The organism is Bacillus sp. AFS037270 (assembly GCF_002585305.1).
Window position 1 is genome coordinate 1 of the sequence record NZ_NUNF01000025.1, and the last position, 56,400, is coordinate 56,400.

Here is a 56,400-nt window from a genome sequence, read left to right on the forward strand (position 1 = left end):
GCCGGCCGAAAGGTTTGTTTTTAACCTTTTGGACGGATTGGCTTATGGCCTCGAGGGGCTAGGCGCTGGAGCTGGACAATTCTCAAGGTGAAAACTTTTAAACTTTCTTACCAGACAAAAAAACAACCTGAGTCCGTAAACTCAGGTTGTCTTGTTTCTATTAAATTACTTCTTCTGAGACAGCCATTTTGCCAATACTTCGGCCTGATCCTTATCAACAAGACCTCCAGGCATACGTCCGCCTCCGTTAACGATTTGATTTAATATCTCCTCTTCAGACATGGATACACCAACATGTCTTAGGTCAGGGCCTGCACCTCCCTCAAGATTTCCACCATGACAGGACATACACTTGTTTTTGTAAATTACTTCAGCATTCATATCAGCCGGCTGCTTCTTATCTTTTTCTTTATTCCCGTGGCTGCCATGATTGGCGTCATCAGTTTTCCCTGAGCCTTCTGGATCTGCGCCCCCCGGATCTTTAGAAGGAGTTACCGATTTATTCCCCCCCAGTCCGTAGGTTACAACCTTTGTTCCAGTAACAAAAGTAACGTATTGTTTACCACCATCCATATAAATCGCTGGCGCCATCATAATCTGAGCTCCGCCACTTTTCATGTTCCATAAGACTTTTCCAGTTTTAATATCAAGGGCATTTACCGTTCCATCCAATTCGCCGTAAAAAGCAAGTCCAGTAGTCGTACCTGTAAAACCTCCGCGCATCGGTTGTTTAGTCTTAAACTGATAGGCATGCTTGCCAGTATTCACATCAATGGCGGTGATAGTACCGGATATGTCTTCACCTTTTGGCCCCAACGTTATTGAAGTTCCTGGGAATAAACCTTTTTTTTGCTCGATTTCATTTTCATCTTTCGCTGCAACCTCTAAAGATGGCTTATTAATACCAGGAATCAATACATAATTGGTTTTAGGATCATAGGTTTCCGGAGCATAGTTTTGTCCGCCTTCCGCTCCCGGCCATTGCATCGCCGGTTTATTTGGATCCGTCGGCTGTGACGTGTGCTGGATTTTGACGAACGGAACGCCATTATAAATGGTATCCCCTGTTTTGGCATCCCACGCAAACCACTTCCCGTTCTTTCCGCCGTGTACGACGATTTTTTGCTTTTTGTTGTTGACCGTAGCATTGAGAATCATCGGAGTCGAGGTCGCATCATAATCCCATTCGTCTTCCTCATCCATTTCCGATTTTGCCCAAACCAATTTGCCTGTTTTACTTTCAAGAGCAACGACCGAGTCCGTATAAGGGTTTTTACCTGGGCGAATTTTCTTAAAAAAGTCAGGAGCAGGATTACCCGTGCCAAAATACATTACGTCAGTGTCCGGGTCAAAAGCAATCTCTCCCCAGACGGCTCCGCCCCCTGTATATTTGCCCTTCACCCAATCTTCCCCCTTCTCAGGGACTGTCCAGAATGGTCCATCCCAGGCTGGTGTCAAGTCACTTGCTTTATAGGCCATCACAAAGCCGCGAATGCCATTATCACCACCGCTGCTTCCCACATAAACGTTTCCTTTATAGTACATCGGAGCCATTGTTTCATAATATCGGTTTTCAAGCTTGGCTCCTGGTATTGTATCCCAAAGGTTGATCATTTTAATCAATTTTCCGTCTTTCGCGTTAAGTTTGGCTAACCGATTATCCGCAATAAGGACAAACACATTGCCTTCCGCAACAGCCACCCCCCGGCTGGCAACAACCTCTAAAAGGCTTAGGTCCGCATGGTCAAGATGGTCAAGTACATCTTTTGGCGGCGTCCATTGCCAAATTTTCTTCCCATTTGAGGCATCAATGGCAAACACTCGGTTCATTGATGTCGTGACATACATGACACCATCTTTCACTACCGGGAAATCCTCCGAGGCATTAGGAATCTTCTTATCCCAATTTGCCAAATCTGCCTGCCAGACAATACCTAAATCCTTCACATTGTCTTTTGTAATCTTGTTATAAGGGACAAGCCGAGTTTGTTGTAAGTCATACCCCCAAAGTGGAAAACCGTTATCTTTTTCAGAACTGGTTGTTTGTTTATTGGCAGTGTTTTGCTTTTTTTCAGGATTCTGCTGACAGCCAACAATTAATACTACCGCCAATAAAGCTACGATTATCGCTTTTAAATAACGATTCAAAAAAAGACCCTCCTTATGCTTATAAGTTCAGAGTGATTGCCTCTATTTTGGTGGTCTATGAATTTTCCCATCCGGGGAGAACCCTACTTTATTGGTCCTCACTCTTTTTTCTATATTGAGTAAAAGATTCCTTAATTATGCAAAAAACCATTTAAGTTACATAAATGATTTTTAACAATGGTGGGTGAGGAATATTTACCAAATGTGGAGACATTCTATATTTGAAATGAAATTAAAGAATCTCAGGATGGTGATTGAATGAAGGCTTTCTCAAAAATGACGAATCGTTTGGGTGGGTTTGTCTTATTACTTGGCTTTCTCGTTGGGGGATCATGGGTTTCTTCTCAAAGCGCGTTGGCTGCACCGGAAAAAATGGTCGGTTCTGCGGAAAATGGCGGGATCAAACTTACGATTACTAACTATGCGATCACAAACTACGGTCAAGAGATGATTCTGTATTATACCGTAGAATCTACAACAGGTAAATTGTTGGATGAAAACGGGAAAGGGCTGTTAAAAAACCTGGAAATTTCCATTGCGGATAATCGTCTTCAAGGGATTGATGGCGAACATAAAAAAATAAGCAGCCAGAAATATCAAGGTGCGGTCAAGGTGAACATGCCGCAATATATACCTGCCACTTCAAATGCGGCACTAAGTACAGATGCAATTCTAAATCAAAAAGGACAGTGGACAATTAACTTCCAAATTAAAAAATAGTCAAAAAAATATACTTTTAGATCCCTAGGCCAAGCCTGGGGTTTTTATTTGTAAAAAAAGACCCCCAACCAAAATGGTTGAGAGTCTTTGTATGTTCGCAAAAGATTAACGTTTTGAGAACTGAGGCGCACGACGAGCACCTTTAAGACCGTATTTCTTACGCTCTTTCATACGTGCATCACGAGTTAATAAACCTGCGCGCTTTAATGTTGGACGGAATTCTGGGTCAGCTTGAAGTAATGCACGAGCAATACCGTGGCGGATTGCGCCAGCTTGACCAGTGTATCCACCACCGCTTACGTTTACAAGAACATCATAGCTGCCAACTGTTTCAGTTGCAACTAGTGGTTGTCTTACAACAACACGTAATGCTTCAAATGGGATATAATCTTCAATTTCACGACCATTAACTACAATTTTACCTGTGCCTGGAACTAAGCGCACACGTGCGACAGAGCTCTTACGACGACCAGTACCGATATATTGAACTTGTGCCAAGTTATTTCCCTCCCTCTAAATTAACCGCGAAGTTCGTAAACTTCAGGTTTTTGTGCTTGGTGTGGATGCTCACTGCCAGCATACACGTGTAATTTTTTGAACATTTGACGACCAAGAGAATTCTTTGGAAGCATGCCTTTAACAGCAAGCTCAATCATTTTCTCAGCGTAGTTTGTACGCATTTCAAGAGCAGTTCTAGTCTTTAAACCACCTGGGTGCATTGTGTGACGGTAGTAGATCTTGTCAGTTAATTTCTTACCAGTTAGTTCTACTTTAGAAGCGTTAAGAATGATTACATTATCACCAGTGTCAACATGTGGTGTAAAAGTTGGTTTGTTTTTACCGCGTAAAATTGAAGCTACTTCAGAAGCAAGACGACCAAGAGTTTTGCCTTCAGCATCAATCACATACCATTTACGCTCGATATTGTTGGCATTTGCCATAAACGTTGAACGCATGAGTTTCCCTCCTATTAAATCCATTAAAGATTATTATTTTCGCACTTTTAAAGCTATTAGCGTTCTATTCTGTTCCGGGAATAAACATCTAATGCCCTTGTGCAGTAATTTTTCAAATCATATATTTTCAATCACGATGAAGACTTTCCGGGGCTTTATCGTGGGATTAAAAACACGCACATCTAATATAATAAATACTACAGGTCTAAATGTCAAGAAAATGTTACACCAGGAAAAGTTGTTTTAGAAAATTTATTCATAAAATACTTTCCAGAGGTATAGACCCTGGGCTGGAGCAGTTTTTCCGGCAAATCGGCGGTCCTTTTTAACCAAAATATCCGCCATTTCTTCTGGTCTTTGCTTTCCACTGCCCACTTCCAATAACGTTCCTGTAAGGATACGAACCATATTATATAAAAATCCATTGCCAACAAAACGTAAAGTAAGGAAGTTATCCTCTAGTAAAAAATCAATCGTTTCGATGGTGCGAATTTTATCCTTTACTTCCGTCTTTGCCGAACAAAAACTAGTAAAATCATGGGTTCCAATGAAAAAGCGGCTAGCTTCCTTCATGGCCTCTATATTTAAATCATAAGGATACAAGAAAGAAAAATTCCGTTGAAAGGGATCCCTCTTTTTCGAAAGCTGCAGGACATAGCGATATTCTTTTCCAATTGCATCAAAACGGGCATGAAACAATGAATCTACTTTTATGACAGAAAGAACAGATATATCCCCCGGCAGCAACGAATTAAGAGCTAATTCCCATTTTTGCTCCGAAATCGGAAGTGGAGAATCAAAGTGAATTACCTGTCCTTTGGCGTGGACACCGGCATCTGTTCTTCCTGATGCAGAAACTTTAATATGTTCCCCTTTATGCATCTTGGCTAAGACAGTTTCCAAATCGGATTGAACGGTCCGTTTATTTGGTTGAACTTGGTAACCGGAAAAACCTGAACCATCATAAGAAATAATCGACTTATACCTTTGCATCATTTCGCTCCATTATGACCGTAATAGAATTAGTAAAATAGTTAAGACAACTAATAAAAGGATTTGGAGCGTATCCACTGTCCTCCAGCTCAGCTGACGGTATTTTGTCCTTCCTTCACCACCGCGGTAACCTCGTGCCTCCATGGCGATCGCAAGCTCCTCAGCCCGTTTAAAGGCGCTGACAAACAAAGGAATTAAAAGTGGAATGACCGACTTAATTCGCTCCTTTAAAGGACCGCTGTCAAACTCCACTCCACGGGCAATTTGCGCTTTCATAATTTTGTCTGTTTCCTGCATCAGTGTTGGGATAAACCGTAAGGAAATAGACATCATTAGCGCCATTTCATGTACCGGAAACCGGACCTTTTTTAAAGGATTTAAAAGTGTTTCCATCCCATCGGTGATCTCTATAGGACTAGTCGTTAGAGTTAATAAGGATGTCATGAGGATTAAGAAAAAGAATCTAAGTGAAATAAAGATCCCCTGTCTTACTCCTTCTTCATAGATCTCCAATGGACCAAATTTAAATAAGAGGTCACCCTGCTTCGTGAAAAACAACTGCAAAACTAATGTAAATAAAACAAGCCATATGACCGGTTTAAGACCACCGTATAAAAAGCGAACCGGAATCTTCGACATGCCAAGCATATAAAAAGTATAAATACCAATAAGTGCATAGGTAATCCAGTTATTAGCAAAAAAGATAATACAGACAAATAAAAAGATAATTAAAAGTTTTGACCGAGGATCCATTTTGTGAACAGACGAATCAGCAGGTACATAACGGCCAAAAATCATTTTTTCCATCATGAGCGAACACCTCTGCTTAATACCTCGGTTATCTTAGACGATAACTCGTCAATTGTGAGATAGATTTTATCTAGTTTTATGCCTGTTTGTTTTTCTAATTTGAGCTGAAACCGGACAACTTCTGGAACATCAAGTCCCATTTGCATTAATTCAACTGGCGAAGAGAAAATTTCCTCTGGTGTTCCTTTTTTGGCGACTTTGCCTTGCTGCATGATGACGATCTGGTCGGCATACCTTGCTGCATCTTCCATACTATGAGTAACTAAAATGGTAGATAGCTGTCTTTCTTGATGAAGTGCATAAAACATATCCATGATTTCTTTCCGGCCTCTCGGGTCTAGCCCCGCTGTCGGCTCGTCTAAGACAATCACGTCAGGTTCCATCGCTAATACACCAGCAATCGCTACACGCCGCATTTGCCCCCCAGAAAGGTCAAATGGGGATTTTTCTAGGATATCCTCTGCAAGACCCACTTGTTTTAATGCAAGTCGTGCACGCTCTTTTGCCTCTGTTTCAGATACACCAAAATTCATCGGCCCAAAAATAATATCCTTTTCCACCGTTTCTTCAAACAACTGATGCTCCGGGAATTGAAAAACGATACCGACCTTTTGTCGGACAGCTTTTAAATGTTTATTTTTCTGTCCTGATTTAATTTCATGACTACCGATTTTCACAGTCCCCTTCGAAGGCTGCAGCAATGCATTTAAGTGCTGAAGGACGGTCGATTTCCCTGAGCCGGTATGGCCGATAATAGCCATATAAGTGCCAGCTGGGATATCAATTGAAACATCTTCAATGGCCAGCCGCTCAAAAGGGGTGTTTGCCTGATACCGGTATTCTACATGCTGAAGCGAGATGTCCATAACTCTGTCACCAACTCTTCTTCCGATAAATAATGCTTTGATAGTGTAATCCCATTTTGACGGAAAGCTTTGCTCATTTTTACAGAGAAAGGAATGTCCAATCCCAATTGAACCAATTGTTCATCCATGGCAAAAATCTCTTCCGGTGTACCCTCACGAAATACTTCTCCCTGATTCATGACAATAATACGATCGGCTTTGGCCGCCTCCTCGAGGTCATGGGTAATGGAAATAACCGTAAGGGACTTTTCTTGTTTGAGAAGTCGTACGGTTTCCAATACCTCCTCACGCCCTCTTGGGTCTAGCATAGATGTGGCTTCATCGAGGATAATAATGGACGGTCGTAATGCTAATACACCAGCAATCGCTACACGCTGCTTCTGTCCACCTGAAAGATGGTGGGGCTCTTGATATAGAAATTGATCCATTTTTACTCTTTTTAATGAATCCTCAACACGCTGCACCATTTCTTCTCGGGGTACCCCATTATTTTCTAAACCAAAAGCCACATCATCCTGTACAGTTGTCCCAACAAATTGGTTGTCAGGATTTTGAAAGACCATACCGATCTTCTTCCGAACATCCCATATCGTCTCTTCATTCAACATTATGTTAGCAATGGTGATTTCGCCTTCTTGGGGAAACTGAAGACCATTTAATAATTTCGCCATCGTTGACTTACCAGAACCGTTATGTCCGACAATCGCAAGCCATTCCCCTTCATAAATATCAAAGCTTACATTTTTCAGGGCATACCGTTCCTGTGTATCATATTGAAAGGATACTCCCTTAAGAGAAACAATTGACTTTTTCATCGCCTCATTCTCCCTAGCTAGACTATACTCCGCTCTTGTTGCAAAAAATTATTTAACTTCCTATATAACAAAAAAAGCCTGCACCTCGTCCCTAAGCAGCACGTATTCAACTGCGGATAAAGGGATTTCTGAAAAGAAATGGGAGGAGGTGCATGAGCTAGACGAGACGTATTTCAATCAACGCATTCAAATGAATGCGATATATTAAAAGAATCAAGAAATCAGGCAAATCAACATAATGAATATCCGATATCAACTTGGACTCTTAAGATCTCTCCATGATAATGGAGTTACGCTCATCATAACACTCGTTTGGCTTGTGTCGGACAATTATAAAAATTCCATTTACAGAAAAAGGGCAAAGAACAAGTTTGATTGTAAACTGTCCAGCGCCCTTGTTGTCTGTTAAAGTGTATTAAACTAACTCGATAATAACCATTGGCGCACCGTCACCGCGGCGAGGTCCAAGTTTCATAATACGAGTGTATCCACCTTGACGCTCTTGGTAACGTGGAGCGATATCAGCGAAAAGTTTTTGAACAGCATCTTGACCATTTTCAGCATTAGCAACTTCATTACGAACGTAAGAAGCAGCTTGACGGCGAGCATGTAGATCTCCGCGCTTACCAAGTGTGATCATTTTTTCAACAGTCGAACGAATTTCCTTCGCACGAGTTTCTGTTGTTTCGATGCGCTCGTTGATAATTAAATCTGTAGTTAAATCACGTAGCATAGCTTTACGCTGTGCACTTGTGCGTCCTAACTTTCTGTATGCCATGAAGGGTTCCCTCCTTTGTTGAAGTCATAAAACGGATGTAAGCAACGCTTGACTAGTCGTCTTTACGTAAGCCTAATCCAAGCTCTTCTAGTTTTGCCTTCACTTCTTCGAGTGATTTGCGGCCTAAGTTACGAACTTTCATCATATCTTCCTCAGTCTTATTTGCTAATTCCTGAACAGTGTTGATTCCAGCACGCTTTAAGCAGTTATAAGAACGAACAGAAAGATCTAGTTCTTCTATTGTCATTTCAAGAACTTTTTCCTTTTGATCTTCTTCTTTTTCAATCATAATTTCAGCATTTTGAGCTTCGTCGGTTAAACCTACGAATATATTCAAATGCTCGGTCAAAATTTTCGAACCAAGAGCAATCGCTTCTTTTGGCCCAGTGCTTCCATCTGTCCAAACATCAAGTGTTAGCTTATCATAATTTGATAATTGACCTACACGAGTATTTTCTACCTGATAGGACACACGGGAAATTGGCGTAAAGATGGAGTCAATAGGAATAACACCAATCGGTTGATCTTCTCTTTTGTTCTGTTCAGCCGGTGTATATCCACGTCCGCGTTTAGCCGTTAAACGCATGCGAAGATGTCCATTTGCAGCTAATGTAGCAATATGAAGGTCAGGATTTAAAATCTCAACATCACTGTCATGGGTAATATTGCCAGCTTTGACAGGTCCTTCACCCTGTACATCAAATTCAAGTGTTTTCTCTTCGTCAGAGTAGATTTTTAAAGCTAATTTTTTAATGTTTAAAATGATCGATGTTACATCCTCTACGACGCCTTCAATTGTTGAGAACTCATGAAGTACCCCATCGATTTGAATCGATGTAACAGCGGCACCTGGGAGTGAAGATAATAGGATACGACGTAAGGAGTTACCCAAAGTGGTACCATATCCACGCTCAAGTGGTTCTACGACGAACTTACCGTACTTGGCATCATCGTTGATCTCAATCGTTTCGATTTTTGGTTTTTCTATTTCGATCATCAAATAACCCTCCTTCAAAACGTCGAAACTTCATTAGGTATTCCTAAACTGAAATTCCCCCATGTATACGTTCCCGTTTTGTGCACAACAACTGGAATAAATCTTCTGTATTAGTGCAAATAATTAATATCATATCCCATTATAGACATATGATACGAATCTTATACAGAAAAATTAAACACGACGACGTTTTGGTGGGCGGCATCCATTATGAGGAACAGGTGTAACGTCTTTAATAGCAGTTACTTCAAGACCAGCAGCTTGAAGAGCACGGATAGCAGCTTCACGGCCTGCACCAGGTCCTTTTACAGTAACTTCAAGAGTTTTCATACCATGTTCAATGGAAGTCTTAGCTGCAGTTTCTGCTGCCATTTGAGCTGCGAATGGAGTAGATTTACGAGAACCTCTAAATCCAAGCGCACCTGCACTTGACCATGAAATTGCATTACCATGAACATCAGTGATAGTTACAATCGTATTGTTAAAAGTTGAACGAATATGAGCGATACCTGATTCAATATTCTTTTTAACACGACGTTTACGTGTATTAGTTTTACGTGCCATTTAAATTAACCTCCTTTGCCGATTACTTCTTCTTGTTCGCAACAGTCTTACGAGGACCTTTGCGAGTACGAGCGTTGTTTTTCGTATTTTGTCCACGAACCGGTAAACCACGACGATGACGTAATCCGCGGTAGCAGCCAATTTCCATTAAACGCTTAATGTTAAGAGAAATTTCACGGCGAAGATCACCCTCGACTTTTAATTTGTCGATGATGTCACGGATTTTATTTAATTCATCTTCAGTTAAATCACGTACACGAGTATTTTCAGAAACACCAGCTTCAGCCAATACTTTTTGTGCAGTAGCTTTACCAATACCATAAATGTAAGTCAAAGAGATAACTACACGTTTTTCACGTGGAATATCTACACCAGCAATACGTGCCATAATGAGCGCACCTCCTTAAAATTAACCTTGTTTTTGTTTATGTTTAGGGTTTTCACAGATAACCATAACTTTTCCGCGTCTACGGATAACTTTGCACTTTTCGCAGATCGGTTTGACAGATGGTCTTACTTTCATTATCCTAACCTCCTTAATAGTACGGAGTGCAAGCAAGCATTTTTATTTGAAGCGGTAGGTAATTCTTCCGCGTGTTAAGTCATATGGAGAAAGCTCAACTGTTACTTTGTCACCAGGAAGAATTCGAATAAAATGCATACGAATTTTACCGGAAACATGAGCCAGCACTGTATGACCATTTTCTAATTCTACCTTAAACATCGCATTTGGCAAAGTTTCAAGTACTTTACCTTCAATTTCAATAACATCGTCTTTGGCCATCGTCTCGTCTCCCTTCTTCATCAAAAATAGTGTTCGAAAATGTATTGCAAACCTATCAATCGTACAACAATAGCAACCTTATAATATTACCATATTGTTCGTCTTCTGTCCGCAAGTTTTTTTCTACATATGCAAGAATAAGTAATTCCTCATGTAAGTCTTGCCCAACTCTCGGTTCTACATACTCAATACTATAGAAAAGCTATTTTCTAGCACATACCTTTGAAGCTATTGGAAGAGTTATCGAGAGTCGCTCGCACGGTTATAACATTGACCATTAACGTAGATCCCCAAGTAATTGCTGGATATCAGCAAATACTTTTCGTATATCTTGTTGGCCATCAATCGTACGAAGATAGCCTTTTGTTTCATAAAAAGTTAGTAATGGCTCTTGTTGTTTGATATTAACATCTAAACGATTCTGAACTGTTTCAGCATTATCATCTGCTCTTTGGTACAGTTCTCCGCCACATTTGTCGCAGACACCCTCTTTTGTAGGAGGATTAAAGATTAGATGATAGGTTGAACCACATTCTTTACAAATCCGACGTCCTGTCAAACGATCCATTAAGATACTTTTATCAACATTGATATTGATAACATAATCTATCTTTTTATTTAAATCAGTTAGTAGGTTTTCCAAAGCATCAGCTTGAGGTACAGTTCTAGGAAATCCATCTAAAAGGAAACCCTTTTGACAATCATCCTTGCTAAGTCTTTCACGAACAATACCGATCGTTACCTCATCTGGAACAAGTTCGCCTTTATCCATGAAAGATTTTGCTTGTAAGCCTAGTTCTGTTCCATCTTTCATCGCTGCACGGAACATATCTCCAGTCGAGATATGAGGGATGCCGTATTCCTCGACGATTCTTTCAGCTTGTGTGCCTTTACCTGCACCTGGAAGCCCCATTAATACTAAATTCACACGTATTCCCCCTCGTGCTTTAAGTGGGTTTCAGGGGCCAAAGGGTCCCTAAAACCTATTTTATAAAGCCTTTATAATGACGTTTAACAAGTTGAGCCTCAAGCTGTTTATACGTATCGAGGGCAACGCCGACAACGATCAACAGACTTGTTCCACCAATTTGAGCCGATTGCGGTAAATTCGCTAATTTTATAAAAATAGTTGGAAGAATCGCAATAATGGTTAGGAAAATAGCACCAACAAAGGTTAAACGGTATAAGACGCGAGTTAAGTATTCCTGCGTACTCTTTCCTGGTCGAATACCAGGAATATAGCCGCTCTGCTTTTGTAAGTTTTCCGCTGCTTGTTCAGGGTTAACTTGAATAAAAGCATAGAAATAAGTGAACGCGATAATTAATATAGCATATAACGTCATCCCAATAGGATGAGTATAATCAAGGTTTTTTGTAATCCAGAGCGTTACATCATTTGTTGGAAAAAATGATGCGATTGTTCTTGGCGTTACAATAAATGAAACCGCAAAGATAACTGGGATAACACCCGCAGCGTTAACCTTTAACGGCATATGTGTGGACTGTCCGCCAACAGGATTACGTCCTGCAACCATACGTTTTGCATATTGAATTGGTATTTTACGATTGGCTTGTTGAATGAAAATAACACCAACAACAATAGCGATAATCGCAATAACGATTAGGACAACCGTCACAATACGTAAGAATAATGCTTCACCGGCATTCTCAAACTGTTGAACATAAATCTGATTAACAGTGGACGGGATCCCAGCAGCAATCCCCGCAAAGATGATAATGGAAATTCCATTTCCAACACCCTTTTCAGTAATTTGCTCACCAAGCCACATTAAAAATGATGTTCCGGCAGTTAATGTAACAGCAATTAATAAATACGTACCGATACCTGGATTCTCTATCAATTGTCCGCTGGCTAGGTTATTAAACCCGTAGGACATACCTAATGCTTGGATAAATCCAAGCACAACAGTAAAGTATCGAGTAATCTGAGCAATCTTACGACGGCCCGCTTCACCTTGCTTGGACCATTCCGTGAATTTTGGAACTACGTCCATTTGTAAAAGCTGAATGATAATCGAAGCAGTGATATACGGCATAATACCCATTGCAAAGATGGAGAATTGTTTTAATGCTCCACCTCCGAAGGTATTAAGGATACCGAAAACACTAAGCTTATCTTGATTAGCAAGAACATCAGCATTTACGTTCGGTACTGGAATAAATGTACCTAGTCGAAAAACGACTAACATCAAAAGCGTGAATACTATTTTACGTCTTATCTCACCCACGCGCATAAAATTGGAGATTGTCTGGAACATTAGATCACCTCAGTAGTTCCACCAGCAGCTTCGATAGCTTCCTTAGCAGCAGAGGAGAATTTGTGAGCTTTAACAGTCAACTTTTTCTCTACGTTCCCTTTAGCAAGAATTTTAATCCCCGCTTTTTCGTTACTTACAACGCCTGTTTCGATAAGAAGTTCTGGAGTAACTTCTGTACCTTCTTCAAAGCGATTTAAAGCATCAAGATTGACAACAGCATATTCTTTGCGGCTGATATTGGTAAAACCACGTTTTGGTAAACGACGGAATAAAGGTGTTTGACCACCTTCGAAACCTAAGCGCACACCGCCGCCAGAACGAGCGTTTTGACCTTTATGACCTTTACCTGCTGTTTTACCTTGACCAGAACCGATACCACGGCCTAAACGCTTGCGCTCTTGACGTGAACCTTCTGCAGGTTTTAATTCATGAAGTTTCATATTGGCACCTCCTTATGAAAGAAAACAATTAATTATTGTTCTTTAACTGTTACAAGGTGAGCAACTTTATTGATCATACCACGGATAGCAGCATTATCTTGATGCTCAACTGTTTGATTTAATTTACGCAAACCTAGCGCTTTAACTGTCTCACGTTGGTCCTCAGGGCGACCAATTACGCTTCGGTTGAGGGTAATTAAAAGTTTCGCCATTTGATTTCCCCCCTTATCCTAACAGTTCTTCTACTGATTTACCGCGTAATTTCGCTACGTCTTCAGCACGTTTTAATTGTTTTAAACCATCAATTGTTGCGCGAACCATGTTAATCGGAGTGTTTGTTCCAAGTGACTTAGAAAGGATGTCAGCAACACCGCCTAATTCTAGGACAGCACGAACTGGACCCCCAGCGATAACTCCAGTACCTTCAGAAGCAGGTTTTAAGAGGATTTCGCCAGCACCAAAACGTCCAATTACTTGGTGAGGAATTGTAGTTCCAACCATTGGTACTTCGACTAAGTTTTTCTTCGCATCTTCGATGGCTTTACGGATTGCATCTGGTACTTCTTGTGCTTTACCAGTGCCGAAACCTACATGACCGTTTTTATCCCCAACTACTACAAGAGCAGAGAAACGGAAACGACGTCCACCTTTAACAACTTTCGCAACACGGTTAACCGTTACTACGCGTTCTTCTAGTTCAAGTTTGTTTGGATCAATACGACGCATCTTTTTGTGTCCCTCCTTTGTCTATTAAAATTGTAAGCCGTTTGCGCGAGCTGCATCAGCTAATGCTTGCACACGTCCGTGATATAGGTATCCCCCACGGTCAAAGACAACAGCAGTGATACCTTTTTCAACCGCACGTTTAGCGACTAATTCTCCGACCTTTTGTGCAGCTTCAAGATTACTTGTAGATTCAAGACCGAAATCTTTTTCTATTGTAGAAGCACTTGCTAAAGTGACTCCATTCATGTCATCGATTAATTGAGCATAAATGTGTTTATTTGAACGGTACACATTTAGACGTGGACGAGCAGAAGTACCGCTAAGTTTCGCACGAACACGAGCGTGTCTTTTCTTGCGAGTAGCGTTCTTATCTTGCTTCGTAATCATTTACGTCACTCCTTTCGTTTACTTATGCGGCATTACTTACCGGTTTTACCCTCTTTACGACGGACGAATTCGCCTTCGTAACGGATTCCTTTGCCTTTGTATGGCTCTGGAGGACGAACTTGACGGATATTGGCTGCTAATGCACCAACACGTTCTTTGTCAGTACCTTTAATAACGATTTTTGTATTAGCAGGTACTTCGATTTCAAGGCCAGCTTCAGGTTCAATTTCAACCGGATGTGAGTAACCAACGTTTAATACAAGCTTGTTACCTTGCTTTTGAGCACGGTAACCAACCCCGATTAATTCTAAGCCTCTTGTGAAGCCAGTAGAAACACCTTCAACCATATTAGCGATCACAGCGCGAGTTGTACCATGTAATGCGCGGTGTTCTTTCACGTCAGAAGGACGAGTAATTGTTACAGTGTTTTCTTCTACGCTAATTGCTATATCAGGATTAAAAGTACGAGTAAGTTCGCCTTTAGGTCCTTTAACTGTTACAGTATTGTTGTTTAATGTAACCGTAACTCCTGCTGGAATTTCGATTGGTTTTTTTCCTACGCGAGACATTTAGTGCACCTCCATTCATTCAAAAACTGATTACCAAACGTAAGCTAAAACTTCGCCGCCGATTTGTTTTGCACGAGCTTCTTTATCTGTAACAACACCAGTAGATGTTGATACTAATGCGATACCAAGACCGTTAAGTACGCGTGGTACTTCATTTGATTTAGCGTAAACACGAAGTCCAGGCTTGCTTATGCGCTTAAGACCAGTAATTACACGTTCGTTATTTGCACCGTATTTTAAGAAGATACGGATGATACCTTGTTTATTGTCTTCGATAAACTCAACATCACGTACGAAACCTTCGCGCTTTAAAATTTCAGCGATTTCTTTCTTTAAATTAGAAGCAGGCACTTCTAACTTTTCGTGACGTACCATGTTCGCATTACGAATGCGAGTAAGCATATCAGCAATTGGATCTGTCATGACCATTATTTTTACCTCCTTCCCAACTTCTAGTTTTACCAGCTAGCTTTCTTTACACCAGGAATTTGTCCTTTGTATGCTAATTCACGGAAACAAATACGGCAAAGCTTAAATTTACGGTATACAGAGTGTGGACGTCCGCAACGTTCGCAGCGAGTGTACTCTTGTACTTTGAATTTAGGCGTGCGTTGTTGTTTCGCAATCATTGACTTTTTAGCCACGTTTTCGCCTCCCTTATTTAACGATTACTTTTGGAATGGCATTCCAAATTGAGTTAAAAGTTCACGAGATTCTTCATCAGTGTTTGCAGTCGTTACGATAACGATATCCATACCACGAACTTTGCTTACTTTATCGTAATCAATTTCAGGGAAGATTAATTGTTCTTTAATACCTAAAGTGTAGTTACCGCGACCATCAAATGCTTTCTTAGAAACACCACGGAAGTCACGTACACGAGGTAAAGAAACGGAAACTAATTTATCCAAGAATTCGTACATGCGCTCACCGCGAAGTGTAACCTTTGCACCGATTGGCATACCTTCACGAAGACGGAAACCAGCGATAGATTTTTTCGCACGAGTTACAACAGGTTTTTGACCAGTAATAGTTGCTAGCTCTTCAACAGCATTGTCTAATGCTTTAGCATTTGCAACTGCGTCACCTACACCCATGTTGATCACGATTTTCTCAAGTTTTGGTACTTCCATAACTGATTTATAGTTGAACTTGCTCATTAGAGCAGGTGTTACTTCTTTAACAAATTTTTCTTTTAGGCGGTTCATTCATTGTACCTCCCTTCTTTTTTAAACTATTTATCTAATACTTCACCGGATTTTGCTACGCGTACTTTTTTGCCATCAACCGTTGTGTAACCTACACGAGTTGGGTTACCTGTTTTAGGATCGATAGGCATAACATTTGATACATGGATTGGAGCCTCAAAGCTGACAATTCCGCCTTGTGGATTCACTTGAGAAGGCTTAGAGTGTTTCTTAACGATGTTTACACCTTCGACAAGAACACGGCTTTCTTTAGGATAAGCAGCAAGAACTACTCCTGTTTTGCCTTTATCCTTACCAGAGATCACTCTGACCTTATCACCTTTTTTAACATGCATCCGTAAGCACCTCCTTAAAGGCAATTTGGATTTAAATTATAGTACTTCTGGAGCTAATGATACAATTTTCATAAAGTTGTTGTCGCGAAGTTCGCGGGCAACTGGTCCGAAGATACGAGTTCCACGAGGGCTTTTATCATCTTTAATAATGACACATGCGTTTTCATCAAAACGAATGTAAGAACCATCAGGACGACGCGCACCGCTCTTTGTACGAACAATAACCGCCTTAACAACGTCACCTTTTTTAACAACGCCACCAGGTGTTGCTTGTTTTACTGTACAAACGATCACATCACCAATACCAGCAGTTTTGCGACCAGAACCACCAAGAACTTTAATCGTAAGTACTTCACGAGCACCAGAGTTGTCAGCAACTTTTAAACGTGATTCTTGTTGAATCATGTGTGTAACCTCCCTTCGGAATGAAGCTTATCCGAACAATTAAATAATAACTGCTTTTTCTACGATTTCAACTAAACGGAAACGTTTAGTAGCTGAAAGTGGGCGAGTTTCCATGATGCGTACAACATCGCCGATTTTTGCTTCGTTTTGCTCATCATGAGCCTTAAACTTTTTAGAGTATTTCACGCGTTTACCGTATAAAGGATGCTTTTTATGTGTTTCTACTAGAACAGTAACGGTTTTATCCATTTTGTCAGAAACAACGCGTCCAGTGTAAACTTTGCGCTGGTTACGTTCACTCATTGTGTGAACCTCCTCTCGGATAATTACTTGTTAACGCTGATTTCTCTTTCACGAACAACTGTTTTCATGCGAGCAATCGATTTGCGTACTTCACGAATACGAGCTGTGTTTTCAAGTTGTCCTGTCGCCAATTGAAAGCGAAGGTTAAAAAGCTCTTCTTTTAAAGATTTAACTTTTTGTTCAATTTCAGCAGTGGTAAGTTCACGTAGTTCATTAGCTTTCACTTGATTCACCACCAATTTCTTCACGTTTTACAAACTTACATTTTACAGGAAGTTTGTGCATTGCAAGACGAAGTGCTTCACGTGCGATTTCTTCAGAAACCCCAGCGATTTCGAACATGATTTTTCCAGGCTTAACAACAGCTACCCAACCTTCAGGTGCCCCTTTACCGGAACCCATCCGCACTTCTAACGGCTTAGCTGTATAAGGCTTGTGAGGGAAAATTTTGATCCAAACTTTACCGCCACGTTTCATGTAACGAGTCATCGCAATACGAGCAGCTTCAATTTGACGGTTTGTGATCCATGAAGCTTCTAAAGCTTGCAGGCCGTATTCACCGAAAGTTACTTCAGTACCGCCTTTAGCTTGACCACGCATCTTTCCACGGTGTTGACGGCGATATTTTACGCGTTTTGGCAATAACATAATTATTTGCCTCCTTCCGCATTTTTCTTCTTAGTAGGAAGGACTTCTCCCTTATAGATCCATACTTTAACGCCTAGCTTACCATAAGTAGTATCAGCTTCAGCTGTAGCATAGTCGATATCTGCACGAAGTGTATGAAGTGGAACAGTTCCTTCGCTGTAGTGTTCAGAACGAGCAATATCAGCTCCGCCTAAACGACCAGATACCATTGTTTTGATACCTTTTGCACCTGCACGCATTGCACGTTGGATAGCTTGTTTTTGTGCACGACGGAAGGATACACGGTTTTCTAATTGACGAGCAATATTTTCTGCAACTAGTTTAGCATCAACGTCAGCTCTCTTGATTTCAAGAATGTTGATGTGAACGCGTTTGCCAGTTAATTGATTTAATGCTTTACGAAGTGCTTCAACTTCAGTACCGCCTTTACCGATAACCATACCAGGTTTCGCAGTATGAACTGTTACATTCACACGGTTAGCAGCACGTTCGATTTCTACTTTAGAAACAGAAGCATCTTTTAAACGCTTCGTGATATACTCACGAACTTTAAGGTCTTCGTGTAAAAGATCAGCGAAGTCTTTACCTGCGTACCACTTAGATTCCCAATCACGGATGATTCCGATACGCAAACCGACTGGATTTACTTTTTGACCCACAGCTTATCCCTCCTTCTTTTCTGTTAAAACGATAGTAATGTGGCTTGTGCGTTTGTTAATTTGGCTTGCACGGCCCATAGCGCGAGGACGGAAACGTTTTAAAGTTGGTCCTTCGTCGACGAATGCTTGTGCAACAACTAGATTGTTAACGTCCATTTCATAGTTGTGCTCAGCGTTTGCCATAGCAGATTTTAATACTTTCTCTACGATTGGAGAAGCAGCCTTAGGAGTGAGATTTAAAATCGCCACCGCTTCACCAACTTGCTTACCTCGGATTAGATCAACGACTAAACGTGCTTTACGAGGAGCAATACGAACTGTTCTTGCAACAGCTTTAGCTTGCATTTGGATGCCCTCCTCTCTTAACGTCTTGTTTTCTTGTCATCATTACCATGGCCTTTGTAAGCACGAGTTGGAGCGAATTCTCCAAGCTTGTGTCCTACCATGTCTTCAGTAACATATACAGGCACATGTTTGCGACCATCATAAACAGCGATAGTGTGGCCGATAAATTGTGGGAAGATCGTAGAACGGCGAGACCAAGTTTTAATAACTTGTTTACTCTCAGTTTCATTTAACTTTTCGACCTTAACCATTAAATGATCATCAACAAACGGTCCTTTTTTCAAGCTGCGACCCATGAAGGAACCTCCCTTCGTGACTGTTCTACGGTTCTTCTATGAACCGTAGCTCTAGTCCCGTTATTTTTTACGACGACGTACGATAAACTTATCTGATTTGTTTTTCTTCTTACGAGTTTTGTATCCAAGAGTTGGTTTACCCCATGGAGACATAGGTGACTTACGTCCGATTGGTGAACGTCCTTCACCACCACCGTGTGGGTGATCGTTAGGGTTCATAACAGATCCACGTACTGTTGGGCGCTTGCCTAACCAGCGTGAACGTCCTGCTTTACCAATGTTAATAAGTTCGTGTTGCTCGTTACCTACTTGACCGATAGAAGCACGGCACTCAGCAAGGATCATGCGAGTTTCACCAGAAGTTAAACGTACAAGTACGTATTTACCTTCTTTACCAAGTACTTGTGCAGATGTTCCAGCTGAACGTACAAGCTGACCACCTTTACCTGGTTTTAATTCGATGTTGTGCACAACTGTACCAACAGGAATGTTAGCTAATGGAAGTGCGTTACCCACTTTAATATCAGCCTCAGGGCCAGACATTACTTCCATACCAACTTCTAAGTTTTTAGGAGCTAAGATATAACGCTTTTCTCCATCAACATAATTAATTAATGCGATATTCGCAGAACGATTTGGATCGTACTCAATTGTAGCAACGCGTCCTGGAATGCCATCTTTGTTACGTTTAAAATCAATTAAACGATATTGACGCTTATGGCCGCCACCTTGATGACGAACAGTTAACTTACCTTGGTTATTACGGCCGCCTTTGCTCTTTAATGGAGCTAATAGAGACTTTTCTGGAGTGCTAGTTGTGATTTCAGCAAAATCAGAAACTGTCATTCCGCGACGACCATTGGAGGTAGGTTTGTACTTTTTAATCGCCATTTTATTTCCCTCCTCTTCTTGATAGCTTCTTACGCTTCAAAGATTTCGATTTCTTTGCTATCAGCAGTTAATTTAACAATAGCTTTACGACGCTTGTTTGTGTAACCGCCGAATTTACCCATACGCTTGAACTTACCTTTATAGTTCATGATGTTTACTTTATCTACATCAACGCCAAAGATTTCTTCAATAGCATCTTTAACTTGTGTTTTGTTAGCTCTAACATCAACTTCAAACGTATATTTTTTTTCAGACATTAGGTCAGTAGACCGCTCAGTGATAACGGGGCGCTTAATGATATCGCGTGCATCCATTATGCAAGCACCTCCTCTACTTTTTCAACAGCTGCTTTAGTCATGATCAATTTATCATGATTTACAACGTCTAATACGTTAATTCCTTCAGCTGTCACAACTGTTACACCAGGGATGTTACGTGCAGACAATGCAACATTCTCATCTAGGTCAGCAGTAACGATAAGTGCTTTCTTCTCAACAGAAAGACCACCTAATACTGATTTGAATTCTTTAGTTTTTGGTGCATCGAAAGTTAATGTTTCAAGTACCAAGATATTTTCTTCTAACACTTTAGATGAAAGTGCAGATTTAATCGCTAAGCGACGTACTTTTTTCGGTAATTTATAGCTATAGCTGCGTGGTGTTGGACCGAATACAGTACCACCTCCGCGCCATTGTGGTGAACGGATTGACCCTTGACGAGCACGGCCAGTTCCTTTTTGTCTCCATGGCTTACGGCCACCGCCTGCTACTTCTGAACGAACTTTAGTTTTATGAGTTCCTTGACGTAAAGAAGCTCTTTGCATAACAATCGCTTCAAATAATACGCTTTGGTTAGGCTCAATACCAAAAACCGCTTCATTAAGTTCGATATCACCAACTTGTGAACCGTTTTGGTTTAATAATGCTACTTTAGGCATTCCTTTGTTCCTCCTTTCTTACAAAGTGACTTATGCTTTAACCGCACCTTTGATTTTTAGTAATGCTTTTTTTGCACCTGGTACGTTACCTTTGATTAAAAGTAAGTTGCGTTCTGTATCAACCTTAACGATTTCAAGGTTTTGAACTGTAACTTGATCTCCACCCATACGGCCAGGTAATAATTTACCTTTGAATACACGGTTTGGAGCAACAGGTCCCATTGAACCAGGACGACGATGATAACGTGAACCGTGAGCCATTGGGCCGCGTGATTGTCCGTGGCGTTTGATAACACCTTGGAAACCTTTACCCTTTGAGATTCCTGTTACATCTACGATATCTCCTGCAGCGAAAATATCAACTTTGACTTCCTGACCAACTTCAAGTGCTGCTAAGTCATCTCCGCGGAATTCGCGAATGAAGCGCTTAGGAGCAGTATTTGCTTTCGCAACATGTCCTTTTTCAGGCTTGTTAGCTAACTTCTCACGCTTATCTTCAAAACCTACTTGAACAGCAACATATCCATCGCTATCAACTGATTTCTTTTGAAGTACTACGTTTGGAGCTACCTCAACAACAGTTACAGGAATTAAGTTCCCGTTTTCTGCAAATACTTGAGTCATACCAATTTTTCTTCCTAAGATTCCTTTGGTCATGTAAGTCACACCTCCTAATTTTGTAATAGTTTATTTGATTAAAGTTTAATTTCGATATCAACACCAGATGGTAAATCTAAACGCATTAACGCATCAACTGTTTGTGGAGTTGGGTTAACGATGTCGATTAGACGCTTATGTGTCCGCATTTCAAATTGCTCACGAGAATCTTTGTACTTATGAACCGCACGAAGAATTGTGTAAACAGACTTTTCAGTTGGAAGTGGGATCGGACCCGAAACTGCCGCACCTGAACGTTTTGCTGTTTCAACGATTTTTTCTGCAGATTGATCAAGGATTCTGTGATCATATGCTTTAAGACGGATACGAATTTTTTGTTTTGCCATTATTTTCCCTCCTTTATTCGCCTATTTTCAAAATAGACATTCTCAGTGAAAATTTCCCACACACTCGCCATGGCAAAGCGGCCGGGTGTGTCAGCAACCTTTCACATCATCGCAGTCAAAGACCAACATTGTCTATTATACATAAAACATAAAGCAAACGCAACAATTATTATGAATTTTTTCTTTATGTTTCTGTCCTGAACACTTTTTCTATTATAGCGGCTGTTATTGTCTTTTTCAACACTTAATCTAAATCTCCAAAAATCTCCTAATTTTTTTAAAAAAAATGATATATTTAAACGCTAAGCTTTTCTATTCCAATAACTATTTGATTAAACAATGTAATTGCAGTTATTGTAAATTCTCAATTATCAAATTAATATTATAGAAGAAAAACGGATATTCTATAATGAATTCTTGAGTTTTTTTTATTACTGTCATTGTTGTTAAAGCAAGATTCGGGGGAATGTATGTAAGTATTTTTTTGACCAAGTGGGTTAACTTACTCTGGTTTCAGTAATTGAAGGGGTCTTTCATTACGATGTGTGGTCCATGTTTATTGGATAGTTCGGACTCCCTCTGGCTTTTTTTGCATCCTTCCGTCCAAACTTGTTCCGACTTCGGACTCATTTCCTTTTTTTACGGGCTCCCTGTCCGAACTTAGTGTAACTTCGGATTCCAGCTCGCCTTTTTGCGGCCCCCTGTACGAACATGACACGGCTTTGGACTCCATATCAATTTTTAAGTGATCCACTGTCTGAACTTGGTCCAACTTCGGACTCCTTCTTCCTTTTTGAACGGTTCACTGTCTAAACCTAGTCCGACTTCGGACGCCATTTTCCTTTTATTCCGTCAATATTAGGTTTTAATTCAACCAGTAAATAAGAATACATAAAAAAAACAGATGGATCGTCATCCATCTGCTTTTATAGAGTTATTACTCTTGAATAGTTGTGATTGAACCTGAACCTACAGTACGTCCGCCTTCACGAATAGAGAACTTTGTTCCTTCTTCGATCGCAACTGGAGCGATAAGTTCAACAGTCATTTCGATATGGTCGCCAGGCATTACCATTTCAGTACCTTCTGGTAGGTTACAGATACCAGTAATATCAGAAGTACGGAAATAGAATTGTGGACGATAGTTTGTGAAGAATGGAGTATGACGTCCACCTTCTTCTTTAGATAATACGTAAACTTGTGCTTTGAACTTTGTGTGTGGAGTGATTGATTTTGGCTTAGCCAAAACTTGTCCACGCTCGATTTCTTCACGTGCTACACCACGAAGAAGGGCACCAATGTTGTCACCAGCTTCAGCGAAATCAAGAAGCTTACGGAACATTTCTACACCTGTTACAGTAGTAGATTTTGGCTCTTCAGTGAAACCAACGATTTCAACAACGTCACCAACTTTAACTACACCACGCTCAACACGTCCTGTAGCAACTGTTCCACGACCAGTGATTGAGAATACATCCTCAACTGGCATCATGAAAGGCTTATCAGTGTCGCGAGTTGGAGTTGGGATGAACTCGTCAACAGCAGCCATTAATTCTAGAACTTTTTCTTCCCAAGCAGCTTCGCCTTCTAAAGCTTTAAGGGCAGAACCTTTGATAACTGGAGTGTCATCGCCAGGGAAATCGTATTCTGTTAATAGATCACGGATTTCCATTTCTACTAACTCAAGAAGTTCTTCGTCGTCAACCATATCACACTTGTTCATAAATACAACAAGGTAAGGTACGCCTACCTGACGAGAAAGAAGGATGTGCTCACGAGTTTGTGGCATCGGGCCATCAGTTGCAGATACAACTAGGATACCGCCGTCCATTTGCGCAGCACCAGTGATCATGTTTTTAACATAGTCAGCGTGTCCTGGGCAATCAACGTGTGCATAGTGACGAAGATCTGTTTCATACTCAACGTGTGCAGTAGAGATTGTGATACCACGTTCTTTTTCTTCTGGTGCACCATCGATTTGATCGTATGCACGAGCTTCTGCTTTACCAGATTTAGCAAGTACAGAAGTGATTGCAGCAGTTAAAGTAGTTTTACCATGGTCAACGTGTCCGATTGTACCAATGTTAACGTGTGGCTTAGAACGGTCGAATTTAGCTTTTGCCATTTGGAAAATCCTCCTTTGGATTATAAGGTTTTAAGTATATTTTTAAGTGGAAACTGTTCAATTGCTAACCAATTTTAACAGTTTCCATTCTTACATAAGTAGTTATACTTTAAATAAAGGTGAAAATCAATTATTCACCTTTATTTTTTTTAATGATTTCTTCAGAAATAGATTTTGGTACTTCTTCATAGTGGTCAAAGTGCATAGAAAATACTCCACGACCTTGTGTACTTGAACGAAGCGCTGTTGCATAACCAAACATTTCTGAAAGTGGAACCATCGAACGAACAACTTGTGCGTTACCACGTGCTTCCATACCTTCAACACGGCCACGACGAGCAGTAATTTGTCCCATGATATCACCTAGGTAATCTTCTGGGATAACAACTTCTACTCTCATAACAGGCTCAAGGATAACTGGCTGACACTTCGAAGCAGCATTTTTAAGCGCCATTGATGCGGCAATCTTAAACGCCATTTCAGAGGAGTCAACATCATGGTAAGACCCGTCGAATAATCTTGCTTTAATATCAACTAATGGATATCCTGCAAGAACACCGCGATCTAAGGCATCTTCAAGACCAGCTTGTACCGCTGGAATGTATTCACGTGGAACCACACCACCGACGATACCGTTTACGAATTCAAATCCTTTACCTTCATCATTAGGTCCGAATTCGATCCAAACATGTCCGTATTGTCCACGACCACCAGATTGGCGGGCAAACTTACCTTCAACTTGTGCAGAAGAACGGAATGTTTCACGGTAAGCAACCTGTGGAGCACCTACGTTAGCTTCAACTTTAAATTCACGACGCATACGGTCAACAATGATATCAAGGTGAAGTTCACCCATTCCTGCAATGATGACTTGTCCAGTTTCCTGGTCAGTGTGTGCACGGAATGTTGGATCTTCTTCTTGAAGTTTTTGTAAAGCAGTTGTCATTTTGTCCTGGTCTGCTTTTGACTTAGGTTCAACTGAAAGTTGAATTACTGGCTCAGGGAATTGCATAGACTCTAGGATAACAAGGTTTTTCTCATCACATAGAGTATCACCAGTAGTAGTATCTTTCAAACCTACAGCAGCTGCAATATCACCAGCAAAAACCTTAGAGATCTCCTGACGGCTGTTTGCGTGCATTTGCAGGATACGTCCGATACGCTCACGCTTTCCTTTAGTAGAGTTCTGAACGTATGATCCAGACTCTAAAGTACCAGAGTAAACGCGGAAGAACGTTAATTTACCAACATAAGGGTCAGTCATAACTTTAAACGCAAGAGCTGAGAATGGCTCTTCATCGCTTGAGTGACGCTCAAGGATTTCATCTTCATCATCAACTGCATGACCTTTGATTGCAGGCACGTCTAGCGGAGATGGAAGATAGTCGATAACTGCGTCCAACATTAACTGAACACCTTTATTTTTGAATGCTGATCCACAGATTACTGGGTAGAATTCAACGTTAACAGTACCTTTACGAATAGCAGCTTTAAGCTCTTCTTTAGAGATTTCCTCTCCACCAAGGTATTTTTCCATTAACTCTTCATCTAACTCTGCAACTGCTTCTACTAATTTCTCATGGTACTCTTCTGCTTGAGCACGGAATTCTTCTGGAATTTCACGTACTTCAATGTCTGTACCTAAGTCATTGCTGTAGAATACTGCATTCATTTCAACAAGGTCGATAATGGCTTCGAATTGGTCTTCTGCACCAATTGGAAGTTGAATTGGGTGTGCATTCGCTTGAAGACGGTCATGAATGGTTCCTACAGAATATAAGAAGTCCGCTCCGATTTTATCCATCTTGTTAACGAAAACAACACGTGGTACACCGTAGGTTGTTGCTTGACGCCACACTGTTTCAGTTTGTGGCTCAACGCCAGATTGCGCATCAAGTACTGCAACTGCGCCATCAAGAACACGAAGGGAACGTTCAACTTCAACAGTGAAGTCTACGTGTCCTGGTGTGTCAATGATATTTACGCGGTGACCTTTCCACGAAGCAGTTGTTGCTGCAGACGTGATGGTAATTCCGCGTTCTTGTTCTTGCTCCATCCAGTCCATCTGAGAAGCACCTTCATGTGTTTCACCAATCTTATGAATACGACCAGTGTAATAAAGGACACGCTCAGTGGTAGTCGTCTTACCGGCATCGATGTGAGCCATGATGCCGATATTACGAGTATTTGCTAAGGAGAACTCTCTTGCCATTGGGTCTTTCTCCTTCCTAGTATGAAAGTTTTTATATTGAAGGTTAAATTACCAACGATAGTGAGCAAACGCTTTGTTTGCTTCTGCCATTTTGTGTGTATCTTCGCGTTTCTTAACAGATGCACCACTGTTGTTAGCTGCATCCATGATTTCGTTCGCTAAACGCTCTTCCATCGTTTTTTCACCGCGAAGACGCGCATAGTTCACTAACCAGCGAAGACCTAAAGTAGTACGACGGTCAGGGCGCACCTCAACTGGTACTTGATAGTTTGCACCACCTACACGACGAGCTCTAACTTCAAGTACAGGCATGATGTTTTTCATAGCTGCATCAAAAGTTTCCATTGGCTCTTTGCCAGTACGTTCGCGAATTGTGTCAAACGCAGAATAAAGAATTTCTTGAGATTTACCTCTTTTACCATCGATCATCATTTTATTGATAAGACGAGTAACTAATTTTGAATTGTAAAGTGGATCAGGTAACACGTCTCTTTTTGCTACAGGACCTTTACGTGGCATTTTGTTTCCTCCTTTCAAAGAAGCTTCTATTTTAGTGTGATTTATTTCTTAGCTGCTTTTGGTCTCTTAGTACCATATTTAGAACGGCCTTGCATACGGTTGTTTACACCAGCAGTATCAAGCGCTCCACGTACGATGTGATAACGTACCCCCGGTAAGTCCTTTACACGTCCTCCGCGAATAAGAACAACACTGTGCTCTTGAAGGTTGTGGCCGATACCAGGAATGTATGCTGTCACCTCGATACCATTTGTCAAACGTACACGAGCATATTTACGTAACGCTGAGTTTGGTTTCTTTGGAGTCATTGTACCAACACGAGTACACACTCCGCGTTTTTGTGGTGAAGATACATTTGTTTGAGATTTCTTGAAGCTGTTGTAACCTTTATTAAGCGCTGGTGATTTTGACTTTTCCTCTTTTGATTGACGAGGCTTGCGCACTAATTGGTTAATAGTAGGCATGAATTTTTCCTCCCTTCGTTATTTGTAAGTCCACACATCCAGGTGGTTCATTTTTTTGCAAAAACAAAGTTCTTGCAGATCCTCTATCTACAAAAACAGTTTTTAACGGATAATAGCAACAGTTGCAGCACCAACTTCTATTCCACATGCTTTTCCGAGTTTTTTCATCGAATCGACATAGTGGACAGGAACATCCATTAAGAGTGCTTCTTCAACGACTTTTGCCGTTAATCTCGGCTCAGCGTCGCTCGCAACGAGAATCTCTTGAACGTTTCCTTCTTTTAGTACTTTCACTGCTTGTTTTGTTCCTATAACAGTCTTGCGTGCTTGTAATACTTTTTCATAAGACATAACTACATCCTCCAAAGTATCTGGAATAGAAGCACCTTTGATATAGTATCATCTTACCAAAAAGATGTCAACTAATGTTTCGATTTTTTATTCAATCCAGGTATTGGAAAAAGAATTCTTAAAAATCGGTACCTGCTTAATTGGCAGGTACCGAGAATTTAATTAGTCAATTGCAACAGTTTCTTCGGACGTTGTATCACGTAATACTGGCTCTGCTTTACGGTAACGCTGCATTCCTGTACCAGCAGGAACAAGTTTACCGATGATAACATTTTCTTTCAAGCCGAGTAACTCATCACGTTTTCCTTTAATTGCGGCATCAGTAAGAACTCTAGTTGTTTCTTGGAAAGATGCTGCAGACAAGAATGAATCTGTTTCAAGTGATGCTTTGGTAATACCAAGTAAGACTGGACGACCAGTCGCAGGAAGTTTACCTTCAAGAAGCGCCTTCTCGTTAGCATCAGTAAACTGATGAATATCAAGAAGTGTACCTGGCAGAACATCTGTTTCCCCTGCATCGCTGACGCGGATCTTACGCAGCATTTGACGAACCATTACTTCGACGTGCTTATCGCCAATTTCAACCCCTTGCATACGGTAAACCTTTTGAACCTCACGCAATAGGTATTCTTGAACGGAAGTAACGTCTTTTACTTTGATTAATTCTTTCGGGTCAATCGAACCTTCTGTCAGTTCCTGACCACGATTAACACGATCATTGATTGCTACTTTCAAACGGGCTGTGTATGGAGCATTATAGGTACGAGATTCCACTTCACCTTGAACCACGATTTCATGCTGGCGGTCACGGCCTTCATTAATCCCGACAACAATACCTTCAATTTCAGAGATAACAGCTTGACCTTTAGGGTTACGCGCTTCAAAAATCTCTTGGATACGCGGTAAACCTTGTGTAATATCGTCTCCGGCAACCCCACCGGTATGGAATGTACGCATCGTTAACTGTGTACCTGGCTCACCGATCGATTGGGCAGCAATAATTCCGACTGCTTCACCGACCTCAACCTCTTGGCCTGTTGCCAAGTTACGGCCATAGCACTTCTTACATACACCATGACGAGTGTTACATGTAAAGGCAGATCTGATTTTTACTTCTTCAATTCCTGCATTTACGATCACTTCTGCTAAATCCTCTGTAATTAAGCCATTTTCAGGCACAATGACTTCTTTTGTCTCTGGATGTCTAATTGGTGTACGAGCATAACGACCGATTAGACGTTCATCTAAACCTTCGATTGTTTCTGTTCCATCTTTTAAGGCACTGATTAAGAAGCCGCGGTCAGTACCGCAATCGTCCTCACGAACAATGACATCTTGGGCAACGTCAACTAAACGACGTGTTAAGTAACCTGAGTCAGCTGTCTTAAGAGCCGTATCGGCAAGACCTTTACGGGCACCGTGAGTCGAGATAAAGTACTCTAATACAGTTAATCCTTCACGGAAACTTGATTTAATCGGTAATTCAATGATACGTCCTGCCGGGTTGGCCATCAGACCACGCATACCAGCAAGCTGTGTAAAGTTAGAGGCGTTACCACGGGCACCGGAATCACTCATCATAAAGATCGGATTCGATTTATTCAAGGACTTCATCAGTTTACCTTGAATAGTGTCTTTCGCAGCACTCCAGATCGCAATAACACGATCGTAACGCTCATCTTCAGTAATAAGACCACGTCTGAATTGCTTCATTACGTTATCTACTTTTTCTTGAGCTTCATGGAGAATTTGCGGTTTTTCAGGAAGTACGACAATATCAGCCACACCAACTGTTAAACCAGCTTTAGTTGAATGCTTAAAGCCTAAATCCTTCATGCGGTCAAGCATTTTTGATGTTTCGGTAATTTTGAATCGTTTAAAGACCTCAGCAATGATATTTCCAAGAATTTTCTTTTTAAATGGATCAATCAATGGCATTTCTTTAATTCTAGCTTTTACGTCTTCACCCTTTTCAATAAAATACTTGGCAGGTGTTTCGACTTCTAAATTATGCCTTGTCGGCTCATTAATATATGGGAATGACTTCGGAAGAATTTCATTAAAAATAAGTTTACCAACCGTTGTCATTAATAACTTATTATTTTGTTCTTCTGTAAATGTTTCATTGCCCAATGAACCAGCATGAACAGCTACACGTGTATGGAAGTGTACATAGCCGTTTTGGTAGGCAAGGATCGCTTCACTAGTGTCTTTAAAGACCATACCTTCACCAATTGTGCCTTCACGCTCTAAGGTTAAGTAATAGTTACCTAATACCATGTCCTGAGAAGGTGTAACAACTGGCTTACCATCTTTAGGGTTCAAGATATTTTGAGCCGCTAGCATCAACAGACGAGCCTCTGCTTGAGCTTCAGACGATAGTGGTACGTGAACAGCCATTTGGTCACCGTCAAAGTCTGCGTTGTAGGCAGTACATACCAGTGGATGCAGACGAATTGCCCGTCCTTCAACGAGTGTTGGTTCAAATGCCTGGATCCCTAATCTATGCAATGTAGGGGCACGATTCAATAGAACCGGATGCTCCTTAATAACATCTTCAAGTACATCCCATACATCTGGAGATACTCGTTCGATTTTACGTTTCGCAGATTTAATATTGTGTGCCAAACCTTTTTCAACAAGCTCCTTCATCACAAATGGCTTGAATAGTTCAAGAGCCATTTCTTTAGGAAGTCCACACTGATACATTTTTAAGTTCGGACCTACAACAATAACGGAACGGCCGGAATAGTCAACACGTTTACCGAGCAAGTTTTGACGGAAACGGCCTTGTTTACCTTTAAGCATATGAGAAAGCGATTTTAACGGACGGTTACCAGGACCAGTAACTGGTCGGCCGCGGCGGCCGTTATCGATTAATGCATCAACTGCTTCTTGAAGCATACGCTTTTCATTTTGAACGATAATGCTAGGCGCACCAAGATCTAATAAACGCTTTAAGCGGTTATTACGGTTAATAACTCGACGATAAAGGTCGTTTAAGTCAGATGTTGCAAAACGTCCCCCATCCAATTGTACCATTGGACGAAGCTCAGGCGGGATTACTGGAAGTACGTCCAGAATCATCCATGATGGCTCATTTCCTGAGTTACGGAAGGCCTCGAGCACTTCAAGGCGCTTTATTGCGCGAGTACGGCGCTGGCCTTGTGCTGTCTTAAGTTCTTCCTTAAGGATGTCTACTTCTTTATTTAAATCAATATCAGAAAGAAGCTTTTTAATCGCTTCTGCCCCCATGGCAGCTTGGAATTTATTTCCGTACTTTTCACGATAGGCACGATATTCTTTTTCGGATAAAAGATGTTTTTTATCAAGTGGAGTATCACCTGATTCTGTCACAACATAAGAAGCAAAATAGATAACTTCCTCCAAAGCACGAGGGGACATGTCTAATACAAGACCCATTCGGCTTGGAATCCCTTTAAAATACCAAATATGTGAGACAGGTGCAGCTAGCTCGATATGACCCATACGTTCACGACGTACTTTTGCACGTGTTACTTCAACACCACAGCGGTCACAAACGACACCTTTGTAACGGACACGCTTATATTTTCCGCAATGACATTCCCAGTCCTTTGTTGGACCAAAGATTCGCTCACAGAATAAGCCGTCTTTCTCAGGTTTTAACGTACGATAGTTAATGGTTTCTGGCTTTTTCACTTCTCCGAATGACCATGAACGGATTTTATCCGGTGAAGCAAGACCAATTTTCATATATTCAAAATTATTAACGTCAAGCAAGGGGCCTACCTCCCTTTCGATATCCAGGTTCTACCCTTATTAGAAAAGCGGAAGCGCACACACATGTTGTGTGCGCTGCAGCTCGAGAAATTACTCTTTTGAACCTACTTTTTCAGATTCGAAACTTGGTGCATCTGGTGCGATGTTTAGTGTGTCAACTTGTTGTAAGTCGTCATCATCTTCCGTATCTCGCATTTCAATTTCTTCTTCATCACCAGAAAGGATTTTTACATCCATACCTAAGCTTTGAAGTTCTTTAATTAATACTTTGAATGATTCAGGAACACCTGGCTCCGGAACATTTTCACCTTTAACGATGGCTTCATATGTTTTCACACGGCCAACAACATCGTCGGATTTAACAGTAAGGATTTCTTGAAGTGTATAGGCTGCACCGTATGCTTCAAGCGCCCAAACCTCCATCTCACCGAAACGCTGACCACCGAATTGAGCTTTACCACCCAACGGCTGCTGTGTAACAAGTGAGTATGGTCCTGTAGAACGGGCATGGAGTTTATCGTCAACCATGTGCGCCAATTTAATCATATACATGACACCAACTGATACACGGTTATCAAATGGTTCCCCTGAACGGCCATCATACAGAACAGTTTTGGCATCACGAGCCATACCTGCTTCTTCAATCGTACCCCAAACATCTTCCTCACGCGCACCGTCAAATACCGGTGTTGCAACATGAATGCCGAGGTATCTTGCTGCCATACCTAAATGGAGCTCAAGCACCTGACCGATATTCATACGAGATGGTACCCCTAATGGGTTTAACATGATATCTACCGGTGTACCGTCTGGTAAGTAAGGCATATCTTCTTCCGGTAAAATCCGTGAGATAACCCCTTTGTTACCGTGACGACCCGCCATTTTATCCCCTTGGTGAATCTTACGTTTCTGAACGATATAGACACGGACAAGCTGGTTTACACCTGGTGGCAATTCATCGCCATCTTCACGGTTAAAGACTTTAACATCATGTACGATACCGCCGCCGCCATGCGGAACTCTTAGTGACGTATCGCGGACTTCACGAGCTTTTTCACCAAAAATAGCATGGAGAAGGCGTTCTTCTGCAGTTAATTCAGTTACACCTTTTGGCGTAACTTTACCAACAAGAAGGTCACCGTCTTTTACTTCTGCACCCGTACGAATAATACCGCGTTCATCCAAATTACGAAGAGCATCCTCCCCTACGTTTGGAATATCACGGGTAATTTCCTCAGGTCCAAGTTTTGTATCACGAGATTCTGATTCATATTCTTCAATATGAATAGAAGTATAGACATCATCTTTTACAAGACGTTCGCTCATAATGATGGCATCTTCATAGTTATAACCATCCCATGTCATGAAGGCAACCAGAACGTTTCGTCCAAGCGCTAACTCTCCCAATTCCATGGATGGACCGTCAGCTAAAATCTCGCCTTTTTTCACACGGTCGCCAACAGCCACGATTGGACGTTGGTTATAGCACGTACCTTGGTTCGAACGGATAAATTTCAATAAACGATATTTTTTAAGATCGCCTTTTACTTCTTGGCCATCTACTTCTTTCACTTCACGAACCCAAACTTCACGGGCCTCAACATGTTCAACAATACCATCCTGCTTACAGATGACCGCTGCACCGGAGTCTTTACCTGATACATATTCCATACCAGTTCCAACTCTTGGTGCCTCTGGCTGCATAAGCGGCACCGCTTGACGCTGCATGTTCGCACCCATCAAGGCACGGTTTGAGTCATCATTTTCAAGGAACGGAATACACGCAGTCGCCGCAGATACTACCTGTTTTGGTGATACATCCATGTAGTCAATTCGTTCACGTTTAACTACTGTGTTTTCACCACGGAAACGAGCCACTACCTCTTCATCGAGGAAGGCACCGTCATCACCAAGACGAGAGTTCGCCTGTGCAACTACATAGTTATCTTCTTCATCCGCTGTCAGGTAATCGATTCGGCTTGTAACCTTACCGGTATCTGGATCAACTCGGCGGTATGGTGTTTCAATAAATCCAAAACGGTTTACCTTCGCATAAGATGAAAGCGAGTTGATCAAACCAATGTTTGGACCTTCAGGCGTTTCAATTGGACACATACGTCCGTAGTGGGAATAGTGTACGTCACGTACTTCCATCCCTGCACGTTCACGCGTTAAACCACCAGGTCCTAATGCTGAAAGACGGCGCTTATGAGTTAACTCAGCAAGCGGGTTGGTTTGGTCCATGAATTGTGATAATTGTGAGCTTCCGAAGAACTCTTTGATTGATGCAATAACCGGACGAATGTTAATCAATTGCTGCGGTGTAATGGTTGCAGTATCTTGGATAGACATTCTCTCGCGGACAACACGTTCCATACGCGATAATCCAATCCGGAACTGGTTCTGCAATAGTTCACCAACAGAACGCAGACGTCTGTTACCTAAATGGTCGATATCATCTGTATCGCCTACTCCATGTAATAAATTAAAGAAGTAGCTAATCGATGCAATGATGTCGGCAGGTGTAATATTTTTAATTGGCTCAGCAACATATGCATTACCCAATACGTTAATGACTTTTTCATTTTCATCGCCAGGTGCATAGATCTTAATGCCTTGAAGAATTATTTCTTCGTCTACTACACCACCAACAGGATTATGGCCTCTGAAATTAATATTCTTTTCAAGGGCAGGTATAATTCTGTCAAGGTTTCTCCTATCGAGGAGGGTCCCTTTTTCTGCAATGATTTCACCAGTTTCAGGATCCGCAAGTGATTCGGCTAAACGTTGGTTGAATAAGCGATTTTTAATATGAAGCTTTTTATTGATTTTGTAACGACCAACATTCGCCAGATCATAACGCTTCGGATCAAAGAAACGAGACACTAACAAACTCTTAGCGTTATCAACTGTCGGCGGTTCGCCAGGACGAAGACGCTCATAAATTTCTAATAGCGCTTTGTCAACACCCTCTGTATTATCCTTCTCAAGGGTATTGCGGATGTACTCGTTATCACCAATCAATTCAATGATTTCTTGATCGGAACCAAAGCCTAATGCACGCAAAAGAACCGTAACGGGCAGTTTCCGAGTACGATCTATTCTTACATAAACAACATCTTTGGCATCTGTTTCATACTCCAGCCAAGCTCCGCGGTTCGGAATTACTGTCGCAGTAAAACCTTTTTTACCATTTTTATCAAGTTTTCCACTAAAGTAAACGCTCGGTGAACGCACTAATTGTGATACTATAACGCGTTCTGCCCCATTAATGACAAATGTACCTGTTTCTGTCATTAGCGGGAAATCACCCATAAATACATCTTGGTCTTTTACTTCACCAGTTTCTTTGTTTACAAGACGTACTTTTACACGTAATGGAGCAGAATATGTAACGTCCCGTTCTTTAGATTCTTCTACAGAATACTTTGGATCGCCAAGGCTGTAATCAATAAATTCCAGTGATAGGTTACCAGTAAAATCCTCAATCGGTGAAATATCCTGAAACATTTCACGTAATCCCTCATCCAGAAACCATTGATAAGAAGAGGTTTGGATTTCAATGAGATTTGGTAATTCTAAAACTTCACTGATTCGTGCGTAACTTCTACGTTGGCGGTGTCGTCCATACTGAACTAGTTGACCTGTCAACTGATTCACCCCTCAAATCAAGCGTTTTTTAATAAATCTATTACGTCTAACAGTAGAACCAAAGACTCCACCAATTAGACAAAAAGAAAAAGGGTTTTTTACTCAAAAACCACATTTTCACATTTTGATTATTATTTTGTCATCATTTCCTTCTTATGCCGTTTTTATACTTATAAATAAGTATTTTAAGGAATAATTCGGAAATTATTATGATGGCATTTTATAATGCTACCACAACGACAAATACGAGTCAACTATTTTATAGCCTTAATAATAAAATAACCTTTGGATTTGTCAACTGTCTCGACATCAGAAAAAAGGGTTTTTAATTTTTCAATCGCTGACGGCGCTCCTTGTTTCTTTTGAATAACAATCCAAAGCTCGCCATTTGAAACAAGATGCTCATAGCTTTGTTCAAAAATATCATGAACAGTCTGTTTACCAGCTCTAATGGGCGGATTTGTTAATATAGCTGCGAAGGTATCCCCTTTAACATTTAACAAGCGATCACTTTCATAGATGTCGACATTTGTAATCTTGTTTAAGGATGCATTTTCCTTTGCCAGTTCAATCGCTCGTTCATTAACATCGACCATGTGGACAATACGGTTACTAAATTCTTTTGCTATCGATAAGCCAATAGGTCCATAGCCGCAACCTACATCTAGAACGCTGCCTTCCACCTCTGGCATGATAAATGACTCTATGAGTATACGTGAGCCAAAATCTACTTCTCTTTTTGAAAAAACACCATTATCGGTTTTAAAGCGAAAAGAATGCTTTCGCAATGTAAAATCCCAAAATTTCGGATCACTTTCCACCTTTTGAGTTCGAGAGTAGTAGTGTTCTGACATAAGCTCACCTCCGGAGAGTAGTAATTGAAGAATAAAAGAGGACTGGCGCAATCGTTAATTAATTTAAGCCAAAAAAAGCCCGCTTATGCAGCGAGCTTTTTTATAGTAGAATTACTTAACTTCAACGTTAGCTCCAACTTCATCAAGCTTAGCTTTGATTGCTTCAGCTTCTTCTTTAGCAACGCCTTCTTTAATTGCTTTAGGAGTGTTATCAACAAGATCTTTTGCTTCTTTAAGACCAAGACCAGTGATTTCACGAACAACTTTGATAACTTTGATTTTTTGATCGCCAGCGCTAGCTAGGATTACATCAAATTCAGTTTGCTCTTCAACAGCAGCAGCTCCAGCTCCGCCAGCCATTGCTACAGGAGCAGCAGCAGTTACGCCGAATTCTTCTTCGATTGCTTTTACAAGATCGTTAAGTTCTAAAACAGTCATAGATTTAACTGCTTCAATGATTTGTTCTTTAGTCATGATTAAGTTTCCTCCTTAGTTTTCGTTACGTTTTATTTTTTTTAGGCTGTTAGTGTTAGCTTACGCGCCTTGTTCTTCTTTTTGGTCTGCCACTGCTTTTGCAGCAAGGGCAAGATTGCGAATTGGAGCTTGTAGTACGCTGAGTAGCATAGAAAGCAATCCTTCGCGTGATGGTAGATCTGCAAGAGCTTTAATCTCTTCAGCTGTTGCGACGTTACCTTCGATAACACCTGCTTTAAGTTCAAGCGCCTCGTGTTTTTTAGCAAAGTCATTCAAGATTTTTGCTGGTGCTACTACATCTTCAGTACTGAACGCAATTGCGTTCGGACCTGTTAATGCATCGTTCAAGCTAGAAAGCTCAGCTGCATCAGCTGCACGGCGTACCATTGAGTTTTTATAAACTTTAAATTCAACGCCTGCTTCACGAAGTTGTTTACGAAGCTCAGTTACTTCTGCAACTGAAAGACCACGGTAATCAACAACGACAGTTGATACACTTGCTTTTAACTTATCAGTAATTTCGTCAACTAATTGTTTCTTTATTTCGATTACACTGCTCATCTTTACACCTCCTGTAGATTATCTACATTTATACCAGGTAAAGTAAACTTGCCGACTGACAAGCCGTCAGGCGAGGACAAGGCATAGTTGCACTTGTGCAAATAAGAATTTAGACAATAAATTTTTATTTGCCAAGTAAAAACCTCCACATCAATCGAGACATGGAGGCAGCATACAACAGCTGAATAATCAGCCAATTCTATATCGCTCTACCTCGGCAGGAAATTAAGCGATAATCGCACCTGCTGTCTACAGTACAAATGTTTTATTTTAAACAACAAAATAGATTATATAAAATATACTCTAAATTGTCAATTGGTAATAAATTACTTCGCTGCAACAGTAGATGGATCTACTTTTACGCCAGGTCCCATTGTTGAAGATACAGTTACATTCTTCATATAAGTACCCTTTGCAGCTGCAGGTTTAGCTTTAAGCATTGTATCGAAAATAGTGTTGAAGTTTTCAACAAGCTTTTCGTTTTCGAAAGATGATTTACCGATAGGAACATGAATGTTACCAGACTTATCTACACGGTATTCAACTTTACCTGCTTTAATTTCGTTGATAGCTCTTGTTACATCAAATGTAACAGTACCAGTCTTAGGGTTTGGCATTAAGCCTTTAGGTCCTAATACACGACCAAGTTTACCAACTTCACCCATCATGTCTGGAGTTGCTACGATTACATCAAAATCAAACCAACCTTGTTGGATTTTGTTGATGTATTCAGAATCTCCTACATAATCAGCGCCAGCTGCTTCTGCTTCTTTCACTTTCTCACCCTTAGCGAATACTAAAACGCGTTGAGTTTTACCAGTTCCGTTAGGAAGCACAACTGCACCACGGATTTGTTGGTCTGCTTTCTTAGGATCTACACCTAAACGGAAAGCCACTTCAAGAGTTGCATCAAATTTAGTGAAGTTTGTTTTCTTAGCAAGATCAATTGCTTCTGCAATTGGGTATGCTTTTAAGCGATCTACAAGCTTTGAAGCTTCTAAATACTTTTTACCTTTTTTAGCCATTTTTATTTCCTCCTAGATTGTGGTTTTAGCGAATTATTCTCCCACGCCGAAAAGCCGAGGCACTACTTATAATCATCCTATGACTTTAAAGCTAGTGCAACTGCTAGACAGAACAAAGGTTGCGAGTATATTAAAATATCGCAACCCCCTCATTTTACCTTTGTGCTTCAGTAACATGGATTAGTCTTCGATAACGATACCCATGCTGCGTGCAGTACCTTCAACCATGCGCATTGCTGCTTCAACGCTAGCTGCGTTAAGGTCAGGCATCTTTTGTTCCGCAATCTCGCGTACTTTATCACGCTTTACTGTTGCTACTTTATTACGGTTAGGCTCACCTGAACCAGACTGAATTCCAGCTGCTACTTTTAAAAGAACGGCAGCAGGAGGAGTTTTCGTAATAAATGTAAATGAACGGTCTTCAAATACCGTAATTTCAACAGGAATGATTAATCCAGCTTGATCTGCTGTACGAGCGTTAAATTCCTTACAGAATCCCATGATATTAACACCTGCTTGACCTAGTGCAGGACCAACCGGTGGCGCTGGGTTTGCTTTACCAGCAGGAATTTGTAATTTAACGACTTTAATTACTTTTTTAGCCACGAGACACACCTCCTTAAAGTCCGTGATGTGGTAATAGGGACCTTTTGACCCCTCCCACTCATCATATGTCTTTATATATTAATCATAAAGAACTTAAAACATTAGTCTTGTCTCACAACGAGACATACTGACCTATGAAATAGTAACACTTTTTTTAAATGATTTCAAGTTTTTTTACAATAACAGATTATTTTCTTTTAAAATATATATATATATTCCTCGAAACTCCACAGGGCGTTTCCGCTTTTATAATTTTTCAATCTGTGTAAAATCAAGTTCTACTGGGGTATCACGGCCGAACATATTAACAAGCACCTTAAGTTTTGCTCGGTCCTTGTCCATTTCTTCAACAGATCCAGTAAAGTTTGCAAAAGGACCTTCCTTAACGCGAACCGTTTCCCCAATTTCATAATCAATATCCACACGTTTTTCTTCCACACCCATACGCTTAAGTAATACGGTTACTTCTTCAGGCAGTAACGGTGTTGGTTTGGATCCTGAACCCGCTGAGCCGACAAATCCCGTTACGCCGGGAGTATTACGGACAACATACCAGGAATCATCTGTCATCACTAGTTCAACTAATACATAACCAGGGAACACCTTCCGTTTAACAACCTTCTTTTTGCCGTTTTTAATTTCTGTTTCTTCTTCTTCAGGTACAACGACACGGAATATCTTATCTGCCATGCCCATTGATTCAACCCTTTTTTCTAAGTTTGCTTTTACCTTATTTTCATAACCAGAGTAAGTATGAACAACGTACCAATTCTTTTCCATTTAAGAGGACTAGTTCGTCCGTCCCTCCCTCAATTTTGTGGAAATTTTAGTGCCTATTTCCTGCGTCTAACGACTCTAAACCGAACGCTTCCGCTTTTTTAGACAAATTAAAAAACCCGTTTATACGGGTTTTAGATAAAACTTCCTTTATTAGTTTCCATTATACCATGAATGATGGCTATTTATTCAAGAATTAAACGAATCAATTTTGAGATTCCTAAATCTAGAACAGCAAAGAACGCTGCGAAAAAGACTACTGTTGTTAAAACAGTAACAGTTGAACGAATCAATTCCCCACGCTTAGGCCAGCTGACTTTTCTCATTTCACGGAATATATCACTGAAGAATTTCGTTATGCGCTGCATTATTTCGTAACCCCCAACAATCTTAAGTAAGCAATGCTAGTATCTATATCTATCTTATTTTGTTTCACGATGGATAGTATGGGTCGCACAAGTCTTACAAAATTTTTTAAGTTCTAAACGTTTTGTTTGTGTTTCTGTGCCGGCTGTCGAATAATTTCGTGAGCCGCATTCCACACAAGCTAAGATGACTTTTTTGCTCATTTTCGTTCACCTATCTGTTCTTCTTGTGTATCACTAAAAATGTAACATGACCCCTATTTAATGTCAATAACTCCTAAAATGGATTAATAATATTGGCAAATAATAGATTTTTTATCCTACAAAGAAAATTCTCGGATTTCCAGATACCGTTCTAGTTTTCGCTTTACCCGCTGCAGAGCATTATCAATGGATTTCACATGGCGATTTAGTTCTTCCGATATTTCCTGATACGATTGGCCATCTAAATAAAGTGCCAATACCTTTCGTTCTAGGTCACTTAATAATTCAGTCATTTTTACTTCTATATGGTCGAATTCCTCTTGATTAATGATTAATTCTTCCGGATCCAGCACCTTGGTACCTGATAAAACATCCATTAATGTGCGGTCAGATTCTTCATCATAAATGGGCTTGTCCAATGATACATACGAGTTTAACGGAATATGCTTTTGCCGTGTTGCTGTTTTAATCGCCGTGATAATTTGGCGGGTAATACATAGTTCAGCAAACGCTTTAAAAGAAGTCAGCTTGTCCTCGCGAAAGTCACGAATCGCCTTATATAAGCCGATCATTCCTTCCTGAACAATATCTTCTTTATCTGCTCCAATTAAAAAATAGGATCTTGCTTTTGCACGCACAAAATTACGATACTTGTGAATTAAATAATCCAATGCTTCACTCTCACCTTGGTGTACCAAGTCAACAATTTCCTCGTCTTCCATTGCGAAAAAATGTTCGTTAATCTTTGTTCCGAAGTCCGTATTCAAAGTAGATCCCCTCCACCGAACATGCATACATATTATTAGTATACATTAGAAAAATTTTGAAGTCGAGAGCTCATTTTTTGTCTCTGCGCCATTTTTCAAAAATTTCTGCCATTTCATCACTAATCGATATTTTGGAGACGGGTTTTTTCTCTTGGATCTTTTTCACTTTCTTTTCTATTCCTTTTTCAACGGAGGACATTTCAATCAACAATTCACGTGCGGACTTTCTTAATGCCCCTTGCCCAAATATCGCCCATTGCTCCGTAAAATCGGAGGTCGCCACGTGGATTTGTGTTCTTCGATTGCTTAAGCTAATCGCCATTTTTTCGATCCGCTCGTCCGCCGTTTCATTTTCCTTTGTAAAGATAACCTCTACCTTATGATTTTTATATTTTTTCTCTATTCCTTGGACATAGTAGGCATCAAAAACAACAATTACACGATAACCAGAGTAGGCTTGATATTCGGCCATTTTTTCGATCAGTCGATCCCTTGCTGCCGGCAGGTCCCGATCCTTCAGTGCTTTTAGTTCTGGCCATGCTCCTATAATGTTATATCCATCGACAAGCAGGATGTCCATATACTACCTGCCGAGTGGATGACGTTTGCGATATACCTCATACATGAGCAGGGATGCAGCAACAGACGCATTCAGCGAAGTTACTTTTCCAGCCATTGGCAGATGGATGAGAAAATCACATTTTTCACTAATTAACCTTCCCATTCCTTTCCCTTCACTGCCAATCACTAAGCCAAGCGGTAGTGTCCCATCCATTTGGCGGTAATCTTCTTTTCCCTTCGCATCTGTTCCAGTAATCCATACGCCCCGTTCTTTCAATTCATCGATCGTACGTGCCATATTCGTTACCCGTACCACTGGTATATATTCAATTGCACCTGTTGAAGCCTTTGCAACAGTTGCGGTTAATCCGACCGCTCTGCGTTTTGGAATAATAATACCATGTGCTCCGACAGCATCCGCGGTTCTCATAATAGAACCTAGGTTATGGGGATCTTCTATTTCATCCAGCAGTAAAAAAAACGGTGCTTCATTTTTCTTCTCTGCCGCAGCAAACAAATCATCTATTTCTGCATATTGGTAAGCTGCCACATAGGCAAGCACACCTTGATGATTTTCTTCCGATATTTGGTCTAATTTTTTCTTTGGAACAAATTGCACCAGGACATTAGCTTCTTTGGCTAATTGCGTAATCTGCTGCATTTGACCTCTTTGTGAGCCTTCAGCAATTAATATTTTGTTAATATCCCTTTCTGATTTAAGTGCTTCAATCACCGGGTTTTTTCCAACGATGTATTCTTGACTCATATTGACACGCCCCCTTTCTCATCCACATATTTAAACGCCGTCTCAACAAGCTCTTCTAATCGTTCTAATCTTCCTTCTAAAAATAAATAGCCCATTAACGCTTCAAACGCGGTGCTATATCGATAGGTTTGGACATCTGTATTTTTAGGGACTGTTCCTGATTTTGCATTTCTGCCGCGCATGACAACAGCTGTTTCCTCCTCATTCAAGAGCTTCTCATCCATCATTTGAAAGAGTATTTGGCACTGTGCCTTTGCTGATACGTATCGCGTCGCAAGCCGGTGCAATTGATTGGGCCTTACCTTGCCACTATACAGGAGATGCCGTCTTACATAAGATTCAAAAACGGCATCTCCCATATAAGCAAGGGCAAGACTATTCAATTGTTTGGCATCGACATTATTCTCATAGTCAAGCATGTATTAGCCTCTTTTCCACCTTGTACCTTGCGGTGTGTCCTCTAAAATAATATTCATTTCTTTTAATTGATCGCGAATTTGATCTGACAATTGGAAATTTCGGTCTCTCCGTGCCTGATTCCGCTTTTCAATCAGCGCATCAATTTCTTCATCTAGCATTTCTTCACTTTCAAGCGTTAATCCTAATACCCCGAATAACTCTTCAAATTTATTGGTAAAAGCCTCAATCACTTCAACAGCCGTATTTTTTTCTAGGAGATAATAATTTGCCAGTTTAGATAGTTCAAATAGGACCGAAATGGCTAAAGCTGTATTAAAATCATCATCCATCGCCTCAATAAATTGTTCATGCAAGACAGTCAGCTTATCCAGCCACTCTTGATTATGGTCAGTTAAATCAGTACTTGCCTCTTTCCGATGGTTTAAATTTTGATAAGAGGTTGTTAATCGTTCAAACGCAGCCTTTGTACTTTCTAATAATTCTTCACTGTAGTTAATAGGATTCCGATAATGGACTGACAGCATAAAGAACCGCAATACTTGTGGATTATGTCTTTTGATAATGTCATGGACAAGGACAAAGTTCCCAAGTGACTTTGACATTTTTTCGTTATCGATATTAATATAACCATTATGCATCCAGTACCTAGAGAATAATTTACCGGAAAGAGCTTCTGATTGAGCAATTTCATTTTCATGATGCGGGAACGTTAAATCCTGTCCGCCTGCATGGATATCAATTGTCTCACCCAGGTACTTCTTAGCCATTGCTGAGCATTCAATATGCCAGCCTGGACGTCCTAGTCCCCAAGGGCTTTCCCAATAGATTTCCCCTTCTTTAGCCGCTTTCCAAAGGGCAAAGTCTAAGTCGTCTTCTTTCCTATCACCGACCTCGATTCTAGCACCCACTTGGAGGTCATCAATCGATTGATGTGAAAGTTTTCCGTATTCATCAAAGCTTCTGGTACGGAAATATACATCCCCTTCTGATTCATAAGCAAAGCCCTTATCTACTAACCGGCTGATGAAATCGATAATGATGTCCATATTCTCCATTACGCGAGGATGTACATCCGCCTTTTGGCAGCCTAATGCTGAGACATCCTCAAAGTAGGCATCGATAAAACGATTTGCAATGGTCGGAACATCCTCCCCAAGCTGATTAGCTGCGCGAATTAATTTATCATCGACGTCTGTAAAGTTTGAAACATATTTCACATCAAAGCCTCGGTATTCCAAGTATCGCCGTACCGTATCAAAAACGATGGCCGGACGGGCATTTCCTATATGAATATAATTATAGACAGTTGGACCGCAGACATACATTTTTACCTTTCCTTCTTCCAGTGGAACGAAGGTTTCTTTTTTTCTAGATAATGTATTATATATTTGAATGGCCATTGACTTTTGTCCTTTCATTTCTTAATTCTTGAAGCTCTTGTCTTAACAGATATACTTCACTTTCCATCTCACGAATGCGGTCAGCTATTGGATCAGGAAGATCACAATGATTTAAATCTTTTACTTTTGGTATCCGGATGCCATCTTGAATGACTACCCTTCCAGGTATCCCCACTACGGTTGAGTTGGGCGGTACTTCTTTTAATACAACCGAACCGCCGCCAATTTTAGAATTTTCACCAATTGTAATGGCGCCCAGCACCTTCGCACCGGTTGATATAAGGACATTATCCTTAATGGTCGGATGGCGTTTTCCCTTTTCTTTCCCTGTCCCGCCAAGTGTAACACCTTGGTATATAGTTACATTATCCCCAATTTCACAGGTTTCCCCTATGACAACTCCCATACCATGGTCAATAAAAAATTTCCTGCCTATTTTTGCCCCAGGATGAATTTCGATTCCGGTAAAGAAACGGCTTGCTTGTGAAATTACACGTGCAGGGAAATATAATTTTCGCTTGAAGAGTGCATGTGCAATCCGATGTGCCCAAATGGCATGTAAACCTGAATATGTCAAAACAACTTCTAAAGTGCTCCGCGCCGCAGGATCTTGTTCAAAAACAACCTCAATGTCCTCCCTCATCTTTTTGAACATCGCTCTTCCCCCTTTGTTTTTATATATAAAAAGCGCCCCTGTCGCAATCGACAGAGACGCATAATACGTGGTTCCACTCTGATTAGGCCTCCCCAAGCTAACTCCCAATTTGATAGGAATTCTAGCAAAACAAAACCTCACTCTACTTGTTAACGGATTGCTCCGCCCAAATCTACTCGAGTTGACTCCTTTCGAAATGGGGCTCAGAGGTGCATTTCAAAAAATGGGAGGCTTAAACCACTTTCAGCCGGTGATGGTTCTCTCTTAAAAGCATCATTTTTTTACTTTTCCTCTTCTTCGCTTTGGCTTATATTATTAGGATTCTAACATTAGACCTCGATAACTGTCCAGCTCCAGGCCCAGCGGGTGCTTCCGCTTTTCTTGTTTCTTTTACTATATTACATTTTCTTTATCTTGTTAACTAATAATTTTATTAATTCTGTTTTGAACTTTAGCTTTCCCCAATAATTCAATTGCCTGTGGCAGGTCTGGCCCATGTGTTTGACCTGTAACAGCCGCACGAATCGGCATAAACAGATTTTTCCCCTTTTGACCGGTGGATTTTTGGACGGCCTTCATTGCTGCTTTGATTCCATCTGCGCGGAAGCTGTCAAGTTGGTCAAGTTCATGAGAAAATGCCCTTAAAACTTCAGGGACCGTTTCACCCGTTAAGACTTCCTTCGCATCTTGTTCATAGACTGCATCATCCTGGAAGAACATATCAGACAATTCTACGATTTCAGCACCAAAGCTCATTTTTTCCTGTAAAAGAGCAACTAGACTTCGAGCCCATTGATGTTCCTCATCTGTTAGACTTTCACTAAGGCGGCCTGCTTTAATTAGGTGCGGCAAAGCAAGCTCCAAGGCGCGATCAACCTCAATTTTTTTCATGTATTGATTGTTCATCCATGTTAGCTTTTGCTGGTCAAATAATGCCGGTGATTTTGAGAGACGATTCGCATCAAAAATCTCGATGAATTCCTCTTTAGAGTATAGTTCCTCTTCACCAGCAGGTGACCACCCCAAAAGCGTAATAAAATTAAATAATGCTTCCGGAAGATATCCTAGTTCCTCATATTGTTCAATAAATTGAATAATCGACTCATCACGCTTACTTAATTTTTTCCGACTTTCATTTACAATGAGGGTCATATGTCCAAAAACAGGAGGCTCCCAGCCTAGTGCATCATAAACCATTAACTGTTTTGGCGTATTTGAAATATGGTCATCACCACGGAGTACATGACTGATTTCCATTAGGTGATCATCGATAGCAACCGCAAAGTTATAGGTTGGGGTTCCATCCTTTTTCACAATGACCCAGTCACCCATACCTTCAGATTCGAACGAAACAGCCCCTTTGACCATATCGTCAAATGTATAGGTTTTACCTTCTGGTACAGCAATCCGAAGACTTGGCTGTCTGCCTTCTGCTTGTAATTGACGGCGCTGCTCTTCTGTTAAGTGGCGGCATTTACCAGAATAGTGAGGAGTTTCGCCTCTCTCGGTTTGAGCTTCACGTTCTGCTTCAAGCTCTTCTTCCGTACAGTAACATTTATACGCATGGCCGGTTTCTAATAGCTGATTATAATAAGTTTCATAAATATCATTTCTTTCTGATTGGCGGTAAGGACCGTATTCGCCGCCGACATCAACGCTTTCATCCCAATCCATTCCGAGCCATTTTAAATATTTTAATTGGCTTTCTTCACCACCGGCGATATTGCGTTTCTTATCGGTATCCTCTATCCGGATAATAAATTTACCACCTTTATTCCGAGCAAATAAATAATTAAATAGTGCAGTACGGGCGTTTCCAATATGTAAATGTCCCGTTGGACTTGGAGCATACCTTACACGAACTTGGTTTGACATAATAATGCTGCCTCCATTTAGAAAAGCGGAAGCGCCTTGCTCAGGGGCTTAAGACCTCGAGCCCCTAGGCGCTGGAGCTATTCCATTTTTCTATATATAATAATTTACCGATTTATTTTACCACTGTGTTTTGTATCTATAAAGTCTAACCATTAACCTTTTTTAATAAAACAACTGCTTGAGAAGCTATCCCCTCACCTCTTCCGGTAAAGCCCAGTTTTTCTGTTGTAGTGGCTTTTACATTTATTTGATCTGGCGCCGCCTCTAATAATTCAGCAATCCGTGCCCGCATCTGCTCAATATATGGAGCCATTTTAGGCTTTTGAGCAATAATCGTACAGTCTGCATTAACCAACTCATATCCTCTATCTTTGACTAGCTGCCATACATGTTCGGTAAGCTTTGCCGAGTCGGCATCTTTAAAATTAGGGTCTGTATCAGGAAAATGTTTGCCAATATCACCTTCGCCAATCGCCCCAAGACAAGCATCACAAACGGTATGTAATAATACATCTGCATCAGAATGTCCCAAGAGCCCTTTTTCATACGGGATTGTAATGCCGCCGATGATTAGCGGGCGCTCTTCTGTTAATTGGTGTACATCAAAGCCCTGTCCAATTCGAAACATCAGTAAAACTCCTTCTCTCTCTTTTTTATGATTGCCTCAGCAAAATATAAATCCTCGGGGGTTGTCAGCTTAATATTATCGTAATCCCCTTCGACAATGGACACAGGGAAATCTAAACGTTCCACTAAACTAGCATCATCTGTTCCGAGAAATTTGTCCTCTTCTGCTTTTTGATAAGCCTTCTTAAGTAAAGAAATGCGAAAAGCTTGTGGGGTTTGAACAGCCCACAAGCTAGAACGTTCGACAGTTTCCACTACCACACCATCTTTCTGTTTTTTCATAGTGTCTTTGGCCGGAACGCCCATAATCGCAGCCCCTGTTTCTTCTGCTTTCTGTGTTAAGCGGTGGATATGGACTTTTTGAATAAATGGTCGAGCTGCATCATGTACAAGAATTATACCTTCTGCTTCGACTGTTTTAAGAGCATTGAATATACTGTGCTGACGTTCGTCCCCGCCAGGTACCAAATCAGAAACTTTCCTGATTTGGTACTTTTGAAGCAGCCTATTAATTTCCTTATTATCCTGAGGATGTATGGCTAATATTACTCCATCGCAGGCCTCGTCCTCTTCAAATACTCTAAGAGTATGGACCAGAATTGGCACCCCATTAAGCTCTAATAAAAGTTTATTTTTCCCCGCCCGCATTCTTTTTCCCAGACCAGCCGCCGGGATAATGACTTGGTAAGTCATAAAAATACCTCTCTATCTGTCTAGCTGTCGCACCTAGAAAAAAATGAACTACTTTTTTTCTAGGTCAAAGCGCATATGCTTTTCTTTCTAAAGTGCTTTTTCTAACAATTTTGGTTTGGCAAATATCATCCGACCAGCAGAGGTTTGAAGAACACTTGTGACTAGAACTTCAATTCTCTTACCAATATATTCTCTTCCTTCTTCAACAACAATCATTGTTCCGTCATCTAAATAGGCAACACCTTGATGGTATTCTTTGCCGTCTTTAATCACTTGAACGGTCAGTTCCTCCCCAGGAAGGACAACTGGTTTCACGGCATTTGCTAAGTCATTAATATTTAATACAGAGACATTCTGTAATTCACATACTTTGTTTAAATTAAAATCATTGGTTACAAGGATTCCGTTGGTTAACTTTGCCAGTTTTACGAGTTTTGAGTCTACCTCGCTAATCTCATCAAAATCACCTTCATAGATTTCTACCTTAATGGATAGCTCCTTTTGAATTCGATTTAATATATCTAAGCCTCTGCGGCCGCGATTTCGTTTTAATACATCAGAGGAATCTGCGATATGTTGTAATTCCTCAAGAACAAACTGCGGAATAACGATTGTTCCTTCCAAAAAGCCAGTCTGACAAATATCAGCAACCCGGCCATCAATAATCACACTTGTATCTAATATTTTCAATTCTTTTCCAGCTTTGGGATCTACCTCTTCTTCACCGGACTTTTTCTTGTTACCACGATTTCCAAATAGACCTAGAAGCTCATCACGCTTTTTAAAACCAACTTGAAAGCCAAGATACCCAAATAATAAAGTCAAAAGGATTGGTGCAACCGCATTTAAAATCGGCACCTGTACAGCATTAAGAGCAAAACTAATCAAAAAGGCAACAAACAAACCAAAAATTAATCCAACACTTCCAAAAAGTACATCTGTTACAGGAATCTTAACTAAAGAATCTTCCGTCCATTTAATGAAATTAAAGACATAATCTACTGCCCAAAAGGTAATAAGGTAAAAAATAATAGCACCTATAATAGCAGTAACATATGAATTATTAATCAGTGGAATGTCATTGATATGAAGTAATTTGAACAATTCCGGCAGTAAAAGTATTCCCAGCGTACCTCCAATAATGAGGAAGCATGCCTGCACAATTCTTTTTAACATTCCTTCACCTCCTCTAATTCATTATAAACATATTCTTAAAATTGAAACGTTGATTTTGTGATTATTTTTCCCAATCGTAATCTTTTTGAAATAAATTTGTTTTGTAAAATTCTTACTCCTCATAGGGTATCATTGGAAATTTTACCTGTCAAACAAATTGGGGCTGCACATTTTAGCATACATGTTTTTTTATTTCAATCATTTTATAGATGGCGGTCCGTATATAGCCGCTCTTTAATTAGTTTAAAGCCCTCTTTAATTTTCTTTGCTCGTACTTCCCCGATCCCCTCGACATCATCGAGCTCTTCAACCGTTGCCGTAATTATTTTGGCCAGCTCTCCAAAACTTGTGATTAAGTTCTCTATGATAATCGAAGGCAACCTCGGAATCTTATGCAATATCCGATAACCACGCGGAAATTTATTTTCATCAAGATGGACATAACCTAAGTAGCCCATTAATTTCAACAAGACCATATCCTCAATGGAGCCGGTATATGCCAATGACTGCATCCGCTGAAGTACATCCCGGGCTTGGATTTCCCGTTCGTAAGCATAATCTTTAATGATCAGCATAATTTCTTCTTCAAGGTCTGTTAGGATCTCATTCATTTGCAGCCGAATCAGCCTTCCCTCTGTCCCCAGCTCATGTAAAAAGGTTAATAATTCATTTTTTATTTTCAATACCATTTCAAACCGATGAAGAACGAGTAAAAAGTCGTTATAGGTAACCGATTCTTCAAATTCTAATATACTTAAATTCGTGATGCTCTGTTCAAGTACAACTTTATACTTTTCAAGTGTCTGTATAGCTTGATTCGCCTTTGTTAACATGACACCAATATCTTTTAATGAATAACGAAAGTTCCCCTGATAAAGGGTAATCACATTTCTTCTTTGAGAAATAGCAATTACCAGCGCCTTCGTTTGTTTGGCGACTCTTTCTGCTGTCCGGTGCCTCATTCCTGTTTCCGATGAAGGTATCTCGGCGTTAGGTGCCAGCTGGGCATTTGCAAATAAAATTTTGTTGCCTGCCTCATTTAAAATGATGGCACCATCCATTTTGGCAAGTTCATATAAAAAGCTTGGCGAAAAAGGGCAATTAATTGAGAAACCGCCATCGACAATGCTTTTTACTTTTTCGTTATAGCCTATCACAATCAGACCGCCGGTATTGGCTCTTAATACATTATCAATTCCCTCTCGAAGCGGCGTGCCAGGGGCAATTAACTGTAATACATCGCTTATAGTAACCTCTCCATGCTTCTTATTTTCCATCTGCTACCCTCCTAACGCCGCTTGAAGTGCCTCACTAACAGAGGAAACACCGATAAGTTTAATACCCTTTGGGCCCGTCCAGCCGCTTAAATTATTGGCTGGTAGAATCACGCGCTCAAAGCCTAACTTTGCCGCTTCCTGAACACGCTGCTCAATTCTTGACACCCTTCTTACCTCACCTGTCAAACCTACTTCGCCGATAATACAGTCAGTTGGGCTTGTCGGGCGGTCTCTAAAACTGGAGGCAATGCTTACGGCAATGGCTAAATCAATCGCTGGTTCATCTAACTTTACTCCTCCGGCTACCTTTAAGTAGGCGTCCTGGTTGGCAAGAAGCATTCCAACCCGTTTTTCTAATACCGCCATTAAAAGCGGCACTCGATTATGGTCGATTCCAGTCGCCATTCTTCGTGGATTTCCAAAGCTCGTAGGTGAAATAAGTGCCTGTATTTCGACCAGAACCGGGCGTGTCCCTTCCATTGAAGCGACAACCGTCGAACCGGATGCCCCGCGAGACCGCTCTTCCAAGAAAATTTCCGATGGATTTTCTACTTCTTCGAGTCCAAATTCTTTCATTTCAAAAATGCCCATTTCGTTTGTGGAACCAAAACGGTTTTTAACTGCTCTGAGGATTCGGTAAGTATGATGTCTTTCCCCTTCAAAATAAAGCACTGTATCGACCATATGTTCCAATAACCTTGGTCCGGCAATAGAACCTTCTTTGGTCACATGCCCAACGATAAAAATGGCTATCCCTTTGGTTTTTCCAATCCGCATCAATTCTGCGGTACATTCTCGTACTTGAGAAACACTCCCTGGTGCTGAAGTTACTTCTGGATGAAAAACCGTCTGAATAGAGTCAATAATGACAAAGCTTGGATTCTCACTTTCAATCGTTCGGCTTATCTCTTCAAGATTAGTTTCGGAATAGACTAACAAGTTTTCAGATGAAATTCCCAGTCGTTCTGCGCGAAGCTTCGTCTGTCTTAATGATTCTTCACCAGATATGTAAAGAACCGAATTCCCTTTATTCGCAAGTTGTGAAGACACCTGCAGAAGAAGTGTAGATTTTCCGATCCCCGGGTCGCCGCCAATTAAAACTAACGATCCCTTAACGACACCGCCGCCCAATACGCGGTTAAGTTCATTTAAATCGGTCAAAATTCTCGGTTCATTCTCCATTTCAATGGCATTAATTTTCATAGGTTTTGTAAGTAGATTTGAACCGGGCTGTGCATGAGCAAATGCCCCTCTTCTTTGAGTCCCTGTTACTTCTACTTCCTCGATCATCTTGTTCCATTGTCCACAGCCTGGGCATTTCCCCATCCATTTTGGAGATTCATAGCCGCATTCTTGGCAGATGAACTTTGTTTTCCTTTTTACCATTACCTTCAAACCTTTCCTAACCATCATGCACAGTTTGTTCCTATGATGGCGGTTATTAAAAAACGAAAAAAGAGGTACACGGGTTGACTTTATTCACGTGTACCTCTTGCATGTGTTGTTAGACACTTAAAATTATTCGTTAGCCGTGTAATCCTATTTTGCTAAGCTTGTTTTTTCTGCCATTCTAACAACGAACTCACCATCAACTACATCAATTATAACATGCTGACCTGTTAATAAGGTTCCTCTTAACAATTCTTCAGAGAGACGATCTTCAATATGCTTTTGAATAGCGCGGCGCAGTGGTCTTGCACCATACTCTGGATCGTAACCTTCCTGAGAGATCTTCTCTTTTGCTGCAGGGGTTAACTCTAACGAAATGTTTTGCTCTTTTAGTCGTTTTACCAGTTGATCAGATAATAGAGTCACAATTTCTTCAAGATGCTTTTTCTCTAAAGCATGGAAGACAATAATTTCATCAATACGGTTCAAGAATTCCGGACGGAAGGCCTTTTTCAGTTCATCCATTACCTTCCCCTTCATATCTTTATAATCCTGTGCCCCGTCTTGAATATTGAAGCCCACATACTTATTTCGTTTTAAAGCTTCCGCTCCGACGTTGGAAGTCATAATGAGTACAGTATTTCGGAAATCAACTGTTCTTCCCTTTGAATCTGTTAAGCGGCCATCTTCAAGAACTTGCAGCAAGATATTGAAGACATCTGGATGTGCTTTTTCAATTTCATCCAGCAAGATGACAGAGTATGGTTTTCTGCGAACCTTCTCTGTTAGTTGGCCGCCTTCTTCATAACCAACATATCCTGGAGGAGATCCGACAAGCCGGGATGTGGAGTGTTTCTCCATATACTCTGACATATCAATTCGAATCATCGAATCCTCATCACCAAACATCGCTTCCGCAAGGGCACGGGCTAATTCCGTTTTCCCTACTCCAGTAGGACCAAGGAACACAAATGAACCAATTGGACGTTTTGGATCCTTTAATCCTGCTCTCGCACGGCGAACGGCCTTAGAAACAGCTATAACCGCTTCCTCTTGCCCAATAACACGGGAGTGTAAGGCTTCTTCTAAATTCAATAATTTCGCAGTTTCAGTTTCCGCAAGCTTAGAGACCGGTACACCCGTCCAGCTTGAGACAACACTGGCAATATCCTCTACCGTCACTTCATTATTTTCTTTACCTTGTTTTTCTTTCCAAGTTTTCTTTGTTTCTTCTAACTGTTCACGGAGGCGCTGCTCTGTATCTCTTAACGAAGCAGCTTTTTCAAACTCTTGACTTTGAACAGCTGAATCCTTTTCTTTTCTAACGTCCTCAAGTTTAACCTCTAACTCTTTTAAATTAGGAGGGGTTGTGTAGGAACGAAGTCTCACCTTAGAACCTGCTTCATCAATTAAATCAATAGCTTTGTCAGGCAGGAATCGGTCAGAGATATAACGGTCCGATAACTTAACTGCTGCTTCAATTGCTTCATCCGTGATTGAAACGCGGTGATGAGCCTCATAACGGTCACGTAAGCCTGCTAAAATTTGAATGGATTCCTCAGCAGTTGGTTCATCTACCCGAATCGGCTGAAAACGTCGTTCAAGGGCAGCATCTTTTTCAATATACTTACGATATTCATCTAATGTAGTGGCACCAATACATTGAAGTTCTCCACGTGCAAGTGACGGCTTTAAGATGTTAGAAGCATCAATCGCCCCTTCTGCTCCACCCGCGCCAATTAAGGTATGAAGTTCGTCAATAAAGAGAATAATATTTCCGGCTTGGCGGATTTCATCCATCACTTTTTTCAGACGATCTTCAAATTCACCACGATATTTAGTCCCAGCAACAACCGTTCCCATATCAAGTGTCATCACACGCTTATCACGAAGGATCTCTGGTACTTCATTGTTGACGATTTGTTGAGCAAGCCCTTCCGCAATGGCTGTCTTACCTACACCAGGCTCCCCAATCAACACAGGGTTATTTTTTGTTCTACGGCTTAATACCTCAATAACACGTTGAATTTCTTTACTGCGGCCAATAACTGGATCCAGGCTGCCTTCACGGGCAATCGCTGTTAAGTCTCTTGCAAGGCTATCAAGTGTAGGTGTATTGGCACTAGCGGACGCACCGCCTTGGTGTGAGCCTGATTCATTACTGCCTAATAGCTGTAGTACCTGCTGACGAGCCTTATTTAAGCTGACACCAAGATTATTTAATACCCTTGCTGCCACCCCTTCTCCTTCACGGATTAAACCAAGGAGAATATGCTCAGTACCAACATAGGAGTGTCCTAATTTTCGAGCTTCATCCATTGATAGTTCAATAACCTTTTTAGCTCTAGGAGTATAGTGTATGGTTTGAGAAGTTTCCTGTCCTTTACCGATTAAATTTTCCACTTCCTTTTGAATCTTTTCTGAACCTAACCCAAGTCCATAAAGTGCTTTTGCGGCAATCCCTTCACCTTCGCGTACAAGCCCCAATAAAACATGCTCAGTTCCAATATTATTATGACCAAGACGAATCGCTTCCTCTTGTGCTAGTGCTAGTACCTTTTGTGCTCTTTCAGTAAATCGTCCAAACATCATATCCTCTTCCTCCTCACCTATTTTTCGTTCTCCAATTTAATACGGTCCCTAATTAATGCGGCTCTTCGGATATCCCTTTCATGCGGTCGTAATGGACCGCCCGCATATTGCTGAAGAAAACCCGGCTGGGTTAAAATCATTAATTCATTTAAAATCGACTTCGACATATTTTTTATATACCCCATATCTATACCAAGCCGAACATCCGATAAGCAGCGGGCTGCTTCCTTTGATTCAATAATCCGGCTATTAGATAACACCCCTAATGAGCGGAACACCCTGTCTTCTAATTGTATGTTAGAAGTTTTGCGTAATGCTTCACGAGCAGACCTTTCTTGTGAAATTAGCTGACTGGCTACTCCTTTTAAATCACGGCTGATATCTTCTTCTGATTTTCCGAGGGTTATCTGATTAGAAATTTGAAAAATATTCCCCAACGCCTCGCTACCCTCTCCATAAATTCCTCTGACGACAAGTCCTAATTGGTGGATAGCAGGAATAATTCGATTAATTTGCTGTGTTAAAATTAACCCAGGCAGATGCATCATTACAGATGCTCTAAGACCCGTTCCAACATTGGTTGGACAACTAGTCAAATAACCGTACTTTTCATCAAATGCATAATGGATATGATTTTCAAGCCAATCATCTATTTCATTCGCAGCATGTAAGGCTTCTGCTATTTGCAGACCTGGAAATAAACACTGAATTCGAATATGGTCCTCTTCATTTAACATAATACTAACTTCTTCATTTTCGGTTAATAGAACCGCGCCATATGGAGAATCCTCTGCCAATAATGGACTAATTAAATGCTTTTCTACTAAAACCCGTTTCTGAAGCGGCTGCATTTCATCCATTTTCAAAAGTTCCATGTTTCCGTAGTTCTCATCAGGAGAGTTATAAAGAATATCCTCCATTGTATCAATTATAACTTTTGCTTCTTCATGTGAAAAAACAGTCGGGAAATTATAAGCTTCAAAGTTTCGTGCTAGACGGATCCTGGAACTAAGAACAATATCGGAATCCGGTCCCTCCTCGCTCATCCATGAGCTGACGGCTTGATTAAAAAATCGTTCAAGCGACACGCTATTCCCCTCCTTCTTCGTTTCCAGCTAATTGTTTCTCTAATCTTCTGACCTGATCACGAATTTCTGCAGCTTTTTCAAATTCTTCATGGTTGATGGCTTCTCTTAACTCTATTTTCAGCTCTTCAAGCTGTTTGCGAAGTTGAAACTCTCCACCAATTCTTTTCGGAATTTTACCATTATGAGTCCAGTTTCCACTGTGAAGACGCCTTAAAACTGGCTTTAACTGATCTTTAAACGTCTCATAGCAATGAGCACAGCCAAAGCGGCCTACTTTTAAAAACTGTGGAAAAGTCATCGAACAATCCTGACATTGAAGGATTTCCTCTTGCTGAAACGGACTTTGGCTCGGCTTTTGAAAAGTTGGGTCAATATTTAATAAACCGGCCAAAAGATTATTGAAGGCAAATCCTGTTTCTCCATTTAAGATAAACATTTCACCTTTTTCCTGAGCACACTTCTCACAAAGATGAACTTCTGTTTTTTCACCATTAATAATTTTAGTAAAGTGAAGTGCTGCAGGCCTTTGGTTGCATTCCTGACAAATCATCTAATTTCACCTCTTTAGGCTACACAATTATTTATATTTTAAGGAAGTTAACATCGCTTTTAACATTCTTGCTCTTAATTCATCGCGAAACGGAAGATCAATATATAATACAGAACGATCAATGACACTTAGCATGATTTTAGCCTCTCGTTTTGTAATGACCTCCTCTTGAACAAGTCTTACGATAACGTCTTCAGCACTCGTTTGACTTATTCGATTGTTGAAAAGGGAAAGCAAATGGTCAATTAAATGGGCTAAGTCGTGGGATTGAACCTTCATTATCCGAATATATCCACCGCCGCCCCGTTTACTTTCAACAATATATCCTCTTTCAATCGTAAAACGGGTATTTATAACATAGTTTATTTGTGAAGGGACACATTGAAATTTATCAGCAATTTCGCTTCTTTTAATCTCAACAAGGTCTTCTTCACTCATTTCCAAAACCTGCTTCAGATACTTTTCAATAATATCGGAGATGTTTCTCATCTTCCCACCTCCCATCTTCTGACTTTGACTATCTTTGACTTTAATTATACTGAAAATTTTATGGAGATGCAACGATTCACTACTACAGATTTTCTCCAAATTTCACGGTTGTGAAACCTAGAAAGCCCAGAAAATAAGCTTTATATAATTCGACTATTTTCGTAATTACTGAATACCAGACAGAATAATAGACCTTAAAGATAAATATACAAAAAAAAGACAACCATCTATGGTTGTCTTTTTTGCCTGGCAACGTCCTACT

The 56,400-nt window shown here is 40.7% G+C and carries 69 protein-coding genes and 2 other annotated features; of the genes, 1 reads left to right on the top strand and 68 read right to left on the bottom strand.

Annotated elements, in window-relative coordinates; all coding sequences use genetic code 11:
• Positions 1–165: 165 nt before the first annotated feature.
• A complete protein-coding gene (locus COD92_RS13000; protein WP_098533171.1) occupies positions 166–2,148 on the bottom strand; it encodes an outer membrane protein assembly factor BamB family protein in 1,983 nt (660 codons plus the stop codon).
• Positions 2,149–2,406: 258 nt separating this feature from the next.
• Here COD92_RS13000 and COD92_RS13005 point away from each other — a divergent pair, with 258 nt between their 5' ends.
• Positions 2,407–2,868: a hypothetical protein gene (locus COD92_RS13005; protein ID WP_098533173.1), complete on the top strand. Its 462-nt coding sequence runs from the start codon at positions 2,407–2,409 to the stop codon at positions 2,866–2,868.
• Between the two features lie 105 nt (positions 2,869–2,973).
• Here COD92_RS13005 and rpsI read toward each other — a convergent pair whose 3' ends face one another.
• The 67 genes from rpsI to COD92_RS13340 form a co-directional block, all read right to left on the bottom strand.
• Complete coding sequence (gene rpsI / locus COD92_RS13010; protein ID WP_098533175.1) at positions 2,974–3,366, bottom strand: 30S ribosomal protein S9; 393 nt, start codon at positions 3,364–3,366, stop codon at positions 2,974–2,976.
• Between the two features lie 20 nt (positions 3,367–3,386).
• Positions 3,387–3,824, bottom strand: a complete 438-nt coding sequence (rplM, locus tag COD92_RS13015) for a 50S ribosomal protein L13 (RefSeq protein WP_098533177.1) — start codon at positions 3,822–3,824, stop codon at positions 3,387–3,389.
• Between the two features lie 252 nt (positions 3,825–4,076).
• The gene (truA, locus tag COD92_RS13020) at positions 4,077–4,817 is read right to left on the bottom strand and encodes a tRNA pseudouridine(38-40) synthase TruA (RefSeq protein WP_098533179.1); all 741 of its coding nucleotides are present in this window, start codon (positions 4,815–4,817) and stop codon (positions 4,077–4,079) included.
• A 12-nt stretch (positions 4,818–4,829) separates the two neighbouring features.
• Complete coding sequence (locus tag COD92_RS13025) at positions 4,830–5,627, bottom strand: energy-coupling factor transporter transmembrane component T family protein (protein ID WP_098533180.1); 798 nt, start codon at positions 5,625–5,627, stop codon at positions 4,830–4,832.
• Positions 5,624–6,493: an energy-coupling factor ABC transporter ATP-binding protein gene (locus tag COD92_RS13030; protein WP_098533182.1), complete on the bottom strand. Its 870-nt coding sequence runs from the start codon at positions 6,491–6,493 to the stop codon at positions 5,624–5,626. Before COD92_RS13030 ends, COD92_RS13025 begins: the two co-directional genes overlap by 4 nt.
• A complete protein-coding gene (locus COD92_RS13035) occupies positions 6,469–7,308 on the bottom strand; it encodes an energy-coupling factor ABC transporter ATP-binding protein (RefSeq protein WP_098533184.1) in 840 nt (279 codons plus the stop codon). The genes COD92_RS13030 and COD92_RS13035 overlap by 25 nt, the downstream gene beginning before the upstream one ends.
• A gap of 415 nt (positions 7,309–7,723) precedes the next feature.
• Complete coding sequence (gene rplQ / locus COD92_RS13040; RefSeq protein WP_098533186.1) at positions 7,724–8,086, bottom strand: 50S ribosomal protein L17; 363 nt, start codon at positions 8,084–8,086, stop codon at positions 7,724–7,726.
• A 52-nt stretch (positions 8,087–8,138) separates the two neighbouring features.
• Positions 8,139–9,083 carry a DNA-directed RNA polymerase subunit alpha gene (locus COD92_RS13045; protein WP_098533188.1) on the bottom strand — a complete coding sequence of 315 codons (945 nt, stop codon included), beginning with the start codon at positions 9,081–9,083 and terminating at the stop codon, positions 8,139–8,141.
• 174 nt (positions 9,084–9,257) lie between these two features.
• Entirely contained in the window at positions 9,258–9,647 is a 390-nt protein-coding gene (gene rpsK / locus COD92_RS13050; protein ID WP_024027886.1) for a 30S ribosomal protein S11, read from the bottom strand.
• A 22-nt stretch (positions 9,648–9,669) separates the two neighbouring features.
• Positions 9,670–10,035, bottom strand: coding sequence for a 30S ribosomal protein S13 (gene rpsM, locus COD92_RS13055; RefSeq protein WP_098533190.1), 366 nt, complete (start codon positions 10,033–10,035; stop codon positions 9,670–9,672).
• A 21-nt stretch (positions 10,036–10,056) separates the two neighbouring features.
• A complete protein-coding gene (gene rpmJ, locus COD92_RS13060) occupies positions 10,057–10,170 on the bottom strand; it encodes a 50S ribosomal protein L36 (RefSeq protein WP_000868344.1) in 114 nt (37 codons plus the stop codon).
• A 42-nt stretch (positions 10,171–10,212) separates the two neighbouring features.
• The gene (gene infA / locus COD92_RS13065; RefSeq protein ID WP_034676129.1) at positions 10,213–10,431 is read right to left on the bottom strand and encodes a translation initiation factor IF-1; all 219 of its coding nucleotides are present in this window, start codon (positions 10,429–10,431) and stop codon (positions 10,213–10,215) included.
• 277 nt (positions 10,432–10,708) lie between these two features.
• Positions 10,709–11,359 carry an adenylate kinase gene (locus tag COD92_RS13070; protein ID WP_098996379.1) on the bottom strand — a complete coding sequence of 217 codons (651 nt, stop codon included), beginning with the start codon at positions 11,357–11,359 and terminating at the stop codon, positions 10,709–10,711.
• A 55-nt stretch (positions 11,360–11,414) separates the two neighbouring features.
• Positions 11,415–12,710 carry a preprotein translocase subunit SecY gene (secY, locus tag COD92_RS13075; RefSeq protein ID WP_098533194.1) on the bottom strand — a complete coding sequence of 432 codons (1,296 nt, stop codon included), beginning with the start codon at positions 12,708–12,710 and terminating at the stop codon, positions 11,415–11,417.
• Complete coding sequence (gene rplO / locus COD92_RS13080) at positions 12,710–13,150, bottom strand: 50S ribosomal protein L15 (protein ID WP_098533196.1); 441 nt, start codon at positions 13,148–13,150, stop codon at positions 12,710–12,712. Before rplO ends, secY begins: the two co-directional genes overlap by 1 nt.
• A 32-nt stretch (positions 13,151–13,182) precedes the next feature.
• The gene (rpmD, locus tag COD92_RS13085) at positions 13,183–13,362 is read right to left on the bottom strand and encodes a 50S ribosomal protein L30 (RefSeq protein ID WP_098533198.1); all 180 of its coding nucleotides are present in this window, start codon (positions 13,360–13,362) and stop codon (positions 13,183–13,185) included.
• Between the two features lie 13 nt (positions 13,363–13,375).
• On the bottom strand, positions 13,376–13,876 hold the full coding sequence (rpsE, locus tag COD92_RS13090) for a 30S ribosomal protein S5 (RefSeq protein WP_098533200.1): 501 nt from the start codon (positions 13,874–13,876) through the stop codon (positions 13,376–13,378).
• A 24-nt stretch (positions 13,877–13,900) separates the two neighbouring features.
• Complete coding sequence (gene rplR / locus COD92_RS13095; protein WP_098533202.1) at positions 13,901–14,263, bottom strand: 50S ribosomal protein L18; 363 nt, start codon at positions 14,261–14,263, stop codon at positions 13,901–13,903.
• A 32-nt stretch (positions 14,264–14,295) separates the two neighbouring features.
• Positions 14,296–14,832: a 50S ribosomal protein L6 gene (gene rplF, locus COD92_RS13100; protein WP_098533204.1), complete on the bottom strand. Its 537-nt coding sequence runs from the start codon at positions 14,830–14,832 to the stop codon at positions 14,296–14,298.
• A 30-nt stretch (positions 14,833–14,862) separates the two neighbouring features.
• A complete protein-coding gene (gene rpsH / locus COD92_RS13105; RefSeq protein WP_098533206.1) occupies positions 14,863–15,261 on the bottom strand; it encodes a 30S ribosomal protein S8 in 399 nt (132 codons plus the stop codon).
• A gap of 29 nt (positions 15,262–15,290) precedes the next feature.
• Positions 15,291–15,476 carry a 30S ribosomal protein S14 gene (rpsN, locus tag COD92_RS13110; RefSeq protein ID WP_007085277.1) on the bottom strand — a complete coding sequence of 62 codons (186 nt, stop codon included), beginning with the start codon at positions 15,474–15,476 and terminating at the stop codon, positions 15,291–15,293.
• A 24-nt stretch (positions 15,477–15,500) separates the two neighbouring features.
• A complete protein-coding gene (gene rplE, locus COD92_RS13115) occupies positions 15,501–16,040 on the bottom strand; it encodes a 50S ribosomal protein L5 (protein WP_098533207.1) in 540 nt (179 codons plus the stop codon).
• A gap of 26 nt (positions 16,041–16,066) precedes the next feature.
• Positions 16,067–16,375, bottom strand: coding sequence for a 50S ribosomal protein L24 (rplX, locus tag COD92_RS13120; RefSeq protein ID WP_098533208.1), 309 nt, complete (start codon positions 16,373–16,375; stop codon positions 16,067–16,069).
• Between the two features lie 36 nt (positions 16,376–16,411).
• Entirely contained in the window at positions 16,412–16,780 is a 369-nt protein-coding gene (gene rplN / locus COD92_RS13125) for a 50S ribosomal protein L14 (protein ID WP_034676100.1), read from the bottom strand.
• Between the two features lie 39 nt (positions 16,781–16,819).
• Positions 16,820–17,083: a 30S ribosomal protein S17 gene (gene rpsQ, locus COD92_RS13130; RefSeq protein ID WP_066094707.1), complete on the bottom strand. Its 264-nt coding sequence runs from the start codon at positions 17,081–17,083 to the stop codon at positions 16,820–16,822.
• Positions 17,084–17,106: 23 nt separating this feature from the next.
• Positions 17,107–17,307, bottom strand: coding sequence for a 50S ribosomal protein L29 (rpmC, locus tag COD92_RS13135; RefSeq protein ID WP_098533209.1), 201 nt, complete (start codon positions 17,305–17,307; stop codon positions 17,107–17,109).
• On the bottom strand, positions 17,297–17,731 hold the full coding sequence (rplP, locus tag COD92_RS13140) for a 50S ribosomal protein L16 (protein WP_098533210.1): 435 nt from the start codon (positions 17,729–17,731) through the stop codon (positions 17,297–17,299). Before rplP ends, rpmC begins: the two co-directional genes overlap by 11 nt.
• A gap of 2 nt (positions 17,732–17,733) precedes the next feature.
• Positions 17,734–18,390: a 30S ribosomal protein S3 gene (rpsC, locus tag COD92_RS13145; RefSeq protein ID WP_098533212.1), complete on the bottom strand. Its 657-nt coding sequence runs from the start codon at positions 18,388–18,390 to the stop codon at positions 17,734–17,736.
• 3 nt (positions 18,391–18,393) lie between these two features.
• Positions 18,394–18,735: a 50S ribosomal protein L22 gene (gene rplV / locus COD92_RS13150; protein WP_098533214.1), complete on the bottom strand. Its 342-nt coding sequence runs from the start codon at positions 18,733–18,735 to the stop codon at positions 18,394–18,396.
• 17 nt (positions 18,736–18,752) lie between these two features.
• Positions 18,753–19,031 (bottom strand): 30S ribosomal protein S19, encoded by a 279-nt coding sequence (gene rpsS / locus COD92_RS13155; RefSeq protein ID WP_026565526.1) that lies wholly within the window; start codon positions 19,029–19,031, stop codon positions 18,753–18,755.
• A 60-nt stretch (positions 19,032–19,091) separates the two neighbouring features.
• Positions 19,092–19,922 (bottom strand): 50S ribosomal protein L2, encoded by an 831-nt coding sequence (gene rplB / locus COD92_RS13160; RefSeq protein ID WP_098533215.1) that lies wholly within the window; start codon positions 19,920–19,922, stop codon positions 19,092–19,094.
• Between the two features lie 29 nt (positions 19,923–19,951).
• Positions 19,952–20,239, bottom strand: a complete 288-nt coding sequence (gene rplW, locus COD92_RS13165) for a 50S ribosomal protein L23 (protein WP_176541446.1) — start codon at positions 20,237–20,239, stop codon at positions 19,952–19,954.
• A complete protein-coding gene (gene rplD / locus COD92_RS13170) occupies positions 20,236–20,859 on the bottom strand; it encodes a 50S ribosomal protein L4 (RefSeq protein WP_098533219.1) in 624 nt (207 codons plus the stop codon). The genes rplW and rplD overlap by 4 nt, the downstream gene beginning before the upstream one ends.
• 30 nt (positions 20,860–20,889) lie before the next feature.
• Positions 20,890–21,516, bottom strand: coding sequence for a 50S ribosomal protein L3 (gene rplC, locus COD92_RS13175; RefSeq protein ID WP_098533221.1), 627 nt, complete (start codon positions 21,514–21,516; stop codon positions 20,890–20,892).
• A 38-nt stretch (positions 21,517–21,554) separates the two neighbouring features.
• Positions 21,555–21,863, bottom strand: a complete 309-nt coding sequence (gene rpsJ, locus COD92_RS13180; RefSeq protein WP_007085291.1) for a 30S ribosomal protein S10 — start codon at positions 21,861–21,863, stop codon at positions 21,555–21,557.
• Positions 21,864–22,419: 556 nt separating this feature from the next.
• Entirely contained in the window at positions 22,420–22,635 is a 216-nt protein-coding gene (locus COD92_RS13185; protein WP_098533223.1) for a hypothetical protein, read from the bottom strand.
• A gap of 165 nt (positions 22,636–22,800) precedes the next feature.
• The gene (gene tuf / locus COD92_RS13190) at positions 22,801–23,988 is read right to left on the bottom strand and encodes an elongation factor Tu (RefSeq protein ID WP_098533225.1); all 1,188 of its coding nucleotides are present in this window, start codon (positions 23,986–23,988) and stop codon (positions 22,801–22,803) included.
• A gap of 130 nt (positions 23,989–24,118) precedes the next feature.
• A complete protein-coding gene (gene fusA / locus COD92_RS13195; RefSeq protein WP_098533227.1) occupies positions 24,119–26,200 on the bottom strand; it encodes an elongation factor G in 2,082 nt (693 codons plus the stop codon).
• Positions 26,201–26,248: 48 nt separating this feature from the next.
• Positions 26,249–26,719: a 30S ribosomal protein S7 gene (gene rpsG, locus COD92_RS13200; protein WP_098533229.1), complete on the bottom strand. Its 471-nt coding sequence runs from the start codon at positions 26,717–26,719 to the stop codon at positions 26,249–26,251.
• Positions 26,720–26,760: 41 nt separating this feature from the next.
• Positions 26,761–27,183 carry a 30S ribosomal protein S12 gene (gene rpsL / locus COD92_RS13205; RefSeq protein WP_026565517.1) on the bottom strand — a complete coding sequence of 141 codons (423 nt, stop codon included), beginning with the start codon at positions 27,181–27,183 and terminating at the stop codon, positions 26,761–26,763.
• A 102-nt stretch (positions 27,184–27,285) separates the two neighbouring features.
• Complete coding sequence (locus COD92_RS13210) at positions 27,286–27,534, bottom strand: 50S ribosomal protein L7ae-like protein (protein ID WP_098533231.1); 249 nt, start codon at positions 27,532–27,534, stop codon at positions 27,286–27,288.
• 162 nt (positions 27,535–27,696) lie between these two features.
• Entirely contained in the window at positions 27,697–31,296 is a 3,600-nt protein-coding gene (rpoC, locus tag COD92_RS13215; protein ID WP_098533233.1) for a DNA-directed RNA polymerase subunit beta', read from the bottom strand.
• A 90-nt stretch (positions 31,297–31,386) separates the two neighbouring features.
• Positions 31,387–34,947, bottom strand: a complete 3,561-nt coding sequence (gene rpoB / locus COD92_RS13220) for a DNA-directed RNA polymerase subunit beta (protein WP_098533235.1) — start codon at positions 34,945–34,947, stop codon at positions 31,387–31,389.
• A 254-nt stretch (positions 34,948–35,201) separates the two neighbouring features.
• Positions 35,202–35,801 (bottom strand): class I SAM-dependent methyltransferase, encoded by a 600-nt coding sequence (locus tag COD92_RS13225; protein WP_098533237.1) that lies wholly within the window; start codon positions 35,799–35,801, stop codon positions 35,202–35,204.
• A 111-nt stretch (positions 35,802–35,912) separates the two neighbouring features.
• Positions 35,913–36,275 carry a 50S ribosomal protein L7/L12 gene (gene rplL, locus COD92_RS13230; RefSeq protein WP_098533239.1) on the bottom strand — a complete coding sequence of 121 codons (363 nt, stop codon included), beginning with the start codon at positions 36,273–36,275 and terminating at the stop codon, positions 35,913–35,915.
• Positions 36,276–36,335: 60 nt separating this feature from the next.
• Positions 36,336–36,836: a 50S ribosomal protein L10 gene (gene rplJ, locus COD92_RS13235; protein ID WP_098533241.1), complete on the bottom strand. Its 501-nt coding sequence runs from the start codon at positions 36,834–36,836 to the stop codon at positions 36,336–36,338.
• A 127-nt stretch (positions 36,837–36,963) separates the two neighbouring features.
• Positions 36,964–37,109 (bottom strand) — a sequence feature (ribosomal protein L10 leader region).
• A 53-nt stretch (positions 37,110–37,162) separates the two neighbouring features.
• The gene (rplA, locus tag COD92_RS13240) at positions 37,163–37,861 is read right to left on the bottom strand and encodes a 50S ribosomal protein L1 (RefSeq protein ID WP_098533243.1); all 699 of its coding nucleotides are present in this window, start codon (positions 37,859–37,861) and stop codon (positions 37,163–37,165) included.
• Between the two features lie 180 nt (positions 37,862–38,041).
• On the bottom strand, positions 38,042–38,467 hold the full coding sequence (rplK, locus tag COD92_RS13245; protein WP_141561102.1) for a 50S ribosomal protein L11: 426 nt from the start codon (positions 38,465–38,467) through the stop codon (positions 38,042–38,044).
• A 246-nt stretch (positions 38,468–38,713) separates the two neighbouring features.
• A complete protein-coding gene (gene nusG, locus COD92_RS13250; protein WP_098533247.1) occupies positions 38,714–39,247 on the bottom strand; it encodes a transcription termination/antitermination protein NusG in 534 nt (177 codons plus the stop codon).
• Positions 39,248–39,429: 182 nt separating this feature from the next.
• Complete coding sequence (secE, locus tag COD92_RS13255; RefSeq protein WP_098533249.1) at positions 39,430–39,612, bottom strand: preprotein translocase subunit SecE; 183 nt, start codon at positions 39,610–39,612, stop codon at positions 39,430–39,432.
• 54 nt (positions 39,613–39,666) lie between these two features.
• Positions 39,667–39,813 (bottom strand): 50S ribosomal protein L33, encoded by a 147-nt coding sequence (gene rpmG, locus COD92_RS13260; protein WP_098533251.1) that lies wholly within the window; start codon positions 39,811–39,813, stop codon positions 39,667–39,669.
• 116 nt (positions 39,814–39,929) lie between these two features.
• The gene (gene sigH / locus COD92_RS13265; protein WP_255286844.1) at positions 39,930–40,535 is read right to left on the bottom strand and encodes an RNA polymerase sporulation sigma factor SigH; all 606 of its coding nucleotides are present in this window, start codon (positions 40,533–40,535) and stop codon (positions 39,930–39,932) included.
• A 115-nt stretch (positions 40,536–40,650) separates the two neighbouring features.
• Positions 40,651–41,160: an NYN domain-containing protein gene (locus COD92_RS13270; protein ID WP_098533255.1), complete on the bottom strand. Its 510-nt coding sequence runs from the start codon at positions 41,158–41,160 to the stop codon at positions 40,651–40,653.
• A 3-nt stretch (positions 41,161–41,163) separates the two neighbouring features.
• The gene (gene rlmB / locus COD92_RS13275) at positions 41,164–41,907 is read right to left on the bottom strand and encodes a 23S rRNA (guanosine(2251)-2'-O)-methyltransferase RlmB (protein WP_098533257.1); all 744 of its coding nucleotides are present in this window, start codon (positions 41,905–41,907) and stop codon (positions 41,164–41,166) included.
• Positions 41,904–42,326, bottom strand: coding sequence for a Mini-ribonuclease 3 (locus COD92_RS13280; RefSeq protein ID WP_098533259.1), 423 nt, complete (start codon positions 42,324–42,326; stop codon positions 41,904–41,906). The genes rlmB and COD92_RS13280 overlap by 4 nt, the downstream gene beginning before the upstream one ends.
• Before the next feature lie 3 nt (positions 42,327–42,329).
• Positions 42,330–43,727: a cysteine--tRNA ligase gene (cysS, locus tag COD92_RS13285; RefSeq protein WP_098533261.1), complete on the bottom strand. Its 1,398-nt coding sequence runs from the start codon at positions 43,725–43,727 to the stop codon at positions 42,330–42,332.
• Entirely contained in the window at positions 43,708–44,382 is a 675-nt protein-coding gene (gene epsC / locus COD92_RS13290; RefSeq protein WP_098533263.1) for a serine O-acetyltransferase EpsC, read from the bottom strand. Before epsC ends, cysS begins: the two co-directional genes overlap by 20 nt.
• 49 nt (positions 44,383–44,431) lie before the next feature.
• Positions 44,432–44,689, bottom strand: a binding site (T-box leader).
• A gap of 110 nt (positions 44,690–44,799) precedes the next feature.
• Positions 44,800–46,257: a glutamate--tRNA ligase gene (gltX, locus tag COD92_RS13295; protein WP_098533264.1), complete on the bottom strand. Its 1,458-nt coding sequence runs from the start codon at positions 46,255–46,257 to the stop codon at positions 44,800–44,802.
• A gap of 145 nt (positions 46,258–46,402) precedes the next feature.
• A complete protein-coding gene (gene ispF / locus COD92_RS13300) occupies positions 46,403–46,885 on the bottom strand; it encodes a 2-C-methyl-D-erythritol 2,4-cyclodiphosphate synthase (RefSeq protein WP_098533266.1) in 483 nt (160 codons plus the stop codon).
• Complete coding sequence (gene ispD, locus COD92_RS13305) at positions 46,885–47,577, bottom strand: 2-C-methyl-D-erythritol 4-phosphate cytidylyltransferase (RefSeq protein WP_098533268.1); 693 nt, start codon at positions 47,575–47,577, stop codon at positions 46,885–46,887. The genes ispF and ispD overlap by 1 nt, the downstream gene beginning before the upstream one ends.
• An 87-nt stretch (positions 47,578–47,664) precedes the next feature.
• A complete protein-coding gene (locus COD92_RS13310; protein WP_098533270.1) occupies positions 47,665–48,753 on the bottom strand; it encodes a PIN/TRAM domain-containing protein in 1,089 nt (362 codons plus the stop codon).
• A 203-nt stretch (positions 48,754–48,956) separates the two neighbouring features.
• Positions 48,957–50,030, bottom strand: coding sequence for a DNA integrity scanning diadenylate cyclase DisA (gene disA / locus COD92_RS13315; protein WP_098533272.1), 1,074 nt, complete (start codon positions 50,028–50,030; stop codon positions 48,957–48,959).
• Between the two features lie 3 nt (positions 50,031–50,033).
• Positions 50,034–51,416 carry a DNA repair protein RadA gene (gene radA / locus COD92_RS13320; protein WP_098533281.1) on the bottom strand — a complete coding sequence of 461 codons (1,383 nt, stop codon included), beginning with the start codon at positions 51,414–51,416 and terminating at the stop codon, positions 50,034–50,036.
• A gap of 153 nt (positions 51,417–51,569) precedes the next feature.
• Entirely contained in the window at positions 51,570–54,011 is a 2,442-nt protein-coding gene (gene clpC, locus COD92_RS13325) for an ATP-dependent protease ATP-binding subunit ClpC (protein ID WP_098533273.1), read from the bottom strand.
• A 17-nt stretch (positions 54,012–54,028) separates the two neighbouring features.
• On the bottom strand, positions 54,029–55,099 hold the full coding sequence (gene mcsB, locus COD92_RS13330; RefSeq protein WP_098533275.1) for a protein-arginine kinase McsB: 1,071 nt from the start codon (positions 55,097–55,099) through the stop codon (positions 54,029–54,031).
• A 1-nt stretch (position 55,100) separates the two neighbouring features.
• Positions 55,101–55,649, bottom strand: a complete 549-nt coding sequence (gene mcsA / locus COD92_RS13335; protein WP_098533277.1) for a protein-arginine kinase activator protein McsA — start codon at positions 55,647–55,649, stop codon at positions 55,101–55,103.
• Positions 55,650–55,676: 27 nt separating this feature from the next.
• On the bottom strand, positions 55,677–56,138 hold the full coding sequence (locus COD92_RS13340) for a CtsR family transcriptional regulator (protein ID WP_098533279.1): 462 nt from the start codon (positions 56,136–56,138) through the stop codon (positions 55,677–55,679).
• Positions 56,139–56,400: the final 262 nt, after the last annotated feature.

What these genes read in the sequence shown, in the direction of transcription:
- rpmG (WP_098533251.1), bottom strand. Translation starts at nt 39,813, where the DNA reads ATGAGCAAAAAAGTCATCTTAGCTTGTGTGGAATGCGGCTCACGAAAT.
- gltX (WP_098533264.1), bottom strand. Translation starts at nt 46,257, where the DNA reads ATGTCAAACCAAGTTCGTGTAAGGTATGCTCCAAGTCCAACGGGACAT.
- rplO (WP_098533196.1), bottom strand. Translation starts at nt 13,150, where the DNA reads ATGAAACTTCATGAATTAAAACCTGCAGAAGGTTCACGTCAAGAGCGC.
- rlmB (WP_098533257.1), bottom strand. Translation starts at nt 41,907, where the DNA reads ATGAGTCAAGAATACATCGTTGGAAAAAACCCGGTGATTGAAGCACTT.
- COD92_RS13270 (WP_098533255.1), bottom strand. Translation starts at nt 41,160, where the DNA reads ATGGACATCCTGCTTGTCGATGGATATAACATTATAGGAGCATGGCCA.
- ispD (WP_098533268.1), bottom strand. Translation starts at nt 47,577, where the DNA reads ATGACTTACCAAGTCATTATCCCGGCGGCTGGTCTGGGAAAAAGAATG.
- fusA (WP_098533227.1), bottom strand. Translation starts at nt 26,200, where the DNA reads ATGGCAAGAGAGTTCTCCTTAGCAAATACTCGTAATATCGGCATCATG.
- COD92_RS13035 (WP_098533184.1), bottom strand. Translation starts at nt 7,308, where the DNA reads ATGAAAAAGTCAATTGTTTCTCTTAAGGGAGTATCCTTTCAATATGAT.
- infA (WP_034676129.1), bottom strand. Translation starts at nt 10,431, where the DNA reads ATGGCCAAAGACGATGTTATTGAAATTGAAGGTAAAGTACTTGAAACT.
- clpC (WP_098533273.1), bottom strand. Translation starts at nt 54,011, where the DNA reads ATGATGTTTGGACGATTTACTGAAAGAGCACAAAAGGTACTAGCACTA.
- rplR (WP_098533202.1), bottom strand. Translation starts at nt 14,263, where the DNA reads ATGATTACGAAGCAAGATAAGAACGCTACTCGCAAGAAAAGACACGCT.
- COD92_RS13210 (WP_098533231.1), bottom strand. Translation starts at nt 27,534, where the DNA reads ATGTCTTATGAAAAAGTATTACAAGCACGCAAGACTGTTATAGGAACA.
- ispF (WP_098533266.1), bottom strand. Translation starts at nt 46,885, where the DNA reads ATGTTTCGAATTGGACAGGGCTTTGATGTACACCAATTAACAGAAGAG.
- COD92_RS13025 (WP_098533180.1), bottom strand. Translation starts at nt 5,627, where the DNA reads ATGATGGAAAAAATGATTTTTGGCCGTTATGTACCTGCTGATTCGTCT.
- rplQ (WP_098533186.1), bottom strand. Translation starts at nt 8,086, where the DNA reads ATGGCATACAGAAAGTTAGGACGCACAAGTGCACAGCGTAAAGCTATG.
- COD92_RS13280 (WP_098533259.1), bottom strand. Translation starts at nt 42,326, where the DNA reads ATGCTTGACTATGAGAATAATGTCGATGCCAAACAATTGAATAGTCTT.
- mcsA (WP_098533277.1), bottom strand. Translation starts at nt 55,649, where the DNA reads ATGATTTGTCAGGAATGCAACCAAAGGCCTGCAGCACTTCACTTTACT.
- rplM (WP_098533177.1), bottom strand. Translation starts at nt 3,824, where the DNA reads ATGCGTTCAACGTTTATGGCAAATGCCAACAATATCGAGCGTAAATGG.
- epsC (WP_098533263.1), bottom strand. Translation starts at nt 44,382, where the DNA reads ATGTTCAAAAAGATGAGGGAGGACATTGAGGTTGTTTTTGAACAAGAT.
- tuf (WP_098533225.1), bottom strand. Translation starts at nt 23,988, where the DNA reads ATGGCAAAAGCTAAATTCGACCGTTCTAAGCCACACGTTAACATTGGT.
- rpsS (WP_026565526.1), bottom strand. Translation starts at nt 19,031, where the DNA reads ATGGGTCGCAGCTTGAAAAAAGGACCGTTTGTTGATGATCATTTAATG.
- rplP (WP_098533210.1), bottom strand. Translation starts at nt 17,731, where the DNA reads ATGTTATTGCCAAAACGCGTAAAATATCGCCGTCAACACCGTGGAAAG.
- rplF (WP_098533204.1), bottom strand. Translation starts at nt 14,832, where the DNA reads ATGTCTCGCGTAGGAAAAAAACCAATCGAAATTCCAGCAGGAGTTACG.
- COD92_RS13005 (WP_098533173.1), top strand. Translation starts at nt 2,407, where the DNA reads ATGAAGGCTTTCTCAAAAATGACGAATCGTTTGGGTGGGTTTGTCTTA.
- truA (WP_098533179.1), bottom strand. Translation starts at nt 4,817, where the DNA reads ATGCAAAGGTATAAGTCGATTATTTCTTATGATGGTTCAGGTTTTTCC.
- rpsM (WP_098533190.1), bottom strand. Translation starts at nt 10,035, where the DNA reads ATGGCACGTATTGCTGGTGTAGATATTCCACGTGAAAAACGTGTAGTT.
- rplC (WP_098533221.1), bottom strand. Translation starts at nt 21,516, where the DNA reads ATGACCAAAGGAATCTTAGGAAGAAAAATTGGTATGACTCAAGTATTT.
- rplE (WP_098533207.1), bottom strand. Translation starts at nt 16,040, where the DNA reads ATGAACCGCCTAAAAGAAAAATTTGTTAAAGAAGTAACACCTGCTCTA.
- rplA (WP_098533243.1), bottom strand. Translation starts at nt 37,861, where the DNA reads ATGGCTAAAAAAGGTAAAAAGTATTTAGAAGCTTCAAAGCTTGTAGAT.
- rpsJ (WP_007085291.1), bottom strand. Translation starts at nt 21,863, where the DNA reads ATGGCAAAACAAAAAATTCGTATCCGTCTTAAAGCATATGATCACAGA.
- COD92_RS13310 (WP_098533270.1), bottom strand. Translation starts at nt 48,753, where the DNA reads ATGTTAAAAAGAATTGTGCAGGCATGCTTCCTCATTATTGGAGGTACG.
- rplD (WP_098533219.1), bottom strand. Translation starts at nt 20,859, where the DNA reads ATGCCTAAAGTAGCATTATTAAACCAAAACGGTTCACAAGTTGGTGAT.
- COD92_RS13340 (WP_098533279.1), bottom strand. Translation starts at nt 56,138, where the DNA reads ATGAGAAACATCTCCGATATTATTGAAAAGTATCTGAAGCAGGTTTTG.
- rplJ (WP_098533241.1), bottom strand. Translation starts at nt 36,836, where the DNA reads ATGAGCAGTGTAATCGAAATAAAGAAACAATTAGTTGACGAAATTACT.
- rplB (WP_098533215.1), bottom strand. Translation starts at nt 19,922, where the DNA reads ATGGCGATTAAAAAGTACAAACCTACCTCCAATGGTCGTCGCGGAATG.
- disA (WP_098533272.1), bottom strand. Translation starts at nt 50,030, where the DNA reads ATGGAAAATAAGAAGCATGGAGAGGTTACTATAAGCGATGTATTACAG.
- rpsQ (WP_066094707.1), bottom strand. Translation starts at nt 17,083, where the DNA reads ATGAGTGAACGTAACCAGCGCAAAGTTTACACTGGACGCGTTGTTTCT.
- rpsL (WP_026565517.1), bottom strand. Translation starts at nt 27,183, where the DNA reads ATGCCTACTATTAACCAATTAGTGCGCAAGCCTCGTCAATCAAAAGAG.
- rpmJ (WP_000868344.1), bottom strand. Translation starts at nt 10,170, where the DNA reads ATGAAAGTAAGACCATCTGTCAAACCGATCTGCGAAAAGTGCAAAGTT.
- secY (WP_098533194.1), bottom strand. Translation starts at nt 12,710, where the DNA reads ATGTTCCAGACAATCTCCAATTTTATGCGCGTGGGTGAGATAAGACGT.
- rpsG (WP_098533229.1), bottom strand. Translation starts at nt 26,719, where the DNA reads ATGCCACGTAAAGGTCCTGTAGCAAAAAGAGACGTGTTACCTGATCCA.
- cysS (WP_098533261.1), bottom strand. Translation starts at nt 43,727, where the DNA reads ATGGCCATTCAAATATATAATACATTATCTAGAAAAAAAGAAACCTTC.
- rpsE (WP_098533200.1), bottom strand. Translation starts at nt 13,876, where the DNA reads ATGCGTCGTATTGATCCAAACAAACTTGAACTAGAAGAACGCGTAGTA.
- radA (WP_098533281.1), bottom strand. Translation starts at nt 51,416, where the DNA reads ATGGTAAAAAGGAAAACAAAGTTCATCTGCCAAGAATGCGGCTATGAA.
- rpmD (WP_098533198.1), bottom strand. Translation starts at nt 13,362, where the DNA reads ATGGCGAAACTTTTAATTACCCTCAACCGAAGCGTAATTGGTCGCCCT.
- COD92_RS13030 (WP_098533182.1), bottom strand. Translation starts at nt 6,493, where the DNA reads ATGGACATCTCGCTTCAGCATGTAGAATACCGGTATCAGGCAAACACC.
- secE (WP_098533249.1), bottom strand. Translation starts at nt 39,612, where the DNA reads ATGCAGCGCATAACGAAATTCTTCAGTGATATATTCCGTGAAATGAGA.
- rpsK (WP_024027886.1), bottom strand. Translation starts at nt 9,647, where the DNA reads ATGGCACGTAAAACTAATACACGTAAACGTCGTGTTAAAAAGAATATT.
- COD92_RS13225 (WP_098533237.1), bottom strand. Translation starts at nt 35,801, where the DNA reads ATGTCAGAACACTACTACTCTCGAACTCAAAAGGTGGAAAGTGATCCG.
- rplN (WP_034676100.1), bottom strand. Translation starts at nt 16,780, where the DNA reads ATGATTCAACAAGAATCACGTTTAAAAGTTGCTGACAACTCTGGTGCT.
- nusG (WP_098533247.1), bottom strand. Translation starts at nt 39,247, where the DNA reads ATGGAAAAGAATTGGTACGTTGTTCATACTTACTCTGGTTATGAAAAT.
- COD92_RS13045 (WP_098533188.1), bottom strand. Translation starts at nt 9,083, where the DNA reads ATGATCGAAATAGAAAAACCAAAAATCGAAACGATTGAGATCAACGAT.
- rplL (WP_098533239.1), bottom strand. Translation starts at nt 36,275, where the DNA reads ATGACTAAAGAACAAATCATTGAAGCAGTTAAATCTATGACTGTTTTA.
- sigH (WP_255286844.1), bottom strand. Translation starts at nt 40,535, where the DNA reads ATGGAAGACGAGGAAATTGTTGACTTGGTACACCAAGGTGAGAGTGAA.
- rpsH (WP_098533206.1), bottom strand. Translation starts at nt 15,261, where the DNA reads ATGGTCATGACAGATCCAATTGCTGATATGCTTACTCGCATTCGTAAT.
- rplV (WP_098533214.1), bottom strand. Translation starts at nt 18,735, where the DNA reads ATGCAAGCTAAAGCTGTTGCAAGAACAGTTCGTATTGCTCCTCGTAAA.
- rplX (WP_098533208.1), bottom strand. Translation starts at nt 16,375, where the DNA reads ATGCATGTTAAAAAAGGTGATAAGGTCAGAGTGATCTCTGGTAAGGAT.